This window comes from Pelagicoccus albus, assembly GCF_014230145.1.
GTDB classification, from domain to species: domain Bacteria; phylum Verrucomicrobiota; class Verrucomicrobiia; order Opitutales; family Opitutaceae; genus Pelagicoccus; species Pelagicoccus albus.
The window spans coordinates 749,731-807,401 of sequence record NZ_JACHVC010000013.1 but is presented as its reverse complement, the minus strand read 5'-3'; the positions used below and the strand labels follow the sequence as shown (position 1 = coordinate 807,401).

General features: G+C 52.2%; 41 protein-coding genes (2 of these 41 only partly in view). 22 read left to right on the top strand and 19 right to left on the bottom strand.

Annotated elements, in window-relative coordinates; genetic code table 11:
• From H5P27_RS18630 to H5P27_RS18565, 14 genes are all read left to right on the top strand, one after another.
• Positions 1-899, top strand: the 3' portion of a protein-coding gene (locus H5P27_RS18630; RefSeq protein WP_185661932.1) for a bile acid:sodium symporter family protein. 415 nt of this gene lie to the left of the window's left edge; 899 of the gene's 1,314 nt are visible here — the last part of the coding sequence; its start codon lies beyond the left edge, outside the window; the stop codon is at positions 897-899.
• The gene (locus H5P27_RS18625) at positions 896-2,266 is read left to right on the top strand and encodes an FAD-binding oxidoreductase (RefSeq protein ID WP_185661931.1); all 1,371 of its coding nucleotides are present in this window, start codon (positions 896-898) and stop codon (positions 2,264-2,266) included. Before H5P27_RS18630 ends, H5P27_RS18625 begins: the two co-directional genes overlap by 4 nt.
• Positions 2,267-2,349: 83 nt before the next feature.
• The gene (locus H5P27_RS18620) at positions 2,350-3,672 is read left to right on the top strand and encodes a (Fe-S)-binding protein (protein WP_185661930.1); all 1,323 of its coding nucleotides are present in this window, start codon (positions 2,350-2,352) and stop codon (positions 3,670-3,672) included.
• A gap of 5 nt (positions 3,673-3,677) precedes the next feature.
• Complete coding sequence (locus H5P27_RS18615; protein WP_185661929.1) at positions 3,678-4,778, top strand: Gfo/Idh/MocA family protein; 1,101 nt, start codon at positions 3,678-3,680, stop codon at positions 4,776-4,778.
• Between the two features lie 9 nt (positions 4,779-4,787).
• Complete coding sequence (locus H5P27_RS18610; protein ID WP_185661928.1) at positions 4,788-5,816, top strand: sugar ABC transporter substrate-binding protein; 1,029 nt, start codon at positions 4,788-4,790, stop codon at positions 5,814-5,816.
• 20 nt (positions 5,817-5,836) lie between these two features.
• Positions 5,837-7,342 (top strand): ATP-binding cassette domain-containing protein, encoded by a 1,506-nt coding sequence (locus H5P27_RS20155; RefSeq protein ID WP_185661927.1) that lies wholly within the window; start codon positions 5,837-5,839, stop codon positions 7,340-7,342.
• A 53-nt stretch (positions 7,343-7,395) separates the two neighbouring features.
• Positions 7,396-8,388: an ABC transporter permease gene (locus H5P27_RS18600; protein ID WP_185661926.1), complete on the top strand. Its 993-nt coding sequence runs from the start codon at positions 7,396-7,398 to the stop codon at positions 8,386-8,388.
• 145 nt (positions 8,389-8,533) lie between these two features.
• The gene (locus H5P27_RS18595) at positions 8,534-10,480 is read left to right on the top strand and encodes a hypothetical protein (RefSeq protein ID WP_185661925.1); all 1,947 of its coding nucleotides are present in this window, start codon (positions 8,534-8,536) and stop codon (positions 10,478-10,480) included.
• Positions 10,473-11,144: a DUF3826 domain-containing protein gene (locus H5P27_RS18590; RefSeq protein WP_185661924.1), complete on the top strand. Its 672-nt coding sequence runs from the start codon at positions 10,473-10,475 to the stop codon at positions 11,142-11,144. The genes H5P27_RS18595 and H5P27_RS18590 overlap by 8 nt, the downstream gene beginning before the upstream one ends.
• Entirely contained in the window at positions 11,141-12,433 is a 1,293-nt protein-coding gene (locus H5P27_RS18585) for a glycoside hydrolase family 28 protein (protein ID WP_185661923.1), read from the top strand. The genes H5P27_RS18590 and H5P27_RS18585 overlap by 4 nt, the downstream gene beginning before the upstream one ends.
• Before the next feature lie 38 nt (positions 12,434-12,471).
• A complete protein-coding gene (locus H5P27_RS18580; RefSeq protein WP_185661922.1) occupies positions 12,472-12,981 on the top strand; it encodes a CC0125/CC1285 family lipoprotein in 510 nt (169 codons plus the stop codon).
• The gene (locus H5P27_RS18575) at positions 12,978-13,511 is read left to right on the top strand and encodes a CC0125/CC1285 family lipoprotein (RefSeq protein ID WP_185661921.1); all 534 of its coding nucleotides are present in this window, start codon (positions 12,978-12,980) and stop codon (positions 13,509-13,511) included. Before H5P27_RS18580 ends, H5P27_RS18575 begins: the two co-directional genes overlap by 4 nt.
• Positions 13,512-13,639: 128 nt before the next feature.
• Positions 13,640-15,562 (top strand): sialate O-acetylesterase, encoded by a 1,923-nt coding sequence (locus H5P27_RS18570; protein WP_185661920.1) that lies wholly within the window; start codon positions 13,640-13,642, stop codon positions 15,560-15,562.
• A 94-nt stretch (positions 15,563-15,656) separates the two neighbouring features.
• Entirely contained in the window at positions 15,657-18,062 is a 2,406-nt protein-coding gene (locus H5P27_RS18565) for a glycosyl hydrolase family 95 catalytic domain-containing protein (protein WP_185661919.1), read from the top strand.
• Here H5P27_RS18565 and H5P27_RS18560 read toward each other — a convergent pair.
• From H5P27_RS18560 to H5P27_RS18540, 5 genes are all read right to left on the bottom strand, one after another.
• Complete coding sequence (locus H5P27_RS18560) at positions 18,052-20,151, bottom strand: ATP-binding protein (RefSeq protein ID WP_185661918.1); 2,100 nt, start codon at positions 20,149-20,151, stop codon at positions 18,052-18,054. The genes H5P27_RS18565 and H5P27_RS18560 overlap by 11 nt on opposite strands.
• A gap of 397 nt (positions 20,152-20,548) precedes the next feature.
• On the bottom strand, positions 20,549-21,811 hold the full coding sequence (locus H5P27_RS18555) for a glycosyltransferase (RefSeq protein ID WP_185661917.1): 1,263 nt from the start codon (positions 21,809-21,811) through the stop codon (positions 20,549-20,551).
• Complete coding sequence (locus tag H5P27_RS18550) at positions 21,808-24,069, bottom strand: glucosidase family protein (protein WP_185661916.1); 2,262 nt, start codon at positions 24,067-24,069, stop codon at positions 21,808-21,810. Before H5P27_RS18550 ends, H5P27_RS18555 begins: the two co-directional genes overlap by 4 nt.
• 23 nt (positions 24,070-24,092) lie before the next feature.
• The gene (locus H5P27_RS18545) at positions 24,093-24,767 is read right to left on the bottom strand and encodes a TVP38/TMEM64 family protein (RefSeq protein ID WP_185661915.1); all 675 of its coding nucleotides are present in this window, start codon (positions 24,765-24,767) and stop codon (positions 24,093-24,095) included.
• A 1-nt stretch (position 24,768) separates the two neighbouring features.
• Entirely contained in the window at positions 24,769-27,069 is a 2,301-nt protein-coding gene (locus tag H5P27_RS18540) for an endonuclease/exonuclease/phosphatase family protein (RefSeq protein WP_185661914.1), read from the bottom strand.
• Between the two features lie 398 nt (positions 27,070-27,467).
• On the opposite strand from H5P27_RS18540, the gene H5P27_RS20150 reads away from it, so the two are divergent.
• Positions 27,468-28,112 (top strand): phosphatase PAP2 family protein, encoded by a 645-nt coding sequence (locus tag H5P27_RS20150; RefSeq protein ID WP_185661913.1) that lies wholly within the window; start codon positions 27,468-27,470, stop codon positions 28,110-28,112.
• The gene (locus H5P27_RS18530; protein ID WP_185661912.1) at positions 28,105-29,208 is read left to right on the top strand and encodes a diacylglycerol/lipid kinase family protein; all 1,104 of its coding nucleotides are present in this window, start codon (positions 28,105-28,107) and stop codon (positions 29,206-29,208) included. Before H5P27_RS20150 ends, H5P27_RS18530 begins: the two co-directional genes overlap by 8 nt.
• 42 nt (positions 29,209-29,250) lie before the next feature.
• On the opposite strand, the gene H5P27_RS18525 is transcribed toward H5P27_RS18530, so the two are convergent.
• Positions 29,251-30,039, bottom strand: coding sequence for a metallophosphoesterase family protein (locus H5P27_RS18525; protein ID WP_185661911.1), 789 nt, complete (start codon positions 30,037-30,039; stop codon positions 29,251-29,253).
• Between the two features lie 77 nt (positions 30,040-30,116).
• Positions 30,117-30,278: a hypothetical protein gene (locus H5P27_RS18520; RefSeq protein ID WP_185661910.1), complete on the bottom strand. Its 162-nt coding sequence runs from the start codon at positions 30,276-30,278 to the stop codon at positions 30,117-30,119.
• Positions 30,279-30,546: 268 nt separating this feature from the next.
• Between H5P27_RS18520 and H5P27_RS18515 the strand changes: the two genes are divergently transcribed.
• On the top strand, positions 30,547-31,263 hold the full coding sequence (locus H5P27_RS18515) for a ZIP family metal transporter (protein WP_185661909.1): 717 nt from the start codon (positions 30,547-30,549) through the stop codon (positions 31,261-31,263).
• Between the two features lie 33 nt (positions 31,264-31,296).
• Here the strand turns inward: H5P27_RS18515 and H5P27_RS18510 are convergent, their stop codons facing one another.
• The 3 genes from H5P27_RS18510 to H5P27_RS18500 all read right to left on the bottom strand — a co-directional run bounded on the left by H5P27_RS18510 (position 31,297) and on the right by H5P27_RS18500 (position 35,459).
• On the bottom strand, positions 31,297-31,938 hold the full coding sequence (locus H5P27_RS18510; RefSeq protein WP_185661908.1) for a hypothetical protein: 642 nt from the start codon (positions 31,936-31,938) through the stop codon (positions 31,297-31,299).
• Between the two features lie 291 nt (positions 31,939-32,229).
• Positions 32,230-35,037: a glycosyl hydrolase gene (locus tag H5P27_RS18505; protein ID WP_185661907.1), complete on the bottom strand. Its 2,808-nt coding sequence runs from the start codon at positions 35,035-35,037 to the stop codon at positions 32,230-32,232.
• Positions 35,038-35,276: 239 nt separating this feature from the next.
• Positions 35,277-35,459, bottom strand: a complete 183-nt coding sequence (locus H5P27_RS18500; RefSeq protein WP_185661906.1) for a hypothetical protein — start codon at positions 35,457-35,459, stop codon at positions 35,277-35,279.
• Between the two features lie 188 nt (positions 35,460-35,647).
• On the opposite strand from H5P27_RS18500, the gene H5P27_RS18495 reads away from it, so the two are divergent.
• Complete coding sequence (locus H5P27_RS18495; RefSeq protein ID WP_185661905.1) at positions 35,648-36,205, top strand: hypothetical protein; 558 nt, start codon at positions 35,648-35,650, stop codon at positions 36,203-36,205.
• A gap of 53 nt (positions 36,206-36,258) precedes the next feature.
• Positions 36,259-36,495: a DUF1059 domain-containing protein gene (locus H5P27_RS18490; RefSeq protein ID WP_185661904.1), complete on the top strand. Its 237-nt coding sequence runs from the start codon at positions 36,259-36,261 to the stop codon at positions 36,493-36,495.
• 23 nt (positions 36,496-36,518) lie between these two features.
• Here H5P27_RS18490 and H5P27_RS18485 read toward each other — a convergent pair whose 3' ends face one another.
• The 9 genes from H5P27_RS18485 to H5P27_RS18445 form a co-directional block, all read right to left on the bottom strand.
• A complete protein-coding gene (locus H5P27_RS18485) occupies positions 36,519-38,348 on the bottom strand; it encodes a tetratricopeptide repeat protein (RefSeq protein WP_185661903.1) in 1,830 nt (609 codons plus the stop codon).
• A 20-nt stretch (positions 38,349-38,368) separates the two neighbouring features.
• The gene (locus tag H5P27_RS18480) at positions 38,369-42,262 is read right to left on the bottom strand and encodes a malectin domain-containing carbohydrate-binding protein (protein WP_185661902.1); all 3,894 of its coding nucleotides are present in this window, start codon (positions 42,260-42,262) and stop codon (positions 38,369-38,371) included.
• 25 nt (positions 42,263-42,287) lie between these two features.
• A complete protein-coding gene (locus H5P27_RS18475) occupies positions 42,288-44,156 on the bottom strand; it encodes a hypothetical protein (RefSeq protein WP_185661901.1) in 1,869 nt (622 codons plus the stop codon).
• Positions 44,157-44,187: 31 nt separating this feature from the next.
• Positions 44,188-45,195 carry a 4-hydroxythreonine-4-phosphate dehydrogenase PdxA gene (pdxA, locus tag H5P27_RS18470; RefSeq protein ID WP_185661900.1) on the bottom strand — a complete coding sequence of 336 codons (1,008 nt, stop codon included), beginning with the start codon at positions 45,193-45,195 and terminating at the stop codon, positions 44,188-44,190.
• Positions 45,196-45,199: 4 nt separating this feature from the next.
• Positions 45,200-46,387 carry a four-carbon acid sugar kinase family protein gene (locus tag H5P27_RS18465; RefSeq protein ID WP_185661899.1) on the bottom strand — a complete coding sequence of 396 codons (1,188 nt, stop codon included), beginning with the start codon at positions 46,385-46,387 and terminating at the stop codon, positions 45,200-45,202.
• Complete coding sequence (locus tag H5P27_RS18460) at positions 46,388-47,302, bottom strand: dihydrodipicolinate synthase family protein (protein WP_185661898.1); 915 nt, start codon at positions 47,300-47,302, stop codon at positions 46,388-46,390.
• 2 nt (positions 47,303-47,304) lie between these two features.
• Positions 47,305-48,489, bottom strand: coding sequence for an iron-containing alcohol dehydrogenase (locus H5P27_RS18455; protein ID WP_185661897.1), 1,185 nt, complete (start codon positions 48,487-48,489; stop codon positions 47,305-47,307).
• Positions 48,482-50,020, bottom strand: a complete 1,539-nt coding sequence (locus tag H5P27_RS18450; protein ID WP_185661896.1) for a sodium:solute symporter family transporter — start codon at positions 50,018-50,020, stop codon at positions 48,482-48,484. Before H5P27_RS18450 ends, H5P27_RS18455 begins: the two co-directional genes overlap by 8 nt.
• 348 nt (positions 50,021-50,368) lie before the next feature.
• Positions 50,369-51,457 (bottom strand): LacI family DNA-binding transcriptional regulator, encoded by a 1,089-nt coding sequence (locus H5P27_RS18445; protein WP_185661895.1) that lies wholly within the window; start codon positions 51,455-51,457, stop codon positions 50,369-50,371.
• 288 nt (positions 51,458-51,745) lie between these two features.
• On the opposite strand from H5P27_RS18445, the gene H5P27_RS18440 reads away from it, so the two are divergent.
• The 3 genes in view from H5P27_RS18440 to H5P27_RS18430 are tightly spaced (at most 40 nt apart) and all read left to right on the top strand, a layout consistent with a single transcriptional unit that may run on beyond the window.
• On the top strand, positions 51,746-53,377 hold the full coding sequence (locus H5P27_RS18440) for an MGH1-like glycoside hydrolase domain-containing protein (RefSeq protein WP_221774789.1): 1,632 nt from the start codon (positions 51,746-51,748) through the stop codon (positions 53,375-53,377).
• A gap of 2 nt (positions 53,378-53,379) precedes the next feature.
• On the top strand, positions 53,380-56,364 hold the full coding sequence (locus H5P27_RS18435) for a DUF6298 domain-containing protein (protein WP_185661894.1): 2,985 nt from the start codon (positions 53,380-53,382) through the stop codon (positions 56,362-56,364).
• A 40-nt stretch (positions 56,365-56,404) separates the two neighbouring features.
• Positions 56,405-57,671 carry the 5' portion of a DUF5060 domain-containing protein gene (locus H5P27_RS18430; protein ID WP_185661893.1) on the top strand. It continues 338 nt past the right edge of the window, so the window shows 1,267 of its 1,605 coding nt (coding positions 1-1,267); its start codon is at positions 56,405-56,407; its stop codon lies off the right edge, out of view.

The window sequence follows — 57,671 nt, the reverse complement described above, 5'->3', positions numbered from 1 at the left end:
CGCGTGTATTTGATTTTCCACTCGAGATTGCGGCGGGAATTATCCTGATCGGTTCTTGCTCGAGTGGTCTGGCATCAAACGTCATGGCCTACATCGCCAGAGCGAATTTGACCCTGTCTGTTACGGTGACTGCCGTGGCAACGATTGCCGCTCCGCTGATGACGCCTATACTGATGCAGTTTTATGCTTCGACCATGGTGGAGGTTAAATTTCTCAGCATGATGACTTCGATTGTGAAGATCGTGCTGGCCCCCATAGGATCCGCATTTTTGGCGGATTACCTTATGAAAGCATCCTCTTCGCAGGTTTTGCGTGTGAGAGGATTCGCCCTGCTTTGTGCTCTTTGGTTGGCTTTTATCGCTTTTGGGGGCTGGGACTGGCTTGCGGACACCCTGGGAGCTCCCGCCTTAGCCTCGGTCGGAATAATCGGCTTTTTTGCGGCAGCGGTGGTGTTCGGGGTCGTTTATCATGTTATTCGGCTAATTTGCCCGAAAGTCCAAGACTGGATGCCATACGCCTCTATGTTTGGTATTGTGTATTTCACTACGGTCACAACAGCGGCGGGGCGGGATCATCTTATGAATGTTGGGCTGCTGCTCCTCCTCGCTGCGGTGATTCATAATACCTCTGGGTATGTTCTCGGGTATTGGTTTAGCAGAGCTCTCGGCCTGAACAAAAACTCAGCCCGTGCCATGGCGTTAGAGGTCGGGCTGCAGAATGGCGGAATGGCTTCCGGACTGGCAGGAGCTATGGGTAAGCTTGGGACTGTGGGCCTCGCTTCCGCCGTATTCAGTCCATGGATGAATATTTCAGGATCCATTTTGGCCAATATTTGGAGTCGTAATCCTGTCGATGACGGGAGTGGTCTTTCGAGAGAAGGTGAGGGTGATAAAAAATGAGCGAGTTAGAAAAGAGGTTGAAGGAAATCGTAGGTACAGAAAATGTGCTGACCAAGATAGCTGATGTTTATCCCTATGGCTTCGATGGGACAGCCACTCTAAAGCAGCGTCCTGCGGCAGTCGTGTTTCCTGCGAATAGCGAAGAGGTTTCGGCATTGGTCAAATTAGCCCAAGGACTTAAGACGCCAATCGTGACCCGCGGAAGCGGCACCGGTTTAAGCGGTGGCAGCGTACCGGTGGTGGGATGTATTGTTCTCTGCCTCCTAAGAATGGACAGTATCTTGGAGCTGGATACGGCGAATCTGACTCTGTTCGCGGAATCGGGTGTAGTGACTCAAAAGATCTTCGAAACCGCTGAGTCGGCGGGGCTCTTTTATCCGCCAGATCCCGGCTCGATGAAGGTAAGCACTATTGGCGGAAACGTGGCGGAGAACTCCGGAGGTTTACGCGGCCTCAAGTATGGTGTTACCCGTGATTACGTGATGGGAATGGAGGTCGTGCTGGCGGATGGCTCCATCTGTTGGCTTGGCAACAAGTGCGTTAAGGACGTGGCCGGCTACAATTTGAAAGATCTGTTTATCGGTAGCGAAGGCACGCTTGGCATCATCACAAAGACGCTGCTGAAACTGTTGCCAAAACCAGGTGCTCGAGAGACTTTGCTGGTAACTTATGACCGAATGGAGAAGGCCGCGGACACCGTGTCTGCGATTATTGCTAACCAGATCATTCCTTGCACCTTGGAGTTTTTGGACCGCAAGACGATTCAGTGTGTGGAAGATTTCGCCAAAGTCGGCTTGCCACTCGATGCCGATGCAGTGCTGCTGATCGAGTCGGACGGACATTCAGCGGCGGTTGCGGACGAAGCGGCACGAATAGAGGAAATAGCTAAGCAGAACGAAGCTCTAAAAGTTGTTCGAACCTCGGATCCAGTCGAGGCAGCAAAACTCGCTACCGCGCGTCGCAGTGCGTTTTCCGCTCTGGCACGCATCCGGCCCACAACGATATTGGAAGACGCCACGGTACCGCGAAGCGAATTGGGAAAGATGATACGGTTCATTCAAGACCTAGCGGCTCGCACGGGTTTGGAGATTGCGACCTTTGGACATTTTGGAGACGGGAACTTGCATCCAACGTTTTTGACCGATGAGCGAGATGAAGAGGAGATGCATCGAGTAGAGGAGGCTATGAAGGAAATCTTCGACTACGCTCTATCTCTCGGGGGCACTATCACGGGAGAGCATGGCGTGGGCTTGGCCAAGAAGGGGTTTCTAGAGCAGCAACTAGGGGGCGATAGCTACGCCCTTTTGGGGATGATAAAAAAGAGCCTAGACCCTATGGGCATCCTAAATCCTGGAAAGATCTTTTAGCATGGTGGGACTTCACAAATCAGATCGGCACCACGGGGTATCTGTATTGGCGATGATAATACTGCTAACGGGAGGACCCGCCGATGAGTGAGACGAAATTGGCCAATCTCGATTACTCCGTTCTGCAGCAGTGTATGCATTGCGGAATGTGTCTACCGACATGTCCGACTTACTCCATCACCAAACGGGAGCGAAACTCGCCCAGAGGACGTATTGCCTGGATGCGAGCGATCGCAGATGGAGAACTCGATCTGGACGAAGAGTTTGCAGACGAGATGAGCTATTGCGTCGGATGTCTTGCTTGCACAACTGCCTGCCCAGCGGGTGTCGATTATGTGCACATGTTGGAAACGGCTCGAACTGAGGTTGAGGCTAGCGGGGTGAAGTCAACCCCACTTCGATCGGCCATTCGGTATTTTTCGATGCGGGTTTTGTTCAAGCAGCCTCGACTTTTGGATTTCGTGGGGAGGATCCTGCGTTTGTATCAGAATTCTGGTGCTCAGGAATCATTTCGCAAATGGGGGCTGACGACTTTGCTCAGTCCGCAAATGCAGGCTCTGGAGCCTAATACTCCTCGCATGCAGGATAAGTTCTCGGATGAACTGATCGAAGAGTGGGAAAAGCCGTCGGGAGAAACACGATATAGGGTCGCTGTTTTGACGGGCTGTGTGCAGTCTTTAACCTTTAGCGATGTCAATCGAGCCACGGTGGACGTTCTGCTCGAAAACGGGTGTGCGGTCTATACCCCGCGATTGCAGCACTGCTGCGGTTCTCTACATGCTCACAATGGAGATCACGATTCCGCTGTCGATCTGGCGAAAAAGCAGATCGATGCTATCGATCCTTTCGCGTTCGACGCCATCATAAGCAACGCTGGGGGATGCGGGTCACATTTGAAGCATTATGATCGTTTGCTGTCCGAAGATACCCGATACGCGGAAGCAGCAAAAGAATGGAGTCGGAAGTTAAAGGATGTTTCGGAATGGCTGGTAGAGATCGGATTCCGGAAGCCTAGCGGAATCTCTGACCCGGCAGAGAAAGGAACGCTTACCTATCACGAAGCCTGCCACTTGTGCCATGGACAAAAGATAACTGCCCAACCAAGAGAGATTCTGAAGAGCCTTCCAGGATTCGAGTTTACCGAATGCAAAAATTCAGATCGGTGCTGTGGCAGTGCGGGGATCTACAGTATCACCCAGCCCGATACAGCGAACGAGCTCCTTCGACAGAAGTTGGAGGCCGTGGAGGATACCGGCGCCAGCGTACTAGCGCTCGGAAATCCAGGTTGCCACCTGCACATCGAAAACGGGCTGAAAGCCGGCGATGCGAAAACAGAAGTCGTCCACCCGGTGGTTCTTTTAGCCCGAGCCTACGCAGACGAAAAAGCGATTTTACCAAAGAGTTAGAAACCATGAGTTTACAAAAGAAAGAAGGCCAACTTGGTCTTGGCGTCCTCGGTCTTGGTGAGGGACGGAGCATTATTTCCGCTGGAGTAAGGAGTGATATGTGGCAGGTCGTCAGTCTGTGCGACCGAAACGAAGAGCTTTGTCGAGAGCGTTGTAGAGAGTTTAGCTTGTCGAATTATACACTGAATTATGGCGAAATGTTGGAGAATTCCGCTATCGACGTGATTGGCATCTATACTCCGGATCATTTGCATGCTGATCACGTTATTCAGGCACTCGAGGCCGGGAAGCATGTTGTCTGCACCAAACCTTTTATCGATAATCTTGAGCGTGCTCAGGATGTATTGAACGCAGTCGAACGCAGCGGGTGTAAGGTGCTAGTGGGGCAAAGTTCCCGGTTTTTCGCGCCATTTAAAAGGCAGAGAGAACACTATGTTGCTGAAGATTTCGGGGAACTTGTATCCATCGAGTCTTACTATCATGCGGATCATCGTTGGTTCCTCGAAAAAGAATGGGCTCGCAACGACGCGTTCAAATGGCTCTACGGGGCAATAAGTCACCCGGGAGATTTGGTACGTTGGTATTTGCCAGAAATTGAGGAGGTATACGGCTATGCTCATCTGAGCAAGAATGGTCGAGATCTCGGTCTAAAGCATCCGGATACATTCCATTATGTTTTAAAGGGGGCAAATGGAGTTCCGGCTCGAGTGAGCGGGACCTACTCTTGCCCAGTGGTTCCAACCTGTAGAGACAGCAACATGAGCTGTATCCTGCGGTGTGACAACGGGACCAGTCAGGCTGACTACTACGATTTACGCTATGCGTATAAATTGAACGGTATTTCCTCGATGGAGACCTTTGAGGATATGGATGACTACTATTTTCGATTTGGCGGGCATTCACATCACGCAGGCGAGTATCAAAGCTACATCGAGTACATCGCCCAATGTATTCAAAATAATGAACATCCCACGCCTGACGCACGAGAGGGGATTGTGACGGTAGCGGTAATGCAGGCTATGGAAGAAGCCTCGAAGACAGGCAATCCAGTTAGAATCGCTACACTCTTGGAGCGGTACGGACTCGAAGGGTTGATCTCTGGATAACAAGTAGTGATGTCTCGGAACAACGTCTTTCTCGTCGTCATTCTCACCTGCTTGGCGGCGACTTTAGGGGGTATAAAATGGTATCAATCTGAGTATTCCTCAGGCGCTGTTGAACCTATCGTACTCTATCTCCCGCTCCCGCACCCTTATTGCAACGCAGTGGGCGAAGGAGGCTATGCCTATGCAGAAGACACCGGCACGGGAGTTCGAGTGGTGGTGGGACAAGAGAGCACTCAGGCAAATGTGAATACGAACGTAGAATCTATGTATACGCTCGGGCATCAGGGCTTCGCAATTTATCCAGTGGACCCTGCAGGTTCCAAAGGGCTTTTCGCCCGGTTAAATGACGGCGGTCGACAGGTTGTTTGTTACGGAGCGGAGCCCATGGAAGGGTCCGCTGCATCCTTCGCTGTGGCGACCGATACGCGACAAGCAGCGTCCCAGGCAGCAGAAGAGCTGATTCGCCTGATGGGGGGACACGGAAAAATCCTCAACGTGCTGGAGTCTTTAACGGATGCCAATACCCCGGTACGCAAGGCGGCGATCGAGGCGGTGGTAGCGAAGTATCCTGGAGTGGAGATCGTGCAAACGGTGGGTGACGTTACCACGGAAGCGAAGGCCCGCGAAAAAATCGAGAGCGCGTTGGTGGCTCGAGGCGACGAAGTAGACGGAGTCGTATGTACGGGATATACGACGACTGTTGCTGCCTCGGTCCTGCTTTCGGAGCGAAATGCCAAGAGTGGCACGAAGCGTATTCACTTTGTGGGCCTAGATACGGATGAAAGAGTATTGGAGGCGATTCGACTTGGCTATGTCGACGCGACCTTAGCCCAAAACCCATTTGGTCACGGTTACATCTCCTGCGCTTTAATCGATCTCATGCAGCAAGGCTGGAAACCTGTGGAGCCATACCAGTTTATCGACTCGGGGTCGGTCGTTGTGACCAAAGACAACGTCGATGACTTTCAATCCGGAATCCAGCAGGTTACGGAACAGATCGTCGCGGAGCTGAAGGGACGATATCTTGTCCAACCATAGGAAAGAAATGGAGGATTCTCGTGCTCGAGCTACGAAACATAACTAAGACTTTCCCGGGCGTAAAAGCTCTCGATGATGTGTCGCTCCATTTTCGGGCAGGGGAAATCCATGGCTTGATAGGGGAGAACGGAGCTGGAAAGAGTACCGCTATCAAAATAGTGACCGGTATTCACAAACCTGATTCGGGCGAAATCCGTTACGATGGGCAAACGATTCGACTCGAGAATTACCGTGACAGCCTCGCAAAGGGGATCGGGATCGTGCACCAAGAGCTGCATGTGATTCCGGACGCTTCCGTGGCCGAGAACATTATGATCGATAAGCTGAATGCCAATCGTTGGGGCGTGATCGATTGGGAAACGGTTTATAGCGAGGCTCGCAAATACATGAAAATGGTGGGCTTGGAAGTCGAAGCCGAATCCATGGCGGCCGGGCTCAGTGCCGCTCAGAAGCAGCAGATCCAAATTGCCAAAGCCCTGTCGGCTGATGTGCGGGTGCTGTTGCTCGACGAACCGACCAGTTCGCTTACGGAGCATGAAGCAAAGCGTTTGTTTCGTGTATTGGAAGACCTAAGACGAGAGGAAGTCGCCTTGATTTTTGTCTCTCATAAACTGGAAGAAGTGTTTGAGATGTGCGATCGGGTTAGCGTTCTGCGGGATGGTCAATTCATCGGAGAACGGATGATCGAAGGCCTGACGCAAGAGGAGTTGATCAGTATGATGATCGGTCGGAGTTGCAGCGTTGATCATCTCGGGCTTCTGCATCCCGATTTTTCCGAAGTTGTGCTCGAAGCGCGAGACGTTTGCCGCGAAGGCAAAGCGAAGCGTTCTTCCTTCAAATTGCACAAAGGTGAAGTTCTCGGTTTTTACGGTTTGGTCGGGAGCGGACGCACCGAGCTAGCCCGCATTTTGATAGGAGAAGACCACAGGGACACGGGAGAAGTATTTGTACGAGGTGAACCTGTCTCGATCGGGAGCGTGGAGGAATGCCTCTACACTTACAGGATTGGATATGTGACGGAGAACCGAAAGGAAGAGGGCTTGCTGCTGGATGATCCCATCCTTTCCAATATCACACTTCCCGTTTGGCCACGTATCCGAAATGCAGTGACTCGAAAGATCGATGAGCTGATCGAGGGCGGGATCGCTCAGACCCAGGCGGCCGCTATGAGCGTGAAGACTCCGAGTCTTGACCAATACGTGGGAGCTCTTAGCGGGGGGAATCAGCAAAAAGTTAGCATCGGCAAGTGGTTGGCAGCGGATTGCGATATTCTGATAATCGATGAGCCGACGGTAGGAGTCGATGTCGGTGCTAAGGAGCAGATCCATAAGCTTATCTGGGACCTGGCTGAGAAGGAAGGGAAGTCGATTATCGTGATCTCTTCCGACCTGCCTGAGGTCGTCCGAATGACGAATCGGATCCTAGTCTTCCGAGAATTGGAAATAGTAGGAGAGGTCGTCGATGTCGATCGGGAGGCTAAGAGCTATGATACGGTGAGCGAGGAAATTGGAAAGTACTTGGTGTAGTGAGTGAGCAAGAAACGGGATTCTCGAACTCAAGCCAAAATAAATTTATTCAAATGGAAACAAGTAGTGCAAAAACGGTGACAGGGTTTGGTCAGAAAGATTGGGTCAATAGCCGGACTTTAGGCTTAATACTTTTTGCCGGTATTTTGATGGTAGCGATGGCGGTGGCGACTCCCAGTTTCCTGACGCAGGATACGTTTTTCAGTCAAAGCCGGTATGTTGCCTTTTATGTTTTGGTGGCAATGTCGCAGGCGGTTTGCCTCGCGGTGGGAGACTTGAACTTAACGGTCGGAGCGATTGGCAGCATCATCACGGTCGGCCTTGGTCTCGCGATATCTCCAGAGTTCGCAGACCTGTCTCCGTGGATCGCGGTGCCCTTAGTCTTTGCCATCGGACCTTTAACCGGTCTGCTAAACGGCATCATCATAACGCGCTTCAAGATCGACGCCTTTATTGTGACGCTCTCGATGATGTTTGTCTACATGGGGCTAAGAAGCGGGATTTCAGGCGGGAATTCCTATACGATCCCAGAAGGGTTCTGGTGGCTCGGCCAAGGTGGGCTGGGAGGTTGGTTGCCGTTTATGACCATCATCGTCCTCGCCATTCTTTGGTGGATATCGTATTTGTATCGCAATACCGTTTTAGGTCGGAGACTGCTTGCCACCGGAAGCAATAGCGATGCGGCTCGGCTATCGGGGATCAATACCAAGAGAATGGTGGTGGTGGCTCACGTGCTGTCAGGGTGCTTTTCCGCTTTGGCCGCAATAATGTGGGCATCTTGGTCTGGTAACGCGGCTCCTCAGACGGGAGACGATTGGCTGATCATTTCCTTCGCGGTCGCGATCATTGGAGGGACTGGTTTGAGCGGCAGTCTGATCTCACCTTTGGGTATCTTGGTCGGAGCTGTCATCTTCAAGCTGATACAGCATGCCTTGGTCATTCTTAAGATAAACGACAACTATTCGAATACCTTGCTTGGTGGGCTGATCTTGCTGGCGATTGTGGTGGATCGAGCCAGAGAGCACTTTGGAAAGGACGGAAAGTAAGGTGGACGTATTGCTTCGAAGCCGCCGAGGCCTTTGGGCCTATCTCCTGCTTTTTCTTGTCATTGCCCATTGGGCACTGGGCTCTGATTCTGCAGTTCGAAATTATGCCGATGAACTACTGGCCGAAAGCTCACTTAGCTCGAAGGTGAGTATTTCGTACTCCGGTGAGTTCGAATCAGAGGAAGGCTTTAAGTTAGAGCGAGATGGAGACGGATGGAAACTCTTTGCAGGTGGTGATGCAGGAATCTTGTACGGAGCAAATGAACTGGCTTCACTGCACAGTGTCGTCGAAGCGGAAGGCGACCCGGATTTCGAAATTCGCGGTGCGGTCTTAATGATGTTGAGTCAGAGTTGGGATTATCAGAGTGAGCTGCATCCGGATATTTTTCCTTGGTTCTACGATCAGGAGTTGTGGGTCGATTACCTGGACTATCTTTTGTCAGCACGATTGAATACGCTAGTGCTCTGGTCGGGGCATTTGTTTCCCCATATCTTGGATTTGCCCGAGTATCCGAATGCCTCTCGGTTTACCAAAGAGCAGATTCACGAAAACCAGGAGCAGTTTCGCTGGCTCAGTATGGAATGCGAGAAGCGAAACATCACCATCCTGACTCATTTCTACAATATCCATGTGAGCGATGATCTCGCGAAGGCAATGGGGCGGGAAGGAGAGCATCCTACTCGCTACGAAGTGCCCGACCAGTTTGTGACGGACTATTATCGGACGCTGCTCAGAAGGTATTTTGAGACATTCCCGAATGTCGGACTCTACATCTGTCCGGGCGAGTCGCTGGCTTTGGAGAAACAACAGGAGTGGTTCGAGTCGGTTATTTTCAAGACGGCCCTTGAAAGTGGGAAGAATCCGAAGCTCATCATTCGCGATTGGTCGCTAGATCCCGATTTTCAAGCAGCGTTGCCGAAGCTCTACGATAACTTGTATTCGGAGCTTAAGCACAACGACGAAACCATTACCAGTCCTTGGCCAGATCAGCGTCACGAGAAATGGCGAGGAGTTCTTAAGGGGCACATTGTCAATTTACACGATCCCGCGGATGCGGTTCCGTATCGGGTTGGAAGCCCCAAGCTTTTTAGCGAAATGGTAGGGCATTGGAAGGATGCCGGCATGTTCATGGGCTCTTGGTTCTATCCCCCGCAAGCTTGGGTTTGGCCCGAGACCGTGGATATCGTGAATGACGGAGACGCTTCTCTGCTCGCCTACGAACGTGATGAGCTGTGGCATTTATTAGAGGGACGCTATCTTTGGAAAGCCCATCGAGACGAGGGAGAAGAAGAACGTTGGGCGGCTGATTGGCTGGGCAGAAAGTTTGATAATCCCGAAATAGGAGGGCTTTTGCGGGAATGGTATGATTTGACAGGCCCGATTTTGCCAGGGTTGCAGAATATGACCGCGGTGCGTTTCGGTAATTTTTTCCCTGCCTCTATCGCTCGTGTGCAGACCGATGTAGATGAGATTCTCGGTTCGCGTCTGAGTTTGGATGAAGGACCTATCGAAGGAGCCACAGGCCATACTGGGCAGCGCTACTACAGCCGTCCGATCGATCAGCTTACACTAGACCTATACGCCGAGCAGTACGGACTCGACGAATTGAAAGACCCCCGTTCTATGCCGGTCTCACAGTTTGCGAACTACTTGCACACCGGTCGTGATACCAGCGAGTTTGTTACTCCCATCGAACTCGCGGATCTGTATTTAGCGATGGCGGAGCAATCCCAGCGGCTGGCGGAGGAAGCGGTGGCATTGCCCGGTCTCGATTTGGAGGAACGCCGCCGTTTCGTGCAGGACAGCCAGTGCCTGGTCCTGACGGCCAAGTATTATCGCATCAAAATATTGGCTGCCTTTCAAAAACGTATGCTGGAGCTAACGGGGGATCCTGAATTTGCCGAGGACTTTAGGGAAAGCATGACAGAGAGCGTTCGCCTCTACGATCGCTTGGTACGATACGCCCGGCTTTATTACGAAGCTGGCTCTTCCATGTGGGACGCCAAGCCCTGGGAGCGAACCTTAGAGGACAAGGTTAAGTGGGACTACGATCAGCAAATGAATTGGTTGAGAGATTATGAAAATGAATGAGATGAAACGTATTTGGATTGGAGTTGCCTTGCTATTGGCAATCGCTGGTAGGGCGCAGGCTGAAGAAGTATCGGCAGCAGATCAGGAACGTTACGAAAAGGCGGCCTCTTGGGTCGCGAGCCTGGAGCTCGATGATGAGGTGAAAGCAGATCGCCTGACTGAGGTCGTGGCCACCCACCTTATTGCGGTTCGTAATTGGCATAACAGTCATCCTGCCGATTCGGTACCTGCCGGGATCAATCCCAAAACTGGCGAACGTCTGAGTAAACTGGATCGTTCGATCATCGCGGATTCCGCCATGCCAGGGTCCACGCACGAGGCATTGATGACTGGTCTAAGGGCTGATTTGGAGGAGGCTCAGGTACAGGCCATTCTCGACAAGTATACGGTAGGGAAGGTGCCCTTCACTATGAAAGCTTACCGTATGATTGTGCCTGACTTGACCGAGAAGGTAATCGCCGTTTTGCAATCAAACCTCGAACAAGCTCGGGAAATGGCAGTTGATTATAAAAACATGAAACAGATCTCTGCCATATTTGAGATCTATAAAACCAAGAATGAAGATTATCTAAACTCGAATGGGCGTAGTTGGAGGCAATTGTACAAAGCTTATTCCAAACTATCTAAAGCTGAAAAAGAGGAGAGAGAACGTAATTTGAAATGAACCCCAAAAAACAATTTATATTATCCCTATTTATAGCCGTCACCAGTTCGCTTACTTGGGGGCAGAGTTCTATCGAACATGAGAATTTATCCAGCAAGTCCCGCTTTCTCGTAACCGAGTTCGGAGCGGTAGGTGATGGCGAAACCATGAACACCGAGGCCATCCAATCCGCGATCGACGCCGCGGTGGAAGCCGGCGGCGGGACCGTTGTGCTACCTGAAGGCGTTTTTGCCAGCGGATCGATTTTCTTGAAAGATGGAGTCGGCCTGCACCTCGAAAAGGGAGCGGTGCTGCAAGGGTCTCAGGATATCGAGGATTACCCGAAATTGAATACGCGCATCGAAGGTCATTTCGAACCCTGGCGCATGGCTTTGGTCAACGCTCAGCACGTGACGCAGCTTCGCATCACGGGCGAGGGCGTGCTGGATGGAAATGGGGAACCGTTTTGGGCCGCTTTTTGGCAACGCCGCGAGGAGGATCCGAACTGCACGAACCTCGAGGTCGAGCGCCCGCGTCTCATGTTTATCGATCAGTGCCAGGATGTGTTGATCAAAGGGCTTTCGCTCAAGGATTCCGGGTTTTGGAACGTGCATGTTTATCGTTCGCAGGATGTTACTATCGAAGGGCTTTCGATCGTTTCGCCAAACGGAACCCCTCCGGATAGGGCTCCCAGCTCCGATGGTATCGATATCGATAGCTGTCAGCGAGTGACGATCCGAGATTGTTTCATAACGGTGGGCGACGATTGTATTGCCATTAAGGGTACAAAAGGACCCAAGGCATTGGAGGACAAATCAAGCCCACCGGTGGAAGATGTCTTGATTGAAAATTGTACCTTTGGCAGCGGGCATGGAGTGGTGACGCTCGGTAGTGAAGCCACCATCGTACGCAATGTGGTGGTGCGCGACTGCGAGGTGACCGGCTGGAACAAGCTGGTGCGGCTCAAGCTGCGTCCCGATACGCCCCAGACTTACGAGAACCTACTTTTCGAAAATATTAAGTTCGAGGGAGGTGGAGGCATTTTCGACGTGAAGCCCTGGACTCAGTTCTTTGATCTCAAGGGCGAGGAGCCACCGCACTCCATGGTGCGAAACGTGACGGTTCGAAACGTCACGGGATGGACTGGCAAGTGGGGCGAGCTAATGGGGAATCCACTGGATACGGTTAAAAATATAACCGTCGAAAACCTTGATATGAAAATCGAAAATGAGGCGATCACCCTTGGCCCTGTGGATGGATTAAAATTCCGCAACGTTGTTGTAAATGGGAAGAAAATGGATACGTATTAAATCGTTACCCTTGCTTTATAAATAACCCCGTTTATTTCATGAAAAGAACCGCCTGCTACTTCGTTTCTTTTGGACTATTATTGTCAGCTTCTGGTTGCGCTTCCAAATCGATATATCATCCCTATAGGGGAGGTGTAGGTTTTGCTGAAAAGCCTGCCGAAGAGGATTCGATGCTGGTGAGTTTCCAGGCGAACGAGAAAAGAGGGCGGGAGGAAATTCGGGATTGGTGTTTGCTGCGGGCTGCTGAGCTCGCAGTCGACCGGGGCAAAGCTTATTTCGAGATCGCTGAAGAGTATTTTCGGGCAGATAATCGGACTCATCCGCCTGAAATGCCGCAACTGGCGTCACTCGATGCCGACGGAAAACCTGTCAATACTTCGACCTCACGAGCTTCTTTAAGATCAGATCACCACCATGAGTACATATCGGCAAATATGATTATCCGCTTTATGGATACGAAAGAAGAGGCCTCCTCCGGCGATACGGTTTTTTCGGCCGATCAAACGCAGAAAGAAATGAGCGCTAAATTGGGGGTGGCAAAAGGATGAGCACGCACTTCAGAAGTAGGTTTACCTTCGCGGCAGTCCTCAGCTTTATGGCTTTGTCCGGCTTATTCCTCGCTGGTTGCGAGTCCTACTACTGGCCGAAGGACCAGACCGGCGGCTTCGCGGAGGAGCTTTTGCCGAATGGTCAGTGGAAGGTTACCATGTCGGCTCCGCTTGCGAAGTCGGAGTCCTACGTGAAAGACCTTTGCCTCTACCGTTGCGCGGATCTAGCCCTGGAGAAAGGAGCGGTCGAGTTTGTAATCAAAGACGAGAAGATGGTGACTGTACTCGAATCTCAGGAACGAACCGATTGGAATGTGGAGGATCGACCGGATAAGTCTCGGGGAGGTTTCTCGATCCACGGACCTCACATGCGAAGCATGACCCTGTACATCGAGTTTATATTGATGGGCGAGAAGTCTCCAAATTCGCCCGACGCCTACGAGGTCGAGCAGGTCCTGCGTGAGATAGGCGCAAAGCGGAATCTCGAGGATGTAGCGGACTTGAAAAGTCGGCCGTTTTTGCACGGCTAAGTCGTCTCTATTTGTGATCTGTAAGGGCTGCCGGCGCGAACTCGGGCGGCCCTTTTTTCCCTCTGCACTCTACTGGATTTATAAATCCTTTCTGGTAATTGTGGTGGAGCTGGCTTGTGTTGGCTGCGATGAAGACCTCACTCGCTCTCTTATCCATAGCGTTATCAGTGGTATCGGCTCAGGCCGAAATCGAAGTCGCGAGCCCCTTCGGCAGTCACATGGTGCTGCAGAGGGAAGCGTCCGTTCCCGTTTGGGGCACGGCCGATGCGGGGGAAACGGTGGAGGTCACTTTCGCTGGTCAGACTGTCTCCGCTACTGCGGATTCTGCAGGAGCATGGAATGTTTCGTTGGAAGATCTGAAGACATCCGCTGAGGGGCGGGAGCTCACCGTATCTGGCAGCTCTAGCGGGGAATCCATCGTGTTTGAGGACGTGTTGGTGGGTGAAGTTTGGCTTTGCGGAGGGCAATCGAACATGGAGCGTCAGCTCGGCCCAAGACCCGGACAGAAGGAAATCGTAGGTTGGGAGAGCGAAGCGGCCGCGGCCAATTATCCGCTCGTTCGCGAGCTCTATGTGAAGCAGGCCCGCAGTCTGACTCCTCTGACCGAAGCGGACGCCGAGTGGCGCGTTTGCACGCCGGAGACGGTGGTCGATTTCACGGCGGTAGGCTATTTCTTCGCCCGGGATCTTTATCAGAGTTTGGGCGTACCGGTGGGCATCATCCACAGCTCTTGGGGCGGAACGCCTGCGGAAGCTTGGACCAGCCGAGAAGGATTGGCCGAATTTCCGTATTTCATCGAGCAAGTGAATGACCAGCTTGAGTTCGCGGGGGATCCGGAAGTAGGCCAGAGCAAGTATTTGGCGAAGCTGGAAAAGTGGTTTGAAGCCAACGACTCTCTGAAGGTGAAAGACGCCTTGGAAGGTTCAGGCATTGAGTGGGAGCCCATGACCTTGCCTACCATGTGGGAAGATGCCGGATACAACGGGGTCGACGGGATTTGCTGGTTTCAAAAGAGTTTCGATCTGCCAAAGGACTTCCGCGGTAAGGATTTGCTTCTCGAGCTCGGAGCGATCGACGATTCCGATACGACTTGGGTCAATGGACATCTGGTGGGAGCCATGAGCGGCTGGAATACTCCCCGCGAATACGTGGTGTCCGCGAAGATCCTCAAGAAGGGCGAAAACGTCATCACGGTACGCGCTCTCGACACCGGAGGAGGAGGAGGTATCTGGAATGCCGATGAGCCGTTGCAGATTTCTATCAATGGCAAGTCCGGTTCAGCCCTCGATCTGAAAGGCGAATGGAAGTCTCACTTCAGCACTGTTTTCGATCAAGGCCCGCGTCCTCCGCAGGACCTCAGCCAAAGCCCCGGAGCTCCTACGGTGCTCTTCAACGCCATGATCGCTCCCATCGCTCCCTACGCGGTGAAGGGCTTCACCTTCTACCAGGGTGAAGCCAATGCGGGGGCGGCCAAAGTGTACGAGTCACTCTTGCCCGCCTTGATTTCAGATTGGCGTAAGCAGTGGAGTGACGAGGAGCTGCCTTTCCTTTTTGTGCAGATCGCTCCTTACGAGGGCATGCCGCCGGAGATCCGCGAAGCCCAGCGTCAGGCATTGCTGGCGACTGAAAATACGGCCATGGCGGTGACTATCGATATCGGCGACGCCACGGATATTCACCCCGCTCAAAAGGAACCGGTCGGTGAACGCTTGGCTCTCGCGGCCCGAGCTTTGGCTTACGGGGAAGATCTCGTCTATTCTGGTCCGGAGTTTCAAAGTTGGAAAGCTGACGGAAGCGAGGCGCGTCTTACTTTCGACGCTCATGGCGATTTGGTTGCCCCGGGCGGCAAATTGATCGGGTTCGAAATGGCGGGGGAAGACGGCGAGTTTTACCCAGCCTCCGCCCAAATCGATGGCAGCTCTGTGGTGCTGAAGTCCGACTCGGTGGAGAAGCCTACCGAGGTTCGTTACGGCTGGGCTAACGTGGCAAAAGGAAACCTTTTCAACGACGCCGGTCTACCAGCATCTCCCTTCACCTCGGGAGATTACTAGGTCCCGCCGAAGTCGAATGGCGAGAGGCGTTTGAATCCGCTCGCCGTTCGATTTTGCTTACAAAATTCCAAAATCACCCCAAATCTAATTTAACGTGAAATCATACCTCTCCCAAATTTCCGCCACGGCCTTGATTGCACTCTCTGTGGCCACAACCTCAGCTAGGGCTGAAGCTCCCAGCCGAAGCATTTGGTTTGATCAGCCAGGAGGCTCGCTGACGGAATCCGCTCCTTTGGGCAATGGACGACTCGGAGCGGCTCTTTGGGGTCAGGTTGCGGAAGAAACCATCGTTCTCAACGAGAGCGGCATGTGGTCGGGCTCGCCGCAAGAGGCGGATCGCCTAGACGCCTACAAAGCCTTGCCTGAGATCCAGCGATTGCTTCTGGAAGGCAAGAACGCGGAGGCGGAGGCCTTGGTTAACGAGACCTTCACCTGTCTTGGACGAGGATCCGGTTGGGGAGGGGGAGCCAACGATCCCTACGGGAGCTATCAAGTTTTGGCCAAGCTCTTGGTTTCCGATCACAGTGTAGAAGTGGATTCGGAAATCACCTCCTACCGCCGCGAGCTTGATCTTTCCACCGCGATCTATCGCCAAAGTTTCGAGCGAGGTGGTATCGAGTTTACCCGTGAAGCCTTCGTCAGCCGTCCGGACGAGGCCTTGGTGATGCGCTTCGCGGCCAGCGAGGCGGGCTCCTTGGATTTGGACTTTTCTATTACTCGCGAAGAGCGGATGGAATTGGAAGGATTCGGAAACAACGGCCTGTTGATCAGCGGGCAATTGAATGACGGATACGAAGGGGACAATGGCGTTCGTTACGCCGGAGTTCTCAAAGTGGAGGCCGAAGGAGGCAAGGTTCGCAATCGCAAGGGAACGGTCAAAGTTCGTGGAGCGGATGAGGTTGTCGTGTACTTCACTTCCGCCAATGACATTGCCCGCAACAGTTTCGCCGGTCGGGACGTGGAAAACCCCGTCGCGACCGCTAAAGCGGATTTAGCGGGTGTCAGTTCCTTCACCTACGCCGAGGCCTTGGAGCGTCATGTTGCGGCTTACGGGGAGCTGTTTGATCGCGTTTCCTTGTCACTCGGATCCGAAAAGAGCGCGGAGGAGCGTCGCTCGGTGCCGACTCCGCAGCGTCTGGTGGATCATTGGGAAGGGGCGGAGGATCCGGATCTCGCCGCCTTGTACTTCGATTTCGGCCGCTATCTGCTTATCTCCTCATCGCGTCCCGGCGGTCAGCCTGCGAATCTGCAGGGAATCTGGTCGGATACGATCCAGACCCCTTGGAACGGAGACTGGCATTCCAACATCAATATTCAGATGAACTACTGGCCCGCCGAGGTCTGCAATCTCAGCGAGCTGCACGAACCGCTTTTCAAACTCATCGAGTCGCTGGTCGAGCCCGGTCAAAAGACGGCCAAAGCTTACTACGATGCCGAGGGTTGGGTTGCCTTCTTGTTGCAAAACCCATGGGGCTTCACCTCGCCGGGCGAATCCGCTAGCTGGGGATCGACCGTTTCCTGTTCCGCTTGGCTGTGCCAGCACCTTTGGGATCACTATCTTTTCACCAAGGACGAATCCTTTTTGGAGTGGGCGTATCCGATCCTGAAAGGCTCCGCTATCTTCTACTCAGAAATTCTGCTCGAAGATCCCAAGACTGGCTGGCTAGTGACAGGGCCTTCCAATTCTCCCGAGAGCTCTTTCAAGCTGCCGAGCGGTGAGGAAGTCCACGTCACCTTGGGGCCAACCATCGATCAGCAGCTCCTCCGTTATCTCTTTGGAGCCTGTATCGAAGCATCGGAAGTTTTGGGGCTCGATGCGGATTTCCGCGGTGAAATCGAAGCCAAGATGGAACGACTGGCACCGACGCAGATCGGCTCCGACGGGCGTATCATGGAGTGGCTTGAGGAATACGAGGAAACAGATCCTCACCATCGCCATGTTTCTCATCTCTGGGGCCTGTATCCAGGCAATGAGATACATCCTGAGACGACGCCCGAGCTCGCGGCAGCCGCTCGCAAATCGCTCGATACGCGAGGCGACGGCGGTACCGGTTGGAGTTTGGCTCACCGCCTCGTGCTTTGGGCTCGATTGGGCAACGCGGAGCGATTCCACAATCTCTTAACTGCACTTCTCAAGCCGGCCGATATTCAAACCCCAGGCTTCAACCACAGCGGAGGCACGTATCCGAATCTCTTCGACGCCCATCCGCCATTTCAGATCGATGGCAATTTTGGTGGTACGGCAGCGATCGCGGAAGCCTTGCTGCAAAGCTCGGAGGAACAACTTGTTATCCTGCCGTCCTGCCCTGGGAATTGGAGTGAAGGCAGCGTATCCGGACTACGGGCACGCGGCGGATTTGAAGTCGATCTTACTTGGTCGGCTTCGGGCGTCGAGTTGACCATTGCTAGCGACTTCGATTCCGAAATAGAGTTGGTCTACCAAGGCGAAAGCCAAGTGCTCTCATTCGTAGCAGGGGAGAGCAAAACGCTTAAGCTGTAGCTTCCGAGTTCGTCAGTCGCTTAATTTCCACTTGGAGTTCCTTCATCTCAAAGGGCTTGAAGATCAGGCCGTCCATTTCTTGGAAGACTTGCTCTTTCGCCTCGTTAGAGAAGATACTCGCCGTAATGGCAATGATGGGTGGCTGACTTACCGTATCGGAGCTACGAATCTCTCGTGCCGTTTCCCATCCATTCATACCGGGCATTTGCAGGTCCATGAAGATGAGATCGAACGCTCTGTTTTTGCATAGCTTCACCGCGTCGGCTCCGTTGCTAACAAGCGTCGGCTTGTGCTTGAGGAGCTTTAGTGCCGCTTTCATCGTGTACAGATTCGCGGAGTTGTCATCGACCACTAGGACTTCCAGCTGCTTGGTGAGAGGTTCGGGCTGAAGTTCTTTTATAGGTGGCGCAGATTGAGATTTTTCGCTTACACGGACCAAGGGTACTAAAACGCTGAATACGGAACCTTTTTGTGGCACGCTTTCCACGTGGACATTGCCGCCTAGCTGAAGGGCGAGCTCTTTGGAAATCGTGAGACCTAGTCCTGTGCCTCCGTAGCCTCGAGTTATGGAGGAATCCGCCTGGTTAAAAGCTTCAAAGATTTCTTTGAATAGGCTCTCCGGTATGCCAACGCCTGTATCCTTGATATCGAACAATAGGTATTCGGTACCTTCGGTACGGATCGTATCGATGGATACGGTGACCTTTCCTTCCCGAGTGAACTTAACTGCGTTTCCGATCAAGTTAAACAGGATCTGTCGCAGTCGTACTATGTCGCTTACAAATACATTCGGGCAAAAGGGGCTTATGCGCGTTTCGAATTTCAAGCCTTTCTGCCCGGCGACCAATTCGAAAAAAGGTACGGTGGTTTTGACCAGATTCGATAGCTCGATTGGCTCATTCTCTACCACAAGGCGGCCCGACTCGATTTTGGACAGGTCCAAGATGTCGTTAACAATAGTGAGTAGGGCATCGGCTGATTGCATGACGATCTGCAGCATTTCCTTTTGCTCTTCGTCTTCGGTCGATTGGATGGCGAGCTGCGTCATGCCCATGATGCCGTTTAGGGGAGTGCGGAACTCGTGGCTCATGTTGGCCAAGAATTCACTTTTTGCCTTACTCGCTTCGAAGGCCTTCCTGCTGGATCGACGGAGGAAGATGGCCATGACGACCAGCAGGGCGAATAGCGTTACCAGAACTACGACAGCAATGGTCAGGCGTCGGTTTTTCAGCTCCAGCTCATCATGGTAAAAGTAGGAGCTCACCTCGCTTTCAGGATCCAGGAAATACTTAAAATAGACGTTCTGCACCGAACCGTCTTTTACCAGCTCGCGGAGTTCCTCCCGCATCTGATCCACTACTTGGACTGCCCTCGGATTAAGGGGATCAGCTCCGATTCCGCAATTAAGTTTGGTATCCGGAAAAACGAAGAAGCTGATGCTAGATTGACCGAACTCGTCGATGGCCCGTTTGAACTCGATCGAGTTGGATTTTGTGCTCCACAAAAAGGCGGCATCGCTCTCACCGGTTAGCACAGAGCGGATGGCATCTGCGTGACTTGGCAAAGGCACCGGTGTGGCTTGAGGCATCAGTTTAGGAACCAAGGTGAGACTCGGCTCCCGGGCATAGTACGCTAGTTTTTTTCCTGCAGTCTCGGCCGGGCTTTTAATCGGGTTTTCGCTTCGAGAGAGGATTCCTAAAGAATTTTGGTAGATCGGTTTCGTTATGTGGATATAATTCCGCCTGTGCGGTAAATCCGTCACCACTGGCCAGATGTCTACGTCTCTAGCGGGTATGTGAACATCGGGTGGCTCTGGGCAGTAGACCCATTCCAATTCTATATCCAGCCGCTCGGCGATTTCTTCTATCAAATCGAGGGCGAGACCGCCTATCTCTCCGTTCTCTCCAATGATCTGGTAAGGAGGAGAGCTTTGGTAGCCGATCCGAAGGGGCTTTTGGTCGGATTCCTCTGCAAAGGACGTTCCAGAAAGCGCTGTGCATCCGATTGCGGTTAGTAGAAGATATGGCTTCGCATTTCCGGAGAATAGTGCCGTCAGGTGGTTTTTTGCGAAACGGATGAGTCCAAGCATTTTGTCACTAACAAGAGCCGGTAGAGAGTCGGCTTTGGCGTTCCAGCCGGTCGCATCTATTTTTGTAAATGCAGGCTAACCGGAAAAACTAGCTCAGATAGAGAGTCGCCAATTTCGTTTATGTTCAGGGAGCGAATTACGGTAGAGAATGGCGTAATTTCCTTAAGCTATGGGAGTTTGTCTTTCCGTTGTCAATGCGTGCTAAAAGGTGATTTCCCTAATTTATATACATTATATTTACCTGATATTAGGCGTATCTACTAAACAGTGGATGAAAAACGCCATGACGGAGGTAAGTCGCCAGCTAATTGATATTATTAGTTTTTAAATGTAAGTCCTTTGTTGAGTTGGGATTGGCTAATATAGCTGAGGATCGACCTTAGAATAACGGCTAAAATCAATCTAAAGCGGCACTTATGGTGGAGGCTTTTACCTTCAGTAGCTGAAGCTCGCCTTCGATATTGGCGATGATCTTGTCGAAGTTCTCGATACCGGTTTCCTCTATCCAGCCGGTGTGGCTATTGATGGCTTTTTCGTAGGCCTCTATCGCGCTTCGGGCCATGTTCATTTCCGAAAACGCTTCTGCTGTCTCGGACGCTCCTTTGCGGAGTTTTTCCAGTTTTTCTGATTCTGTGAGGACAGACACTGTAGCGGCTGCGAACTCGTCTGGGGTGGCTTCCGCCTTTAGCATTATTCCGTTTTCTCCATCGGTCATCACATCGCGAACTCCGGGGGCGTCGAGCGCCACTACCGGTGCGCCGCCCGCCATTGCCTCTGCAAGTACTAGTCCTTGCGTTTCGCTTTGCGAGGCAAAGGCGAATATATCGAAACTAGCGTAGGCGTCGTAGAGGTCGTCTCCACTGAGAGAACCGGTTGCCAAGAAGCGTTCGCTTAGGCCGTTTTTCTCGATGATAGAATGGATTTCGTCCTCCTCTTCGCCGCTGCCAACGAGGACAAAATACGCATTTTCTAGGTCCGTCACTGCCGTGCAGCATGCCTCCGCTAGGTAGGCTAGATTTTTTTCTTTAGCAATACGCCCTACGTGCCCAATCACCATCGCATCAGCAGGTATTTCGTGCTTTGAACGGAATCTGTCCCCTTGCCCTGAAGCGAAAGATTGCACGGCGATTCCAGTGGGCTGAACTACGACAGGTGACTCGACTCCGCGTTCTTTGATTAGATCAGCCACGCTCCCGCTGGGCGCGAAAACCATGGAAGTCCCGTTGGCGAAGCCTGTTGCGATCTCGGCGGCCGCTTTCTTGGTGAAGTCGCTGTCGAAGGGAAGGTAGTTCGTGTATTCCTCGTAGAGTGTATGGTGAGTGAATACGATGGGTAGATCTCGTGAGTAGGCAGAGCGTAGGGCAGTGTCCCCGAGCAGGAATGGGTGGTGAGCGTGGATGATGTCCGGTTCGAATTCATCCAATGCTTTGCCAACATCACCCGCGAATGGGATTCTGAAAGAGAACCCGCTATCGTTGAAGTTGGTAACGGCAGGAACGCGATAGACGTGCTTTTCGTCTGGAATCTCCTCCTCGAATTCTGGAGCTATGACGAGGCACTCGTGCCCGAGTTTACGATACGCTTCCGCAAAGCAGCTAACGGATCGTGCAACCCCGCCTACATGAGGCAGGTATGTATTGGTAAACATAGCTATTTTCATGATATTGTAGCGGTTCTGTTTTCAGGCACCAATTCGACTTGTTTAATGTTTCGACCGGATTTGATATCGTATCCAGGTATTCGGTACTCGATCAAAGGGTTTTCATTTGTTCGGGACGACAGATCGATCTCGATACGGATAGAACCTTCGTCGCACGGTATGACCTCGAGGGAAAGTGGACCGTAAGAGGTCGGCGCGTTTTCGAGCGTCAAAGTCTCTCCCGACTCTATCCACCTCTCGCATATGCCAGAACCGATGATGAGTCTGTCATTCTCCTCGCGAACAAATCGGTTCAGTGTGAAAAGAAGCCACTCTGCCGCGGCCCACGCGTGCTGACCGTCCCCCATGCATCCGCCTAGTGTTCGAGGATTGATCGCCTCTGGCCATTGCCCCGTGGGACTGGATAATTCTAGGCAACGATTGGCGAGTTCTTCCCAACGCGGATCACCGGCCCGTAGGAACGTTTGAGCTAAATCTAGAGTGAGGTAGATATTCAGCCCGGAGTGGATCATGTCCTGGAAGAATGCCCCGTCTACTAGACAATTTTTATAGAGATAATCAGCCGTCTTTCGAATCCGGCTGTCCTCTTGATCCCAGATCTGTAGCGGATAGTCCGATACGAGTGAACCGATAGCTCCGGAATCAAGGCGTCGGTAGGGCGAAGCAGGCATATGGCCCTTAGCTCGCTGTGATGAAAGTGAATCCAGTGAATCTTCGATGTGTGTTAATATCTTATCAGCGCTCTTTTCGGCAGTGGATGCGAAGGAATTCATCCCTCTACGGAGCAATATGTCACGGGCTGCCCGGAGTCCTCCCACAGCCCAGAAATCGTCCCAGTAGTAGAAGTCGTTTGGACCGAAATGTTCGGCGCTGAAGCCGGGAGGAAGCAAACCGTGATGAGCGGAGCCCGGCTCTTGGCAGAGCTTGTTGCTTATCCATTTCATGGCCGGTTTGATGGTGTCGAAGCAGGCCTCTGGCAGTTCCTTTCCGGTCATTCTCTCGTAGAGGTCGTAGATCCAGAGCACTTGACCATTGGAATCCCACTCACCCTCTTGGGAGCGAAAATAACCATCCTTTGTTTGTCTGGCTGGAAATTCCTCCAAGGCTCGTCGACAAGCCTCTTCCTGACCGGTTCTCAGCAGAGCGTGTGCGATCAAACACGCATCGCGGAACCAAAAGCGACGATATGTGTAAGGGCCCGGATAAATGTCTTTAGGACTTAGCAGAGCGAGGGTCTGTAGGGACCTCTCATACTGCTTTTGCTCGGCTTCGTTGGGTAGTTTTATGCGAGTTGTGCCTTTGAGCTTTTCTGACCAAGAACTGACGCTCCCAGAGGTTTCACCGATCTTGATCGGTATCGAGATTTCGGAATGGTAAGGCGTTGATGCCTTCAGGTTGACCGAAGCGGCCGCGCTTGCCATGCCGGCTTCGCAGTGGATGCTGTTCTCTTCTGTAACCTCGTTCAGGAAGTGTGCGACATCACCTTTCTTGTAGTTGCTCAGGGAAAGCTGCACCTTTGAATCAGAAAACCGGATACGGTCCTTTCCGTTGATAACGAGCTCATTGGATTCGGTGTCGAACGAGATCGCATCTATGAATTGAATGCCCTCAGGGTTGTAAGGACGGACTGCGTACACCAGTTGTCCTGAGAATCGAGATTCGGCATTGATTTTGACCGATAGCCTTGCCTCACCTTTACTATCAGGTTCCATGCGGACCTCGCTCGTGATGGACATGCCGTCTCTGCGAGACTTGGTTATGACCGCCAGATCTTCTCCTGTTCGCATCGTTTGGGTTACATAGCGCTCCTTGCACGGGAGGAACCAAGTGCCCTTATCTGTAACCATCCAGAAGTCGATGGACCATGAGTCATGGAAAGGTGTAACAAGTCCGCGTGGATCGACTATCGAATATTCCTCGCAGTCGGGCAGACCCACCGCAGTCCAGTTTCGTTGGGTCAAGTTGATATGGCTGAAAGAGAAAGCTCGAGGAATGAAGGACTCATCCTTTGGATTATACTGTTTTTGTATCCAGAACGGCCATATCCAATCTAAATTGTTTTGTATGGCCTTGGTGTTGGCCAAGCCGCGAGCGTGAAAGGCGAAGCCGGCTCGCAGGAGCTCAATCGGTTCATTCGTTTCGGAGGGTCGGCTGAATTTTCTGATTCGATTTAGTGTCTCGACCGGATCATTGAAACCGTAAGCTTTAGCCGCTTTTCTGGCTATCAACTGCCAAGGTATCCATTTTGTTATGCCCATAGTTATATTTCGTTTGGTGTTGCTTAGGTAGCGTCAGGGGAGGGGAGTCCCTGTCCTTGCTCGGACTTTTTCAGTCGGTGTTTGTAGAGCTTGATTGCTACGCTGAGGATGATGCCGAGCCCTATGATTATTATTGCTCCCACACCCACACCGTCGAATACGGCGTTGCCAAAACCTACGAACAGGATGGCCCCTAGGGCGTGGCCGGAGCTATTCCACTTCAAGTAAGGGGAGGCCTTTACCCCCATCGCGAGCGGCAAATACATCTTAACCACGTACGGTAACCCCGGAAGTAGTCCCCAGAGAAATAAAAGCTTACTAGAATTTCCCCCTGCCTTTTCTTCAAGCTTCTGCCAAAGCCCCTCTTGTTGTTGGCTTGTGGATACGAATCGGCTGACTGTGTTGCTTAATCCAAGAGCTATGACGTGGTGAGCTACAATGGCCAAGCATGCGACCGACGCAGCCACGCCTAATCCGAATCGAGCTCCGACGGCGAACAGAAATATAGAAAGCGGCAGCCCGAGTGGGGGGAGGAATACCAATGTTAGTAGAAAAATCCAAGCGGGTGCGTTTTGTACCGCATCCTTGAACTCATCCCAAGTGATGTCGTAAGTTACCACGAGTCGCCACGCCACAATAGCTAGGGCGACGAAAATTGCCGCTGAAAAAGCGATTCTTGTTTTTGTTGGTTTTGGCATACTAAACAAGTTTCATGTCTGCAAAGACGGGGAGGTGATCAGAGGCACGTTTTAGGAGAGAAGATCTCAGTACGCCCGCTGCAGGTACCTGTATCTGCGGTGAGGTAAAAATATGGTCGATGCGTCGAAAGGGAGCCCAAGAGACGAACGAAGGCTTTGCCCTGCCTCTGTTGGCCAGTAGTTGGGAATCGGCGAGTTTGTTTGCGAAAGCGAGATAGGCTAAACCCTTTGGCCCTGCGTTAAAGTCACCGCACACTGCCAGCTGATCATAGTCTTCGAGCGTGCCGAGCCATTGATCACTGGTCAGGGATCGCGACTGGAGCTCACGTTCCAAGGAACTCAAACCTAAATGAGTATTTACGATATTGATACAGTTTCCACTTTCCGGGGTGATCTCGATCCAGATCGCTCCCCTAGGCTCGCGGTTTGCAACCCTCGGGTCTTCCAGATCGAAAGCAGCGCTCTTTTTAATTCTGAATGGGTACCGACTTGCGATGGCCAGTCCATACTGGGTACCGCGTTTGGTGTGCAACGGCTGGAAAGCGTAATGGGCTGGGGTGTCCCAGACCCCCTCTAAGGAGCGTTTTAGCGAATGCGTTGGGTTGTCTGGATTCTCAAACGCTTCCTGAAAACAGATGACGTCCGCCTCGGATTCCCTCATCACTTTAGCGAGGCGACTTACACTTCGCCGTCGGTCTGAACCGACTCCGCCGTGAACGTTGTAGCTCATGACGCGTAGCGAATCCAATGAGGGTACCGGGGCTGATTCGATTTGGTCGCGTTTGGTATCTATTCGGCCCAACTGCTGCATGGCAATTTCGCGTAGATCCCTCGGGCGCATGGCTTGGGGCTGCCAATTAACGGTGTTTGGCAACATCACGAATCCGCGACACTCCTCGGCTCCGGGGCCCGCATGAGCTCCTCGTTCATCGGCAAAAGTCAGCGGTTTCCCCGCTGGCCTCCACCCAAGGAAAATGAGATCCCCAGCGTATTTCGACTGAGCCAGGATCCGAAGGTCATCGATGGTCTCTTCTGCAAACTCGTGCCCGCGCGAATCTAGACGTTTCTTCAAGACATCAAGACCTCCTGACTCTCCTTCCATGTGGCAGGCTATGCTGCCGTCGTCTCGTTCAAACAGCACGGTGGGAATATTTGCCTCTTGGATAAAAGTCTCCGCCCAGCCTGCTTTTTCCTCTGCTCTTAGCCCTTCATCAACATAGCAATGGGCAACTGGCCCCATCGCTTGGAGATGTATCCAACGGGTCGATTCTCGTGTTGAATCTTCGTTTGTATCGAAGTTTGTCTCTACGATGGATTTCGAGCGTTCCATGAAGGCGTCCAAGCTGCTACTTGGACTTAACTTGAAGCCTTCCTTCTTGGAAAAGATATCCTTGGTCGCTTCGGCTAACGTTTTCCCGGCTTCCTCATGGTAGGGTACGGTATGCTCTTGTCCGTGGTCGGAGAAGACGATGATGCGATAGTTTCTAGCGTCGGAATTTTCTGCCGCTCTGTAGAGCTTCTTGATCGTCTTATCAATGCCTTTGAGAGTCCAGTGAGCGAATCTTGAATGTGGCCCTCTCCGGTGCGCTGCTTCGTCGTATCCAAAAAAGTTAGCATGGATAATGGGCAATCCGTTGTTTAGATCTTCGATTACTTCTCCACGGATTGCCTCCCTTAGTGTGATTGCGACAGCGAGTCTCGCGGGAATGAAGGTGAGCTCTGCGGCTAGATCTCCACGTGTCAGTATTCCTCGGACGGCGTCATAAATTCCCACGCCTAGCTCCGCAACAAGGAGTTTCGCGAGCCGCATCGTGTCTGTTGGGTTCTTGACCGCGAGCCGCAACAATCTGAGAATCGATAGTTCGCTTACCCAATACGAAAATGTATTCAGTTCTCCACAGTATTTCGCCTTTTCAGCTCCTCCTGTGTAGATATTAGCGTAGCTTGAACCTCCTTCTAACAAGCCGTCGCCTTGCTCTTCAGATTCTTGGGCGATGCGGCTAGCCCATTCAGCATCGTACATGCGGACTTCTTGTTTCGCCTCCGAGTCGTAAAAACTGAACGCGGGAGTAGCGCACTGCGCGCCGTAGTGGATCTCCGCTTGCACGGCAGGGGTGCAACTTGGCTGTCCGGGGTAAAACGTTTTCAAGGCATGATCCCTCTTTTCCATCAGGCTCTTCAGAAAGGGCATACGTCCAGATTTGACGGCACGTTCGAACTGAAATTGCGAGAGCCCGTCGATCTGCAGCAGCAGAACGCCTGTTTCGCGAGGTGGAATAGAATGTGGAGGATTGGTACTCATATAACGCGGTACCCACCTTATTTGCCAAATCTGCGCCAATCCTGATTTTAGGCGAGAGCCCGCGTCTCGACACATCTTGTAAGTAACAGAATATCAGGTAGAAGCTAGGTATGTATCGGTAATTCAATACAGCTTGATGACGATGGGCTCTAAACGCTATCGCCGCGATCGATCAATTTGCAATGCGGTGAAATCCTGTGTCTTGCATTAAGCAAAATGAAGTTTCCTGATTCGCGTTTGATAGCAGAGAAATAGGTTGGAAGCGTGTATGGCACGAGCTTTGCGGTAGCGAATTCGTGTCGATCCAAGCCTCTCCGAATTATAGATCCATTCCTCCCTCGAGAATCAAAGCTCGTCGGTGGTTAGCCGTATTCTCGCTGCTTTTGCTGGGAGGATGGGTGATTTTTTTCCTTGGTAAACTCGCAGGCGGAAATGCGTTCGAGCGATTCGACCAAGCGATACTCCTTTCGCTCCGGGTTGAGGGTGACTTATCTGATCCGGTCGGCCCGCTTTGGCTAGAAGAAGCGGCGAGAGATGTGACGGCGCTTGGAAGCTTCGCTTTACTTATTCTATTCACCGGAGCAATCGCCATTTTTCTTTGGATATCGGGCAAACATCGAGCCTGTGGCTTCATCATTGCCAGTTCTTTGAGCGGCGTCGTTTTGAGCACCTATCTCAAGCAGTTCTTCAATCGGCCTAGGCCTGATATCGTGCCGCACGAGATGCACACGCTCTCTATGAGCTTCCCCAGCGGGCACGCTCTGCTCTCTGCCGTTATCTTTTTAAGCGCTGGTACACTTGTATCCAGCACACAACCACGGGCCTTCGTTAAGGCGTACGTTCTTATACTAGCTCTTGCTTTGACCTTTTCGGTGGGACTCACCCGGCTCTACCTCGGGGTACACTGGCCCACTGATGTGATAGGCGGTTGGTTGGCGGGTGGTACATGGGCTACCGGATGGTGGCTGATCGCGCAAAATTTCCTGCCCCGGAGAGAGACTGAAACCTTCGCTATAACGGATGAGGAGACCAACTATGAGTAGCGAAAATTTGGATGTAAGTTCCGAGCTTAAGTCTGATAGCTCGTTTGCTGACCGCACAAAGAGCGTATCGATTGCTGAGAAAACTTCGGTTATAGCTGTGGAGGCTACATCAACTGGGGTTGAGGGGAGGAGCCATGCGGCTGAGACTTCTACGGATCCATTAGCCCAACCAAACGATGAACTAAATAAGTGCGTCGTTGTGGTGAACAAAGAGTCGGGTACTGTTTGCGATCTTTGGGATGACCATTTTGAGGCTGAGCTTCTGGAGAGACTTAAAGCCAATGGGTGGGAACCCGGTTTGAAGCTCGTGAAAGGCGAGGAGATCGAGGAAACTGTTGTTGCAGCCAAGAGCAGGAAGATTGGCGGATTGATCGCTGGAGGAGGTGACGGTACGACCAACTCGATCGCGCGACTGATGCTAGGTTCGGATATACCGATGGGGATACTTCCTTTTGGAACATTGAATCTGGCCGCCAGAGACTTGGGCTCGCCGTTGGAACCTTTGGATGCTGTAGCCTCCCTGTATCCGGGACGCACTCGAGAGATCGATGCATTAGAGTTGGGTGATCGACTCTGTTTATGTATGGCAATTTTAGGCGTCTACCCCGAGTTGCTTAATAAGAGCGAAGAGTTCCACGGGCGTAATTGGTGGCGAAAGTTTACCAAGTTGGGCAGTGATTTTTTCAAAGCCTTTCTTTCCTCCCCTAAAATGGAGCTATCCCTTGGAATGGATGGTACAAAAGCTGAACGGGTTAAATCACGTATGTTGATCGTTGTTCCCGGTCACTTCCAAGATGATTTTGGAATCATCCCAAAGCGAGAGAGTCTGGAAGGAGGCAAGTGTACCTTGTTGGTTTCCAAGCACAGTTCCGCATGGTCGCTATTCCGAATGATAGGCAATTTCCTACTTGGTCGGTCTGCTCAGGATCCGGATCTGGAGGTGAAGTCTGCCGCGACTTTATCCATCAATGCTTTGCGACGAAAAAAGGTGTTGCTCGCCATAGATGGAGAGCTTGCGAAGTTTAAAGTACCGCTGAAACTGGATTTGAAGAAACGAGCTCTGCTAGTCCTTGATCCTAAGGCTAGCGAAGAATAGAGATTTTGTTCGTTCTTATGTTTTCGTCTCGCTGCTGCGTTATTAGCTTCGAGTAGTCACGATCTCGTGTTGAAGCTGTCGAGTGGTTACAAAACGAGAGCCGTCCCAGGATCGTAAGTGGATATCGAATTCGTTTTCGAAGACGCGGATGGTGTGGTAGGAATTGGATTCGCCTTTCAGCCGCGTCGAGGTGGAGGTGGAAGCTTGAAGGGCGAGTGTTTTCACTTTTGAGTTTTCGGCAGTGGGAAGTTTGGCCCAATGTGCCTGGTGTAAGTGTCCAGCCAATACGAGTGAAACTCCGCATTTACTAAATACAGATAGAGACGCCTCAAGTCGGCCGACTGTCCCGCGTTTAGTGCTTTGAGGAGGTAGTATGAAAGGGTGGTGGGCAACGACTATTTTTGGTTTATCTGAAGCGACAGTGTCGAACCAGTTGGCCATAGCGTTGAGCTGCTTTTTGTTTATCCGCCCTCTAGACCAATCTAAGCTGCTCCAGTTGCTTCGTCGAGCGCTGTTCAAACCCACTACTGCAAAGTGAGGTGCCTCAAATGTGGGCATCATCTCAGAAGTTATGTAGCGTTTGTATCGATGAAATGGGTGCAGGAAACGAGCTGGTATGCTCCAAGCGGGCAGATCGTGATTCCCTGGGACAGCTAGCCAAGGGCAGCGTAATTGGTTTAGAAACGACCTAGCCTCTTCGAATTCGCGACTTCGGGCTCGCATCGTCAGATCACCGCTGATGATGACAAGCTCGGGACTCAGCTGACGCAAGTCCTTGAGCAAGCCCTCGACGATGCGGAACTGGGTTCGCCCGAAGTGCAAGTCGGACAAATGGACTATTAGGGAAGGGCTCGTCCCGCTAAGCTGTGAGCGAGACGAGTCTAACTTTCTGTTGGAAGACTCCAATGCTATTCAGACTGATTGATGTAGGATTGACCTTCCTTGAGGTTTGTTTGTTCGCTTTTGCTGGGTTTCTTGCTGCTTTGCATTGATTGTATTGCCAGTCCGACTACAAAGAGGATTACAGAAGCGATAGCGAAGTACATGAGTATAGTTAGTATGGTATTCATGCCTGCTTCATTTCATATTTCGTGCCAATTGGGTCGGAGGGTTCTTCTGAGTGCCGCTAAGGGGGCGAGTAAGCTCCTATGGCCGGAATATTCATAAACGGCCTTACCGATCTGTCTTTGTCTTTTTCGTATAAATGCAAAAAGCCCTGTTTCAAAGGAACTTTATTTGCAGAATGCATCACTCTGATTTGCCGCACGTTTGGAATTCAGGGGTGACTTTCTGTCGGGCCAAGGCTGGCGCGATTTATTCAACGCGTCTTAGCATACCATGTCACTTCTTAGCGTATTAACTATTTGTTTTATGGCCGGATTTGCCATGCCGGTCGGAGCGTTTTTGGCCAGAATCGAGAAGATTCAGCCTGATTGGTTGGAAAATGAATTCAGGCACAGCGTGATTTCCTTTGGTGGCGGGGCGTTGTTGTCAGCAGTTGCTTTGGTGTTGGTTCCAGATGGGATTGAGAAACTTGATGTCTCTGCATCCTTGGTTTGTTTCTTTCTCGGAGCCATAGGCGTCCTCGTCTTAGACATTTTTCTCAGTAAACGAGAATCGGACGCGGGACAGTTGGTGGCGATGCTCACAGACTTCGTCCCCGAGTCGATTGCCCTAGGAGCCGCGTTTTCCGTGGGGAGTTCATCCGGAGGAGTTCTCGCTCTGATGATCGCACTGCAGAATTTACCAGAAGGCTTCAACGCGTATAGGGAGCTGAGATCAGGTACGCAAATACAACCGCGTGTAGCTCTGGCCAGTTTTGTAGGAATGGCGTTTCTAGGCCCGCTCGCTGGGTTGGTTGGCTACTTTATACTGAGTGAACAGCCTCAAGCGTTGGCTGCTATCGAGATGGGGGCGGCGGGCGCTATTTTGTATCTAGTCTTCAAGGACATCGCACCAAAGGCGAATCTCGAAAAAAGCTGGGCTCCTCCGTTTGGCGCGGTGGTAGGGTTCGCGCTTGGCTTGACGGGCCACATTCTAGCTCATGGCGGCTGAGAATCGAACTGGTAAGGAGTTCTCTCGGAACGCTTAAGCGCTCTTTCGGCGACGGGATAGAGCCAGGGTGACAATTGCAGAGCCTGCAAGCACAAGTAGGGTGCTTGTTTCGGGCACGGCGGTTACAACGGCCAGAGTAACATTTGCCCGTCCTGGGTCAGGAGCGGCCTCGAAGCCTGAAGTCCAAGTGTAGCCTAGCATATTTGTTTCGCTATAGGAGGCTAACCCTAAGTGAAGGCCAAGCCATTCGCTTTCGCTTTCCACGCTAGCGGCCACGAGGGAGGTAACATCCAAGCTATGACTCTCACTCGCAGGTAGTTCGAAAGTGAGTGTTCCCAAATTGTCTATGGGTGAGGCTGACCATGACAGAAAACCGTCGGAGGTGAAAGAGGTGACAAAGATGTCTGCTGCGTTGCTCTCGTCCAAGAGGTCGAAGTTTAAGAAAGCAGATTCGATCTCTTGTCCGAATAAACTGGAGATGTCTACGGTGAGCTCGGTGGAGTGGTTTACGTCGATTTCGAATACTCCCTCGTGGTAGCCTTCGTCGTTTAGACGGCTTTGCAGGTAGCCGTCACCTTTGAAAACAGAGCCGGGTTGGTCCAGTGACACCGTGCCGCTGGGGATAAGGCTAGATAGCTCAAAAACAGTCTGCTGAGACCACAGAGGCTGGGTCATTATTAGTGGCAAGCTCGCTAGGAGAAAAGACGTCAGTTTTGGTCGGTGGAATCTCATGCTTGGTTTTTCGGCGTTAGATCGATTTTCAACTCGGGCCCCGTTTTAGGGATGTCCAATCTACGTACATTTATAAAAAAAATGTAAGCAGGTATCGCGCAAGACCAACGCATATCCGCGAAAGTGACACTTTTGCCTCAATTGAATGACGCCGTTAGCCCAGAAGTGAACGGCGGCTCGCCGCCAGGTCTTAAAGAATCTTGAGGGGCAGTTTTGAAACTGCGACTTGGCGATTTACCAGGTCACTTTAACCGTTCCGCTTATCCCGTAGAGCTGGAGCTTATTGTCTCCGTAAACGGAAGGATTAAATACCCGTAGACGATTGTTCAATGTCGTGCTCGTCTGCAGGGAAAGTCGGTTTTTCCCAGTTTTCAGATATCCTTCGAGTTCTACCTCCCGCTTTAATGGATTGTGAGGAGGGAGTTTTCTGCCGTTGAGCGTGATTTGAACTGTGTCGAATAGCTGCTCCCAAACAAGAGTAGCAGTCTGGCTCCGGGCGAGATCCAGATTCGCTTCAAATTCGCAGCTATAGGTCAATAATCCGGAATCTTCGGTGAATTCCTGCAGCTCTGACCATAAGGGGAGGGTGTCTAAGGAAGTGGATCTTTTTACCTTGATTGTCTTGGAAGGCGAATCGCCTGGAATCCAGCTTTCCACGTCCAGTATCCAGCTTTTTAGGACTAAAGAATTTGGATCCTGATTTGAATGGCTTGTTTCTAAAACAGATATTCCGGGTAATGGTTTTTTGGTGAGAACGTACGCTTTTGAATCGCGAGGGCTAAGCTTCATTTCGAAGGTAGTCGCATCAGACTCTGCATCATTGCTGGCCAGTTCCTGAATTTCGCCTGTCCAGAGGTCCATCTGATAAAGGTAAGCGAGCTGGGATTGCTTTGGTATCTGGACCATTGTCTCTTGCTCATCTTTTTCGGAATTATTGCAAAAATAGAAATAACGCGCGGAATCCGTCAGTCGCTCAGCGTGCACTATTTCGGCTTGAGAATGAGTGAGACGAGGTGAGATCCCTAGTTCCTTAACGCCCGATTCGATATTTTCGCGAGACAGCACGTTGGCCACGTTTTTTAGGGATAGAAGTTGCGAGAAGATAGCTTTTAGCTCCTTCTCTGCTTCCGAATTCCTTTTTCCAGAGAGCATTGGATCGGACCAGTCGCCGACTGCGAGAATCGGCAAGCCGGCTTGGGCTAGAGCAAGAAGCCTTTTGGCTGCGGGCAATTCGAAGGTTGATTTGCGTCCGTGGAAGGCGTCGCCCTCGAAGACTAAAAGTTGGAAAGCGGCTCCGTCAGGGTTGAGCATGCCGTTCCGAACTTTGGCTGTGGGCAGCTCTAAGGTAGACGGGGATATGAATTCATGTGTCCAACCTTTTGATACGCCAATTTTACTGAACCAAGGCGCTCCGAAGCCCGACCCTGCGTATCCTTTCTGTCTGAGAAATGCCACATCCACCTGAGGTTGGCCTTGCTGTAGGATGAGATGAACTCGAGAAAAATAGCCGGATATGTCATTGATATGCTGCCAGCTCGGTTGTCTCGGGCCCCAGGCCTCGGAGTAGCCGGTGCGTCCGTGGTAGGGTGAGAACGCGGCGAAGCCTGGCCATTTTGCGGTGGGGGCTTCCGCATAAGCGAAGCCGTGCAAAACGCTCTGATTAACTCCGGCTGCGAATTGAGGGTTTAGCGTTCTCAGAACCCGCTTCCAAGTTGTGCCGTAAGCGCTGCCAGCAAAGGCTCCCGCTTCGTTGGAGAGGATTTTGTTTCCTCCCATATCTCTGCCTCCAGCCAGCGAGCGGTAGTCATCCAAATTTTTGAAGCCGAGGGATTCTCCTTCTGCAATGTCGAGTGTTGCCGCTGCTCGGATCGCGTCGGTACGCAGTCCGTAAGGTTGCCCGCGGAATCCTAGGCCAAGGCTGCGTGCCCAAGTCTTTAAAGCCTCGAAATGATTTTCCAAAAACAGCTCTGAAAGCGTTTGCCACCAATCATGGCGAATATGTCCGGAGTCGAAACCTTCGAAGTCGATTATGTGGTCCTCTTTCTTTTGGACTACCAGAGGAAGGTAGGGAAGGAGGGAGTAGCCACGGCGTTTTTCGAATTCTTCTAGGAGCAATGGAGTCCAAAGAGTCTCATGGGTTTCCATTTCGATGGAATCTTCAAAGAGATTTCCACCCACGGACGCTATGAGTTTTTCGATCTTTGGAGTCAGCACCTTTTGCTTCCAAAGGTCTTTAACGGCTTGGGTGCCAGCTTGGCTAAAGTGATCTACTACGAAGGATTCTGGTTTGGTGTGAGGTCCACCTTCCGGCTGCTGAGCGGAGCCGCGAAGCCAGTAGGAAAGAATGATCCACGAGCCCGATTGGGTCGGTTTCCAGTGTAGGACACCATTGGATACAGCGTCGGTGAGGTCGATAAGGCTATCTCCATCAACCGACATTTCTTTGTCAGTCGCGCTACTGCCCGCTGACAAAAGGGCGGCTTGCAAAGCGTAACGTTCTGCTTTCGCCCCGCTTTTAGGCGTATCCGGAGCGGGAATTTCCCCGTCGAAGGTTTTGCTAGAATCCCAAGGAGTAATTACGGTGACTAGTTCCTTCGTCGCTCCCGGATGGTCTGGAGTTATCAGGCAACTCGCTGCGGGCCAGCTAGGGCCGATGGAGTGGTCGATGCTCAACCCCCGTTTCTGTGCCTGATCTAATGCAGCCTCGACTGCATCTTGCCACGGTTTCGTTCCCCAGCCATGAGTTTCGGAAGACATATCGACGCGAACGCTATGATGCACATCCGCGATTTCAGCTCCGCCGAAGCCTGCATCGGCCATTATATCAATCTCCTTTCGGATTTCCTCTGGATCGACCAAGCCATGCGGCCACCACCAGCGGAATTTGGGCTGGAAGGGGCGAGGCGGGTTGGCAAACAGTTTGGCCAGTTCGCTACTTGGTTGTGCGTGGCCCGCCTTGGAGCAAGCGAGCGGGGCAAGCAGAAGTCCGAGGCCGGTTATGGAACTAAGCTCTAGGAAGCGTCGACGGGAGAGGGGAGACATAGGAAATTTATTGTTGGGGCTGGGGGGAGTGATTTGTAGGCAGTTCTCTACAATGCCCATCTCACGTTTGGTTTTGACCTTTATCGATCGAAAACGCGAGCGAGCGAAGGCTCATTTGTCGGACCCAAAATGATGTGGGTCTTGGTCATTTTCTCTCATTTTTTGCCGAGACAAGGCGAGCCTTTTCAGCCTGATCCAATCAGAATTTTAGGGGCTTGAGAGAACGTATCCAAAAATTACTATTCGAAAAGGAGCGTGATATCGAAATTCCCTAGGATCCCGTTATTGGCGGGTATTATTCCGTTAGTTTTTCTGCCTTCGAAAATCGGGGTATCGCTCATTTTTATCTTAGCCCAAAGTTGGTAACGAGTAGGCGGATACGCATGGTGAACTCTCGTTTTTTGCAGCTCGATGAGTTTCATTTCTCAATTTGTCAGAGCGAGTTCAGCGTGGATGAGGGATCTGATTAGGGAGACTTACACGTGCTTTATTTCGGCATCATCGCTCGACTAATTCTGAGGATCTCCTAAGATTGCATGCGTCGAGACTGTCGGAACGTTTCCTAAATGGTGCGGCCTGACTTCTCTAAATTTTACCCTCCCTTAATCCCATGCTTTCACGAATCTCTCTCAAAACGTTTTTCCGTTTATCTCTGCTGTTCTCGTTTATAGCTTCAGGCGGTACACTGCATGTGCAAGGAGAGGATACTTCTCTCGATGATGCCCCTTTAGCAGAGGTGAATGGGCACCCATTTGTAATTGTAACGATCATCGACAAGAGCAGCGATATGGACGCAAGGGTTGCCCCCTTTCGGGAACGGTTGTTACGAGATGCTTTTGAGGATGCTATCAAATCATCGCCGCTAAATTATGCCTATACCTTACGGTTTCAGGAAGGGAAAAGCGTGGAATACGTTCCGGAGCTGATCATTGAAATTGCTGATTGGAAGTATGTTGGTTCGAACGCTTTTGAGTGTTCGGCTCAAGCGAAGTTTATCGATGCTCTTAAGAACAATCACAATCTGAAAGGATCGATTGGGGTTGAGTCCACTTTGACTTGGGCAGGCTCGAGTGCGGAAATGGAAGAATACCTTGAAGCCTCGGCCCGTAGGGTCTTCGAAAAGCTGCTCCGACGGATACTGAAAAAAGGCTTGTACCGAGCTGGGTAGAGGAATGGCATGCGAGGCTCAATCGAGGGCCACAAATTATACCCAATAACACCATGAAAAGAGTAACTTGCGAACAAGTAGGCGGTGCCTGCGATCACGTTTTTGAAGCTGAGACTTTCGAAGAGTTAGTGGAAAAGAGTAAAGCTCATGGGATGGAGATGCTACAGCAGGGTGACGCTGCTCACATGCAAGCGATGCAAAAGATGATGGTGCTTATGCAGTCTCCTGAAGAGATGAACAAGTGGATGGACGAACGCCGTAAAGAGTTTGAGGCTCTTCCAGAGGTCTGATTAGTCGACGCCTCTCAGACGAATTAGCGAACGACTTTTGTTTCAGACAATATTCGCTCGAATTGCTCGCGTAGCTTTGGATCGCGAACGTTTTTGAGTCCAATTCGCGCTGCTTGCCGGGCATGGTCAATATCGGCAAGCATCTCATAGAAATGGGCAGTGGAGAGGGCTAGTTCGCTTGCTTCCGTAAATGCCAAAACACCCTCGCTGAGGAGTTCTACTTGGATTGCGTTTGGACGAATGGAACTGTGGTCCCAAGCCTTCGCCATGAGTTTATAGGTCTGAGGCAAGGCAGGCGGCAGGGATCGGGCTTTCAAGAGTGGCAGCAGAATTGCCTGCATTTGCTCTGCGGAAAGTTGTCCGTTTTCGTTCGGAGATTTGAGGGCTTTGGTCAATGTTATGTCGGCGAGAGCTACCCAAACTTCGGCTCTGTTGACTCCATTGGATGTCGCTTTAAGGAGGAGGTCGTAAGCCTTTTCTTGGTTGCCAGCTTGGTATTCGCCTAGTCCGTAAGCGGCGAGCAATTGCGGGTTGTTTGTGTCGCGTTTGAGAGCAACCTTGTAGCTGAGTACTGCTCTATCGGTGAGTCCGGCGAGGAGTTGGACATCTCCCTTGATGCGTCCGATCTCGGACTGTGAAGCGGAACGAAGCTCTACCTCCGGGTAGGCTAAGGGCTGATCTTTATTTAATTTGACGTATTGGTAGTTGTGGTACGGATAGCGAATGTGAGCTTCGAATTTTTTTGTCATCTGACGGTAGCTCATGTCGAAGCACTCTTCAAATAGCTCTTCGCTTGGCTCTTCTGTTTTCAATCGCTCCACGAATAGATCGAAGGACTGCTTGTACTTTCCTCTCGAGGCGTAGTTGCAAAAGTGGACAAACACGTGACACTGCTTAGCCCATAGCAAGTCGGTCAGGCGATTAAGCTCTTCGTATTCTTCGATCGGGTACGAGAACATTTCTTGGAGCGGAATAAGAATTTGCTTTGCGAGAGCTATATGGAAAGGTGGGTCTTGGGTCCAGAACTCAAGCACAGCGTCTAAGGGCACTGCATCCATCTCCTCCGCTTGCACGGGGGCAGCGGTTAGCATTTCATCCTCGCCCTCTTCAGCCGCTGTTTCAGAAATTACACCAGCGAAGACTAGGGCTTCGTATACTGAATCAAAATTCCCACCTCTAGGAATTGCATTCGGATCTGGTATGCCTCGATCCATGTCGAGCTGGCCAAATTTGATGATTCGATCGTAGAGCTCTATATCCATGACGATTTGCAACCATCCTTCCAGAAGCCAAGGGGGGAGCTTTTTGTCTTTTGCTAGGAGGAATTTTGCATATTCGCGAAATAGCTGCCTTCGATAGTCGATTTCGAGACTTACGGGCTCGGTGTCTATCCGGGTATTGTAATACCGAGATTGCATATTTAGCACAATAGCGAGTTGGGAGTCGTTTTGTAACAGAAGGCTGAATACTCCGTTCCTGCTCTCTCCCACGCGTTCTGTGAATCTCCAAAATTCTCCTTTCGAACCACAGAGTATCAATCTTGCATTTGCTTTAGGGGTAGGGCGTATCGGAAGTACAAAGTTTAAGGCGTCTCTGAACCGGCCGAAATCGCTCAAAAGCTTTTTTGTGTTTATCTCGCTCGCGTTGGATAGAACTTCGAATTCGTCCAGTTGCCCGTAGCTCCATTCCTCCTCGTCGGGCAATTCGAAGCTTCCCATTGATTTTACCGGGTCGAGTTCGAAAACATCCAAAGGTTCACCCTTAGCGAAACAAGATGGAGCTGCGAACACGCATAGGAATACGACAAGCATAAACCTGAACGGCTCGAATGTCATCTTAAGCTGTTTATTCATGGTGCTCTTATTTTTAGCGACTACTCCACTACCACATGGCGAAAGCTTAGCTCGCCGTTAGGTTTGAAAGTGAACCTGATAATGTAGTCTCCTGCATTGATGCTATCGCAAGTGCGAAGCCGAATGACGTCGCGGACCGGGTTTCCAGTGGTCGGAGCTATTTCGAAAAAATCGTCACAAATAAGGCCTCCATCGCTAGCGATTATTTCCAATTTAGCTTCGAGCGGAGTGTCACCGTCGTACTGATACGGAATATTAAGTCCATAGCGGTCACCAACACCGACGTAGATTTCCCACTCGGCCAGACCTTTATCAGGAGAGTGAGTGAGGATGGGTCTGGTGAAAGATTCGCGCACGGAACGAACCACTATTGAGTAGAGCTTAGCCGTGGAGTCGTCAGGCAATATGCCGTTTGCTCCTAGGTGGACGGTATCTCCCGGCGCGTAACGCCGTTTCAACATGCTGATACGGTCTGACCCCAAAAGTTGGAGATAATAGTTGGTTGGTATCCAGTCCCGAAGCCATTGAGGTCTGTCCTGGATTCTAGGATCCAGGGCGATGTAGATCTCGGTGTGGTCTGCTACCTCGAAACTTACCTCTAGCTTTTCATTTTTCGCGTCTGCTGTTGGTCCGCGTAGCCAGTCACAATCGCTTAGGCGGGAGTAGAAGCGTTCGATGCTGGGGCCGGCGTCGCTATAAAGAGCTCGTCCAGTACGAAGATTGGCGATCGCTTGCCAAGCTTCGGGGGCATTGCTTCCGGTAACTCGAAAATTGGATACGGAAGTTGCTGGAGCAGGAGGGGAACGTCTTTTTGCCATGGCTAGGTATCTTCCATTTCCAAGTTTAACTTTGTCGCCCGCATGGAAACGTTTCCGGTAGATGGGGACTTCGCGTTGATCGGGGTTCGCGGTTGCCAAGTCGAATTCGGTGAGTTCCCAACCGCTTAACCAAGGAGACGGAGCGTCGAGTGCAGCTACAAAGAGGTCAGCGTCCTGTGAAAGAGAAGCGGAAATTGAAAAGGTGCTGTCAACCACTGCTTCCCTGTTGGTTTGGATCCACTCGGTTTCGCGCAACGGGAAGGAGAGATGGGCTAGGGTTGTCGATTGATCTTTGAATAGCTTGTCGCCCGTATCTAGCCAGGTTTTGGCTTCCGTGTCGGGGTGGCTCGATTTAACTCTCGTCAAAAGTCGATTCGTCTGGGCCAGTCCTTGGGTTTTCTTAGGGGATGAAATCGCAATGGCCGAGATAACGGCCTGAGTGGACTTCACCTCTGGAAAGGATAGAACCAGCTTTCCGTCGTCGATTTGTACGGGCAGAGTTTTCTTGAAGAGAGAGGAAAAACCAGCTTCCTGCCAAATATCTAGGTTCTGGATACGCGTTTCTCCGTTCAAGGCGATGTCGAATTTTCGCCATCCAGAAACGTCTTTTGATCCATCCGCTCCATACCAAGGTTCAATGAAAAAGAGTTCTACTTCGTAGTCACCATTGGGCAGGTCAAAATGATAGCTGAGTTCCTTTCGCCCGTAGCGAAAGCTCTGTAGCAACGAATCGTCTTTGGTTCCGGACACGGGCTGGTAGACACGTCTTTTGCTTCCAAACTCCGATGGCAGGTTGGCAAAACGGTCCCCCCACGATCTCGCTCCCCAACTCGCTTCGTTGCGATAAGATTGATCCGCTAGCCAAAGGTTGCCTTGTGAGTCGGTATAGTCGGGGCCACCGCAATTGATTCTGTAGAGGTAATGCTTTTCTTCCTGCTTGGATTGGATTGCTGGTTCCTCGAGGTTGGCCGCAGTGGCTAAGGGAGCGGGGGGCAAATGGTGTAGCTTGATTATGTCAGTGGCGACTGTTTCTCCATTCATTCGAGCCTCAGCATATAGGGTATCATATTTGATATCCGCTGCGTCCCATTTGAAATGAGTTCCTTTAGGACCACGGGTCCGAACGCCTAAGGAGGATTCTCCCAAATCGTTGAAGAGTTCTACTTCATCGCAATTTGAATACACGATGATACCGTCTTTCAAACCGGGTTCAGTCCAGCGATCTGGCCAGGTGTGGGACACGATATAGACCATGGGATCCTCCTCTGCAGCGGTGTAATTGCTCCGATACATATAGAACACGTCGAGCGGTTCGCCCCAAATCGTTTGCAGTCCCTTGTTGTTGGCGGGGCCGATTTGATCCAATTCGCGGATACCGTCTGTTGTTTGCTGGCCTTGTGCCCCAACGTTTCTCCCCGGGTTCTGGTGAGTGGTCATAGGCCAAGCGAAATGGCCGATCGCTTTGTCCCGTACCGTTTCGGCGAGCCGGACTTTGGTTTCCATCAAGGCAGTCATACGATCTTCTGATAGCACGCCATCTTCGATGAAACCGCCCTCTGTGTGTAGATCGATGCTACGCCAAGCTCCGTATTCTCCCACTAGACGCTGCTTGCGGATCTCGTTCGCGTAATTGTAGAGATCGCCTCCGTAGGTGCCGGACCAGTTTTGGGCGACGTCCCAATCTGTACCTTCCCCACTATTACAAGTGGTTATGAGGCGCTGCTTGCTGGCAGTCGGGTCGAGTTCGCGGATAATTTCGACACATTCTTCTGCGAACCATGCAGGGAGTTTACTCTCGTTTTGCAGCCCATAGAGGATTAGCGATGGGCTGTTCCGGCGCTCTTTGATCCAATCGCGGAGAAGTTTTTTGTAGTTGGAATAGAACGCATCGTTCTCGAACCAGATGTGAGCACCGAATTGGGTCCACCAAAGCATGCCAGATTGGTCCCACCTTTGATTGAAGCGAAGATTGTGCGGGTGGTGGGCGTCACGGAAAATATTGAAGCCTGCTGCCTCGATCTTGGATGCTCGGGTTGCGACCTGCTCTGCGGAGAAGGCGTGGCTCTGCCCGAGCAAATGCTCATAGTCGGCCACACCGTTGAGGAAGAAGGGTTCTCCGTTTATGAGGAGAGGCACGTCCGTGGGGCCCGCTAAGTCTGGCCAAGTGATAACTCGAATTCCGTAGGGGGTGCGAATTTCATCCACGATTCGGCCCTGGTGTAGGACTTGAGTCAGGACGGTGTAACGATGCGGATGATCCGGGTGCCAGAGCTTCACTTCATTGGTCGATAGTTGAATCGGCTGTTCTAATTCCTTGGTCAAAGTTTCTGCGACCAAATGACCATCCGGGTTCAGCAAACTGTGCTTGAGAGCGATGGATTCGCTTGCCTCTGCGCCTTGCAGTTCCGTCTTTATGAAAAGGGTTGCTCCAGTCTCAGTCGCCGAATCGTCATTCCAAATATGAATACCAAACGGAGCAATCCGTATGGAATTCGTCGTTACAAGGTGCACAGGGCGAAAAATTCCAAAAGGCTGCGTGCCCTCCGAGAATCCGTAAGCGAGCTCGCACCCTCCGCAAACCCAAGGCAGGTCGCGGATGCCATCGGGATGATCTGCTCGTACGCTGAGAATATTGGTCTTTCCGTAGGATACAGCGTCGCTGATATCGATCTGAAAAGTAGTCAGGCCTCCGGCATGAGTGCCGACTTGCTTGCCGTTAACCCAAACGGTTGCATAGGAGCCCACTCCCTCGAAGAATAGGCTGATTTGTTTATCCTGTTCTTCAGGGGTGACGTTAAAGGTTTTTCGATACCAGGCGCTTCCGTGTTTCACTCCGTGCTTAACCTGGCGGTATCCCTCGTAAGAATCCCAGTTATGAGGAACGGAGACGCTTTCCCAAGATTGGTCGTCGAAATTTTCCGAAAGCCAATCCTCTTCATCGGAGGGTTCCACATCAGTCGTTCTCCAGTCTGTATCCAGAAGCTGGTGGCCACGATAGGGCGTTTCAATTGGAATTTGAGAATAGCCAAGGCAGGTTGTAGCTAAAACGCAAACGATGCTTAGGCAGCGTCCTACAAGATTTTGGGTAAATGGCATCTTAAACTGTCTGCAGGATCGTAGCCTAAGGCTGCGGTTCGCGGTTGGCTTCGATCGATACGTCGTCTATGAGGTAGATGGCCTTCTTAACCTTGTAGTCAGACTCGGGAAGCTCTTGGCCGCCCACTCCACGGTAGCGGAATTCGCCGGTACGGATTGTGAGTCGCTCGACAGTTCGAGCTAGGTCCGTGAAATAGGCGATCCGGTAGAGGACTTCCTGGCCATTGATGCGGAATTGAAAGCGGTCTACGTTTTTGTTGGGGTTTACGTCAATTTCGATATCCATCCATTTGCCCGCTTCGTATTCACCAGCTGGTTTCCAGATACCTTCGTGGCGGGCTTCGACTTTTCCGTCTTCGGTGAACGCTATTTGTACCGGACGAAGTCCCTCGGCATTCGCTACATCGATCTCGAGGCGTCCGTCTGTTTGCTCCAGCAATAGCTTAAAACGAATGAGAGCCGAACGACCTTTTGGGAAAACTCGAGTGACGCTAGCATAGTCGCTCGGATCCTCGTCGCTGAGAGAGAGTGCCATGCCCTGTTTCGAATCAGTGTCGATCACTTCGGTCGGGGCCCAGATGGGACGGTATATGTTCCAGTTTTCTGGCAGGCCGTTGTGGGAACTTGTCTCGAAGTCATCGAAAAATATCTTCTTTTCGACCGCAAATTCGACGGGTGCGGGAACTCGGCTGACCCAGATGTCTTCTTTATTAACGCTGTAGGTAAGCCAGAGATCTTCATCCGGAGGCGTACCATTTCCTTCCGAAATTCCGCGAACGTACTGAGGTCCCATATTTTTGTACAAACCAGGGAAGCGTTGGTCTGGGAGTTCACCGTGTACTGAAAGGAGGTTGTCAAAGTTCGTCCCGTCTTGACTGGTAGCGATCGCTAGTGGATGGCGTAGGCGAGTGGTTGGATTGAATACGAGGGCGTAGTCGCCGTCCTTCGTCTTTTCGGCCCAATACTTGGAGGAGTTGATCGGGATGTTTTTCGCGAATCCGGTACGTATCCAAGATTCCCCTTCGTCGTCGGTAGTCATGGTGACTGCGTTTTTCCAAATTCCGACAACCTTGCCATCCGGCATGTGGTAGTAGGAGAGCGCTTTGCCTTTTTCGCGATAAAATCCGTCTTCCGAGCGGTCCTCTTCCCACCACTGGGCCGTCATCAGCTTATTGCTTAGCAGGGACTCGCAAGCGTCCTTGAAGGCTTGATCTTTGCTTTCGGTGTAGAAGGGATACTCGGCAGCATCCGCTGGATCCCAATCTTCCTGCGAATTGTAGCGGATAAAATAAATGGGGCCAAAGCTTCCATCTTCTTTGATTTCGCGAACCACTCGTCCAATGCCGCTTCCGTCATTGGGTCTTGGATACTTTCCGTGAAAAGCGGTAGCCAAGAGCTTGTCGTTGGGAGCGATGTAAAAGCTCGAACGTTGGTGGGTGAGGGTGTATTCTCCGTTGGGCCGCTGGTAGGATGGAAATAGTGTTTTTGGTGTTTCCCAATTAACCCCGTCCTCCGAGCTTGTGTAGGAAGTCGGAGTTGGCATGTCGTGCTCGTTTACTGGCGCGCTTAAGTAATCGAGGTGGAACTTGCCTTTCCAATAAGCCAGCATCGGAGCATGCAGGTAGGTGTGGTCAAGTCCGTCCAGGTGGGTTGGCTCGGCGCGATTGGCTCGGTAGACCTGGATGTTTTGAGTGCCGATAGCGGGGCGGAGCCCGCCATCTGCAGCGGTGCTGACCGAAATCTCGGTCGCGTAAGCGATAGGCGGTTCGATCTCTTTCGTATCAGTGTTTGCAGCGCAGGCGGTCAGGCTGCCAAGGGCGACTCCAGCTAGGAGAGAGACCGAGGGGTTCACCTTTCTAGGAGCGAAATTGGTAAGGGGGGATTTCTGTTTCATGTCAGGCTGTTGCTGTTTTTCAGTCAGGGGTTTATTTGACTGCTCCAGCAGACATTTGAGCTGCGAGCTTGATCGCTTCGATTAGGCTGCGCGGGTCTGATTTTCCTGTTCCTGCGAGGTCGAAATTGGTTCCGTGTTCAACGGAGGTTCGGATAATTGGGAGGCCAAGCGTCACGTTAACGCCCTTCCAAATTCCCAGCATCTTCGCCGCCACGTGTCCTTGGTCGTGATACATGGCGATCGTGGCGTCAAACTCGCCTTGATTCGCTCGGAAGAAAACGGTGTCGCCCGGATAGGGACCGGAAACGTGGAAGCCACGCTTGTTCGCCTCCCTAATTGCGGGAGTGATGAATTTGATCTCTTCGTCCCCGAATAAACCGTTTTCACCCGCGTGCGGATTTAGTCCCGCTACAGCGATGTGAGGTTTTTCCACGCCGATCCTGCGGATGGCTTCGTCGGTCAACTCAACAACTTTCAGGATCCGCTCCGGCCGAACTCGATGAATAGCTTCGATGAGGGGCACGTGAGTGGATACATGGCTAACGCGAAGCTTTTCGGCAGCCAACATCATGGTTGCTCCAGGCCGTTCGCAAAGTTCGGCCAAAAGTCCGGTATGCCCGTCGTAGTGGTGCCCGGCCTTGTTCATCGCTTCTTTGTTTAGAGCGCAGGTAACGATGCCCTGTACCTCCCCCGCGAGATTGAGTTCGGTTGCGACTTTGACGTACTCGTAGGCGGCTTGCCCGCACATGGGATCTACGGCTCCCAGCCTGAGTTTGTTCAAGTCGATATTTTTCTGGTCAAGCACATCGAGAGTCCCTTCCTCGAATTTGGCTTCCGATATCGAGCTGATGGAACGCAGGGAGATCGGAGCCTTCGTGTAGCCAAGCGCTTGCTGCAGGACTGCAAAGTCGCCGATAATCACAGGATTACATAGCTCGCTGAGCTTTTCCTCGACGAATGCTTTGCCGATAATCTCGGGACCAGTCCCGGCGGCGTCTCCCATCGTAATTGCGAGAATGGGCTTAGAAAGTGTATTCATAAAACTAGACTTCTTGTTCGATTACTTTTGGGCAGAATGCCTCGACCAGGGCTGGGGGCCAGGCGTAGCTGCCGGGTTTCGTAGTAATTGTGAGGTTCGGGCTTTTCTCCGATTGTAGGGAGACGACTCCGTCTCCCCATATTTGGATAACCTCTAGTGTATCCAAATTTAGGATTTTTAAAATAAGGGCGGCTGTAGCTCCTCCTTCGATGGCTAGATGGATAGCGACGTTTTTAGAGGAGTTGAGGGCCGTTGCGATAACGGCTCGTAGGGCTCGCTCTATTTCTGCTGCGGCCGATTCGCTTGATGTGTTCTCACGCCTGAAACCTAGGATGGCTAAACCGTTAGAGCTGATCATGTCGCTTGCGGACGAGGCGCAAAGATCGATGGATTTTTGGGGATTCGCAGCAGGGGACAGTTGCAGATCTAGGTAGGTATTCCCTTTGAGCGCTTGATGCAGCCTTTCCCGCTCAGGAGATAGGGTGCCTTGGATTAGAAGAGTGCTTGTTGGCAAATCAAATGGCCTTGGCTCGCGTTGTGTGGTCCCGACCAGGTGGCGATAGAAGTCCCGACCACCCGCCGCGAGATCGTCTGGTTTCACTTGTTTACTCCAGCGCTGGACTTCAGAGTCTCTTTCCGCTTCTAGTATGACGATCCCTGCGGTTGGTAGCGCGTCGCCTATCGAGCAGTAACTCACCGACCAACCGTGTGTTTGGCCCAGCAGGTCGAGTGGACTATCGCTTTGGGCGGGGTGGGTAGGATCCGAGGCGAACTCAGTTTGGCTCAGTGGAATGCCGTTGATGCGGTAGGTGCGGTCTTTTATCGTTCTGCCGCCGCTTGGGTTTTGCGGAAGCAAAAGGATACGCTTCTTGCCTAGGATTTGGGCAAGCAAGCAGAGCTCTAGGCTGACGTTTCCCCTCAGGATGGAATCTACTTTTTTGTAGACGGGAATTGCCGGAAACGATGAAAGGGCTTTCGAAATCGGAGCTAGTACGGCCTTCGTTTGCTCGCTTGATTTGAGTCTGCTGTCCGTATCCAGCACAAGATGACAATCCGGTTGCAAGTCAATCGGAGCTTTGACGCGATGGACCCTCGCCGAGTAGCCGCCTTCGAAGGAAACGGCGGCGATCTCCGCCGCTCCCGTGAAATCGTCAGCTACCACGATCATCCGGTTTCCTCCCCATTGTCTCACCTAAAGCGCGGAAGGAAGCTCGATGTGCAGAGCCAGCTCGGTCTTCAAAGGCGAGAGTTCTGATTCCGGACGCGTTTGCAAAGGTGGAGCCACGTACGGTTGGCCGAGGCCAAGGGCAGTGGTGCAAGCCTTCAAGGTTGCGATTGATTGGCCCAGAGTGCGGTCTCGTTGGAATATTAAAGCGATATCGTTGAGCTTGTTCTGGAGAAGTTCTGCTTGTTCCCAATCTTTTCCAGCACAGGTCTCCCCGAACACTGCCCACAGTTGGGGAGCGATGTTACCGGAACTTGGTACCAGCCCATCGTAGCTGGCTTGCATGGCCAGCAAGGATAGGCGGGCGACCCCCATGAAGATGGAAAAGTCGGAGCGACCTCCGAGTTTAGCTACCTCGTCAAGCCGTCCAGCAGCGTTTTCGGAGTCTTTAAATCCTACGATGTTTTCCCAATCCGCGAAGCGTTTTACCACCTCGATAGGAATGGACATGTGAGTCGCTTGCGGAATGTTGTAGGGAACGATGTCGCCGTTGATCGATTTCGAAAGGAGTGCGAAGAAGTCCAGCATCTCCTGGGCGGTGAGCGCATAATAAGCCGGTAGTGGGGCGACTACGGCGTCGATGCCGAACGATAGGAATTGCTTGGCTGTTTCAATAGAGTCCAGGACGCAGTTGTCTCCGATTCCTGCATACACCGGGACTCGACCGTCTGCCGTTTTTGCGGCGATCTCGACGAGACGCCTCCGGTCGTCGAATTGCACTGATGCAGCTTCGCCGGTAGTGCCTAGGACGAAGGCTCCGAGTCCATGGGAAGCAAGGCGGTCGACCATTTGCTCAGCAGCTTCCACGTCGAGTGTGAAATCCTCTGTGAGCGGCGTGACCATTGGGACGATGGTGCCTCTGTGTTTGTTAGGCTGTTTCATTCTTAAAACGCATTTTGGTAGATGCCTTCCGCATCCGCTTGGGATAGCTCTCGCAAGTTGTTCACCAAGAGTCTTTGGATTGTGATAGCGGAGGCGGCCATGCGGGGTACGTCGCTTTGGGAAACTCCGAAATCGGACAGGGTTGAGGTTATGGAACAATCGACGCAAAGCTGTTCGATCGCTTTGATGAAGCGTTCCGCTAGGTTTTCTGTCGTGGCGTTTGGATCGCCAAGTCCTAGAGATTGGGCGAGTTGGGCATATCGCTCCGGCGAGGTTGCGGCGTTGAATCGCAACACATGGGGCATGAGCACGGCGTTGGAGAGTCCGTGCGGCACATGGTATTCACTGCCCAAGGGATAGGACAAGGCATGAATCGCGGCTGTATTCACAGGGCCAAGACAAAGTCCGCCGTACAGGCTGCCTAGAGCGAGGGCTGAGCGAGCTTGCGTGTCCCGACTGTTTTCAAGGGCAGCGGCAAGGTTGTTGAAAATGAGTTCTGTTCCCTTCAGCGCGTAAACGTCTACGAGGGGATGGGCATTCCGGTTGGCGTAGGCCTCCACGCAGTGAGAGAGGGCGTCGAGAGCGGTTGCGGCCGTAATGGAAGCGGGAAGGGAGTAGGTTAGCTCTGGATCGACGTAGGCCGCGTCTGGCATGAGCCACGGGCTGATCACTCCCTTTTTGAGCTGGGCTTCCGTATCCAAAAAGATGGCATTGGGGGAGGCTTCGCTCCCGGCTCCTGCTGTCGTTGGGATAGCGAAAAGGGGGAGTGTACGCTTGGGCAAAAGTCCGTTACCGACGTAATTGTCGAGTGGAGCGTCCTGGTGGGCAGTAGCGGAGGCTATCTTGGCGACGTCTATGACGCTCCCACCTCCGAAACCAATTACTGCTTGGGCTCCGGTCTGCTCCAGCCAGGCTGCTGCTTCCACTGCGTCTTGAAACGTTGGCTCTGCCGCTTTTCCAGCGTGGACGTGGATAGTGAATTGCTCTTCTTCCAGCTTTGCGATGAGAGAGTCCGTGAGGAATCGAGTCGGCTCTGAGGCAAAAATGGCTACCGACTTCAGGCCGCGGTTCTTCAAGTCGTCTGCCGCTTGCAGGCTGCAGCCTGCTCCAAATGCGATTTTCGCGGGTTGAAGGAGTGTGATGGGCCTCAAGTCTTGGGCCTGTTTCGTTTTAGTGGAATCAAGCATGAGCCTTGCTGCGTCTGAAAGTTAGCTGATCGACGTTTTCGGGTCGATATCCGCCGAATAGTTTGCTGGTAAGGTATCCGGTGAAAAAGAGGATCAAGTGTCCGAAGATGCCGATCAGGATCGGGTTCCAATTGAAGTTAAATCCTAGGTCCAAGATCCGCTGGTCCGCTCCGGTGGTTAGGATTCCCCAAGCGGTGAAAGCTAGGCAGGCGAGGATCCCGATGTAAGCTCCGGTCCGGGTCGCGGTACGGGTTAGAAACCCAAGCAGGAAGAAACCGAGTGTACCGCCCGAAAGTATGGCCGCGATGGTTACAGCCCGCTCCATGATGGAGGCCAGTCCTTTTTCGGGGATTAAGAGAAGGGCGGTGCCCACGGCGAATGCTCCGGCGAGGGCTACGAAAAACCTGCCGCTGAGAAGCTTCGCCTTGTCCGGCAGGTTTGGCAGGAAGTGTAAGAGGTAATCGCCCGTAGCCACCGTAGCTATGCTGTTCAGGTCAGCGCTGATGGAGGACATCGATGCAGCCAAGATGGCTGCCAATATGAGTCCGATAATCCCGGCCGGCATGTGATTCAGAATGAAATAAGGGACGGCGTTATCGGCGAGGTCCGGTCCGGATTCGCCTGACAGTTGGTAGTATCCCCAAAGGCAGGCCCCAATAAACATGAAGGTCGTCCAAACCGGCACGCACATTAAAGCGTTCCAGAGGGCTCCTCGGCTGGCTTCGCGGTCCGTTTTTGCGATCAGATAGCGTTGGACCATATGCTGGTCTGATATGTATCTGCGGCCCCAGTTGATCATGTACGCCACGATTAGGAGCCACTGGGTCTTTTGAGCCGGGTCGGTTAGACTCTCTGCGCTCAAGGTGAAGTCTCCTAGGCTGAAGCGACCTCCTTCCCATGCGGCGCCGATAACGGCTCCGGGATCTCCTAATTCAGTTGCGAAGATTAGTCGTGCGGTGATGAGTATGGCGGCGCCCACGAAGATGGCGCCCTGCACCACGCTGGTCCAGACCACCGCCTGCATGCCGCCTGCCATCGTGTAGACAACGGTAAACAATCCGATGCCAAGGATGACGTTGGACAACTCCCAGCCAGTCATGACGTGTACTGCCAGCGCAGTGGTGACCAAGGTGACGCCGAGGTCGAAAATGCGATCCGCCAGAAAGCCAAAGGAGGCGTAGAATTTTCCGCCTAGCCCGAAACGTTGGCCGATGTACTCGTAGGCGCTCATGCCGACGACGTTGCGATAGAAAGGGACTATGAATTTCGCTACGATTATCAGGACGAGAGGAAGCGTCATGTTTCCGAGCAACAAGATCATCCCCTTCTGGAAGGTCGAACCGGGCAGTCCAACGATCGTGCCGCTGCCTATAATGGTGGCCATGAGAGTCATTGCCACCGCCCACGCAGGCATCGAGCGCCCAGCGATGAAATAGTCAGCTGATGTTTTCTGACGACGAGAGGCAGCGTAACTGATCAATGCAATAGCAAGCATGTAGATGCCGATGACGACGTAATCTAAGGAACTCAAGGTAGAGAGGGGTGGGATATTTTAGGGGATTCCGAGTTGCCTCGGAGTGGTTTAACAAAGTTTGGGCCATGAAAAGAGCAAGTATATTTTCATGAAAAAAGATGATATAGGGGATTTTGTTTCATTTACGCTTTGGCATAAATTCATCAAATCCGGTTTCCCCGCTCCCTCTGTTTTGCTCGGTCGTTGGGGAAGTGGGGGCTGATCGCTCTTTTAGCCTGAAAGTCCTTGCTCTCGGGATGGGGCGAAGCCTGCCTCGCGGGCACGTCATGGCAAGGCTCCCTGTGGGGGAGGAAACGACGCGTTTTGGTTGTCAGTAAGCCCGCAGCGTGGCGGTAGCCGCCCCTGCTAGAGCTTCTTGACCGAGTCCCTAACGACTAGGGTCGGCTCGACCAGGCACTGGAAATAGTGCTTCTGACTCGGGTTGGCTATCCTCCACAGGAGTTGGTCGACTGCTTTTTGGCCAATTGCTTCGGCGTGCACGTCGATGGTGGTCAGGGCGGGCGAAAGGTTGGCGAGCAGCGGTTTCTCGTTGTTGCAGGAAATGATGCTGACGTCCGAGCCTACTTTGAGGCCTCTTTGGGAAAGTGCCGAATAGGTCTGGGTCGCGGTCCGGTCGGAGGGTACGAAGAGGGCGGTGGGCCGGTCATTCTTCGGGGTTTCGATCCAGCGGTCCACCAAGAGGTCGACCTTGTCCTGTTGGGTGGTGGCGGGTAGGGGCCATTCGATGGCTGTGGGGCGGTCGACTTCCAAGGTGGTCGACTGGTGGCCGAGAAGCGCGGAGTACGCGTGGAAGGCTGTCTTCATTTTCTCGAACTGAATGTGGCCCGGCTTTGGGTTGAGGAAGGCGGTCTTGCGGTGGCCGTATTCGTGTAGATGTTCCGCTACGAGGCGACCCGCCACTTCGGTGTCGAAGTTACAATGGTCCCCGACTGCGTTGGGCAAGCGACCCATGAGCCAGATATGTGGTGTCGAGTAGACGCGGCTGAGGAGGCTGCGTTTGGTTTCGGAGGGGAGCGAGCCTTGGTTTGGCCCTTTCAGTATCAGCCCTTCGATGTGCTGGTCCGAGATGAAATGCGGGGTGCGGTCGCCGTTGGGGATGTTGGCGAGCATGAGGTTGTACCCTTGGTTGGATAGGGCGCTTTCGATGCCGTGCACCGCGGTGCTCACGACGGGAAGCTGCACTAAGGTGTCGTCCATACCGAAGAAGACTAGCCCGATGTTCCCCACTCGGCGGTCGCTCGATTCGCGGGGGCGCTTGCGGTTGCGTAGACGTACGTAATTCAGCTCGTTCACCGCGTCGTTCACCCTTTGGCGTATCTCCTCGTTTACGTCTGGGTGGTTGTTGAAAACGCGAGATACGGTGCCGATGGCAACTTCGGCTTTTCTCGCAACGTCGGCGATGGTGGAACGGCTGTTTTTCTTAGGTGTGGTCATGCTTGAGGAGGAAATCGGAAATCTTGGTAGCCTTGTCCGGTAAGTAGAGGATTGGTGAGGTAAAAAATATTGACAGCGTATTTCAAGTCTGAAGATTATTTCATTTGAAATAATTAATGAAATAAAAAACCCGAACGGCGTTTCTGTCAAATGGTGATCTCGATATATCCCGATTTTCATGCCCCGGCGAATTGGAGGTGTTCGTTCGAAATAAGCCTCCGATAGTCGTTTGTCTTCTGCCCCTCGTTTAGTTAAAACTCGTTTATCCTGCATTCCCTTTTTGTTTCTATGTCGATATCGCCCCCCATCGCTGTCCTGCGCAAAGCATTAGCTTCGAGCCGGCCGTTTCGAAACCCTTCTAGCAAAACCTGCCTTTCGATGTTCGGCTTGGCTTGCGTGTCGCTTTTCGGAGCGTGTTCAGTGGAAGACCCCGCTGGCCGCATGGCGGTCTTAGACGGAGTCGACGCGGAGGCTTACGTCGAGAGCTTCAATGCCTTCGACGATGAGGCTGTCGTCAACCTGATCCCCAACGCTCAGTCTTGGGAATGGATGAAAGCCAATATTCCTTTCTTCGATAGCCCGGACGAAGATATGGAGGAGATCTACTACTTCCGCTGGTGGGCGCTCCGTAAGCACTTGAAGGAGGTGGGTGACTATTTCGCCTACACCGAGTTCATAGAGCTGGACACCACCGCGAGTTTCATTCCACCAGAACGGACTATCGCGAGTGCGCTGGGTCACCATTTTATGGAGACGCGTTGGCTAGTGGACCAGAGTAAGGACGACTCCTACCTCGACTACTGGATGGTGGGAAAAGATGGTGAGCCTCAAGGGCATTTTCACCGTTACAGCTCTTGGCTCTATGACGCTCTATGGCAGCGTTATTTGGCCACTGGTGATTCCAGTTTCTTAGAGGAACGGTTTGACCGGTTTGTAGCCGATTACGAACTCTGGAAGGAAGAGAAGCAGCTAGAAAACGGCCTCTTCTGGCAAGCCGATGTATGGGATGCCATGGAGGAATCCATCTCGGGCGGACGTCACGAGAAAAACATTCGTCCAACCATCAACAGCTACATGTTCGGAAACGCGGTCGCTCTGGAGAAAATGGTAGAGATGCTGGGAAAAGACGAGAGGGCCGACTATTTCGCCGCAGAGGCGGCCGAGTTCCGTCAAAAAACGATGGATACGCTTTGGAATCCGGACTCAGCTTTTTTCGAAGTGGTTAAAGAGGACGGCTCCTTCGCGGAAGTCAGGGAGGCGATCGGCTTCATTCCTTGGTACTTCAATTTGCCGGAAAAGAGCCAAGGCTACGAAGCCGCTTGGCTGCAGGTGCTCGACGAGGAGGGCTTCAAAGCTCCTTTCGGACTGACTACGGCAGAGAGAAGGCATCCTGAATTCCGATCGCACGGGGTGGGAAGCTGCGAGTGGGATGGAGCGATCTGGCCCTATGCGACTTCGCAGACGCTAAATGCCATGGCCAATGTGCTTCGTAACTACCCGCAGGACTCCATCGCGAAGAAAGACTTCCTCGAGGCCTTCGTGACCTACACTCGCGCTCAACGTTGGGGCGATATCCCGTACATTGGCGAATACCAGGACGAGGTGACCGGAGCTTGGCTCAAGGGCGAGAATCCGCGTAGCAAATTTTATCATCACTCCACTTATGCGGACCTGTTGATCGCGAACCTGATAGGCTTGCGTCCCCAAGAGACTGATACGCTTGTGGTTGATCCGCTTTTGCCGGAGGGGACTTGGGACTGGTTCTGCTTGGATGGCGTCCCTTATCACGGCCGATCTGTGACAATTATTTGGGACAAGACGGGTGAACGGTACGGGCGTGGCGCAGGCATGAGTCTGCTAGTTGACGGTAAATTGGTTGCCCAACGCGAAACCCTTGGCCGACTGGAAGGAACTCTATAAGGATGAAGCCTGTGCGCCTCATAGCTTCAATCGCTCTCTTTTTCGCGTTTTCGACGCTCTGTTTTGCCGAGCAAGTTCGGCAGGTTATCCATCAGGAAGAGGATGGCTCATTGCGCTACGATGCCGATGAATCGGGCAATGTGATCCCGGACTTTTCAAGTGCTGGATACATGGGAGGCGGAGTGGCTCTTCCTCGAGTAGATGCCAAAGTCCGGCTCAGCCCCTCGGGTGAAGATGATACCAGGCGTCTGCAGGCTGCTATTGATTGGGTTTCCGCTTTGCCGCTCGACAAGCGCGGGATCCGCGGAGCAGTCGAACTAGCCCCGGGCGAGTTTCAGGTTTCGGGTCAACTGAAGATCCGGGCGAGTGGAGTGGTTTTGCGAGGCTTCACCGGAAATGACCGCAGCACAATCCTGCGGGCTACTGGAGAGGGACGCCGAGACTTGATTGCGGTAGGAAAGAGTGCAGCTCCCGTACTAGAGGAGAAGAGCCGCGAAGTTCAGGGCGACTACCTTCCGGTAGGAAGCAAGGAGCTTAAGGTGTCGGACGCTTCAGGCATTTCGGTAGGAGATTCGATTCGCATTACCCGCCCCGGAAGTAAGGAATGGGCTCGCGATCTCGGTATGGACAAGGCTCCCGCTCGCACGCCGTTCAATTGGCGAGGTGAGACTGTAATTTTGCACTGGGACCGCGTCGTGGTCGGCAAGAGAGGAAACACGCTCGAGTTGGACGCTCCCTTCACGACAGCCCTAGATGCCAAATACGGTCGGTCCTACGTCCAAAAGTTTATTTCCTCCGACGCGATCACAATGGTCGGGATTGAATCCCTCCAGTGTGTCAGCGATTTCAATACAGAGAACCCGAAGGATGAGAACCATAGCTGGGTTGCCGTTTCGCTTAATGGAGCGGTCGACTCCTGGGTTAGTGATGTTTCTGCCAAACACTTTGCAATGTCGTCTGTGAGGGTGGGGGAAGACTGCCGCCGCGTCACGGTGCAGGATTGTTCTTATCTCGATCCAGTATCCGAAATCGGCGGATATCGTCGCCAAAGTTTTAATACTTACGGGCAACAAACCCTGTTTCTACGCTGCTTCTCGGAAGAGGCTATCGACGATTTCACCGTTGGGTACCTAGCAGGTGGTCCGAATGTATTTCTGCATTGTTCCGCTTCGGTTAGTCGCGGAACGAGCGGCTCGATTGGACATTGGGCGTCGGGAATTTTGTTCGACAACGTTCACATCGATGGCGGCGCGATTGCTTTGGATAACCGAGAGATCTGGAACCAAGGCGTCGGTTGGGCTGCGGCCAACAGCGTGATCTACCAAAGTTCTGCTGCCGATATCATTACCCGGAGACCTCCGACTGCCAACAATTGGGCGATGGGTGTTTGGGCCCTTTTCCACGGAGATGGAACCTGGATCCAGACGAGCGAATTCGCCAATCCAGAAAGTCTCTACATCGCACAGTTGGGCGATCGACTTGGAGGGAATGCTGAGGAGTCTCTCAAGAAACGCCTTTATATTTCTAATCGAATGGCTGTTCCGGAACTGGAGCAAGTTTTGCCTGAGATTCCCGAAGTTCAACCTACTCCCAAGAAGTCGATGAAGTTGGTTGGTGGCCAACTGCAGGCAGAGGGATTGCCGCTCATTGGCCAGGATCGCAACATCACGTGGTGGCGTGGGCGTCTTCTACCCACACGATCAGACCAATTTGGATACAGCATTACTCGTTTTACTCCAGGCCGTTCCGGATCCGGCCTCACTGATGATTTGGACGAAATGACGGACCAAATGAGTGAGCGGGGCGACGTCGCCCTGCGGCATCATTACGGGCTTTGGTACGATCGTCGGCGAGACGATCACCAGATGACTCGCCGGAGTTCGGGAGACGTTTGGCCACCTTTTTACGAGCAGGCCTTTTCTCGTAGCGGGGTCGGTTCCGCGTGGGATGGACTAAGCAAGTACGACCTTTTCAAATACAACTCTTGGTATTTTGAGCGTTTGGATTCCTTTGCTGAACTAGCTGAAGAGAAGGGACTGGTACTGGTCAATGAGATGTTCTTTCAGCATAACATCATCGAATCCGGTGCCCACTGGGTGGATAATCCATGGCGTCCGACCAATGCGATTCAAAAAACTGGCTTCCCAGAGCCACCGCCTTTCCATGGCGACACCATCCGTATGGCGGATGAGTGGTATGATATTTCGAAGCCGATCCTAAGGGACGTCGCTCGAGCCTACATTCGCAAGTGTTTGGATAACTTGGCGGAGGATCCTAACGTTATCCACACCGTTGGGGCCGAGTATACCGGGCCGCTGCACTTCATGCGGTTTTGGTTGGATACCGTTTCCGAGTGGCAGCAAGAAACGGGAAGGGATCCGATTATCGGGCTAAGCTGTACCAAAGACGTGCAGGACGCGATCTTGTCCGATCCTGTCCGCTCCAAGATTGTAGACGTAATTGATTTCCAATACTGGTGGTATACTGATGACGCTTTGTACGCTCCGGAAGGCGGTGTGAGTTTAGCTCCACGTCAGCACGAACGTAAGTGGAAAGGCGGACGTCCCTCCGGTCAATCTTTGGCGCGAATGGTTTTAGAGTATCGTCTCAAGTACCCTGAAAAGGCGATCATTACCCCCTTAGCCATCAAGGATGTATGGGCTTACATAATCGCTGGTGGATCGCTCGCACCGCTTCCTAAGCGGACGGATGCCCGGCTGTTGCAGTTGTTGGCCGAATCCCGTCCCGTCGAATCTGGGAATGACTCGGTTTGGGTCATGCGTAGCGATGCTGGCGATCTTCTTGTACGTTCGCTCGATGGTGCCGCTCTCGATAATGTCCTGCTGGATCCAAAGAACGAATACGAATTTTTTCAGATCGATAGCGGCACAGGAAAAGCTGATTCAATCGGTATCTACAAATCTCAAAATAAAAAGCTGAAAACAGCAATGGCGTCAAATGGCCTCTACTGGCTCCACCGCCGCTGATCCCCCCTAAACGTAATACTCCATTTCTCACTCAAACCCAATGAAACCCAAATTGAATTTGCCCCGTCTGTTAGCCCTCGCTAGCACGTGTTTTGCCTTTTTCGTTGTCACTGCGTCAGCCGAGGATGCTGTCGTCGAAAAGTGGGGACGCTTTGAAATCTTACTAAACGGTCCAGCCGAGGGAAACCCCTTTATGGAAGTTGAGCTAGAGGCAACTTTCACGAATGGATTCGAAACCAAGACAGTATCCGGTTTTTATGACGGTGACGGGGTTTATAGAATTCGATTCATGCCCGAAGCCACGGGAGAATGGAGGTATCGTACCCAAAGCAGCGCTTGGGAACTCTCGAACCAAGTCGGCGAATTCGAAGTCGTAGCTCCGAGCTCTGACAACCATGGCCCTGTAAGTGTCTACAACACATACCATTTCGCGTATGCAGATGAGACCCCGTATTGGGTCATGGGTACAACGTCCTACACCTGGACGCATCGCCCTGCGGAGTTCGAAGAGTTGACGCTGAAGACTCTAGAAGAATCTCCCTTCAACAAGCTACGAATGTGCGTCTTTCCGCAAACCCATGGCACCAAGATGGATCAAAGCCAACCAATGCCCCCCGAGCGCTTCCCGTTTGAAGGCGAGGGGACGGACCCTAACTACGAGCGCTTCAATCCAGAATTCTTCCAGCACCTCGAAATGCGTGTCCAAAACCTGCAGGACCTAGGTATCGAAGCGGACTTGATTCTCTTTCACCCTTACGACGATGACCATATCTGGGGACTCGATCACATGGATGATGCTACCGAAGAGCGCTACATTCGATACATCGTGGCCCGTTTGTCTTCTTACCGAAATGTTTGGTGGTCGATCGCCAACGAATTCGATTTTGTCCGCAACAAGACCGATGCCGATTGGGATCGCAACTTTCAAGTGGTCGTCGATGCGGATCCTTACGGACACTTGCGTTCCATTCACAATGGTAAGGAGATCTATGACAACAATAAGCCTTGGGTAACGCACGCTTCCATTCAGAACGGCGCGGCAGCCGATACCGTAACCGCGGCTCAGCTCTATCGCGATGTTTATCGCAAGCCGGTCGTGTACGATGAGCTTGAATACGAGGGCAATCACGATCTGCGTTGGGCTCAACTCACTGGAGAGGACCTCGTACACCGCTTCTGGGCAGCAACGGCGGCCGGTACCTACGGAGGTCATAGCGAATTCATCTTTGACGACGAAGACACGAGTCAGGTCGTTTGGCTTGGCCAAGGAGGAGAGCTCAAAGGAGACAGCCCTGAACGCTTGGCCT

Excerpts from the sequence above, each read along its gene's own strand:
- H5P27_RS18625 (WP_185661931.1), top strand. The coding sequence starts at position 896 with ATGAGCGAGTTAGAAAAGAGGTTGAAGGAAATCGTAGGTACAGAAAAT.
- H5P27_RS18620 (WP_185661930.1), top strand. The coding sequence starts at position 2,350 with ATGAGTGAGACGAAATTGGCCAATCTCGATTACTCCGTTCTGCAGCAG.
- H5P27_RS18615 (WP_185661929.1), top strand. The coding sequence starts at position 3,678 with ATGAGTTTACAAAAGAAAGAAGGCCAACTTGGTCTTGGCGTCCTCGGT.
- H5P27_RS18610 (WP_185661928.1), top strand. The coding sequence starts at position 4,788 with ATGTCTCGGAACAACGTCTTTCTCGTCGTCATTCTCACCTGCTTGGCG.
- H5P27_RS18600 (WP_185661926.1), top strand. The coding sequence starts at position 7,396 with ATGGAAACAAGTAGTGCAAAAACGGTGACAGGGTTTGGTCAGAAAGAT.
- H5P27_RS18590 (WP_185661924.1), top strand. The coding sequence starts at position 10,473 with ATGAATGAGATGAAACGTATTTGGATTGGAGTTGCCTTGCTATTGGCA.
- H5P27_RS18585 (WP_185661923.1), top strand. The coding sequence starts at position 11,141 with ATGAACCCCAAAAAACAATTTATATTATCCCTATTTATAGCCGTCACC.
- H5P27_RS18580 (WP_185661922.1), top strand. The coding sequence starts at position 12,472 with ATGAAAAGAACCGCCTGCTACTTCGTTTCTTTTGGACTATTATTGTCA.
- H5P27_RS18575 (WP_185661921.1), top strand. The coding sequence starts at position 12,978 with ATGAGCACGCACTTCAGAAGTAGGTTTACCTTCGCGGCAGTCCTCAGC.
- H5P27_RS18570 (WP_185661920.1), top strand. The coding sequence starts at position 13,640 with ATGAAGACCTCACTCGCTCTCTTATCCATAGCGTTATCAGTGGTATCG.
- H5P27_RS18560 (WP_185661918.1), bottom strand. The coding sequence starts at position 20,151 with ATGCTTGGACTCATCCGTTTCGCAAAAAACCACCTGACGGCACTATTC.
- H5P27_RS18555 (WP_185661917.1), bottom strand. The coding sequence starts at position 21,811 with ATGAAAATAGCTATGTTTACCAATACATACCTGCCTCATGTAGGCGGG.
- H5P27_RS18550 (WP_185661916.1), bottom strand. The coding sequence starts at position 24,069 with ATGGGCATAACAAAATGGATACCTTGGCAGTTGATAGCCAGAAAAGCG.
- H5P27_RS18545 (WP_185661915.1), bottom strand. The coding sequence starts at position 24,767 with ATGCCAAAACCAACAAAAACAAGAATCGCTTTTTCAGCGGCAATTTTC.
- H5P27_RS18540 (WP_185661914.1), bottom strand. The coding sequence starts at position 27,069 with ATGAGTACCAATCCTCCACATTCTATTCCACCTCGCGAAACAGGCGTT.
- H5P27_RS18530 (WP_185661912.1), top strand. The coding sequence starts at position 28,105 with ATGAGTAGCGAAAATTTGGATGTAAGTTCCGAGCTTAAGTCTGATAGC.
- H5P27_RS18520 (WP_185661910.1), bottom strand. The coding sequence starts at position 30,278 with ATGAATACCATACTAACTATACTCATGTACTTCGCTATCGCTTCTGTA.
- H5P27_RS18515 (WP_185661909.1), top strand. The coding sequence starts at position 30,547 with ATGTCACTTCTTAGCGTATTAACTATTTGTTTTATGGCCGGATTTGCC.
- H5P27_RS18510 (WP_185661908.1), bottom strand. The coding sequence starts at position 31,938 with ATGACCCAGCCTCTGTGGTCTCAGCAGACTGTTTTTGAGCTATCTAGC.
- H5P27_RS18505 (WP_185661907.1), bottom strand. The coding sequence starts at position 35,037 with ATGTCTCCCCTCTCCCGTCGACGCTTCCTAGAGCTTAGTTCCATAACC.
- H5P27_RS18500 (WP_185661906.1), bottom strand. The coding sequence starts at position 35,459 with ATGAAACTCATCGAGCTGCAAAAAACGAGAGTTCACCATGCGTATCCG.
- H5P27_RS18495 (WP_185661905.1), top strand. The coding sequence starts at position 35,648 with ATGCTTTCACGAATCTCTCTCAAAACGTTTTTCCGTTTATCTCTGCTG.
- H5P27_RS18490 (WP_185661904.1), top strand. The coding sequence starts at position 36,259 with ATGAAAAGAGTAACTTGCGAACAAGTAGGCGGTGCCTGCGATCACGTT.
- H5P27_RS18485 (WP_185661903.1), bottom strand. The coding sequence starts at position 38,348 with ATGAATAAACAGCTTAAGATGACATTCGAGCCGTTCAGGTTTATGCTT.
- H5P27_RS18480 (WP_185661902.1), bottom strand. The coding sequence starts at position 42,262 with ATGCCATTTACCCAAAATCTTGTAGGACGCTGCCTAAGCATCGTTTGC.
- H5P27_RS18475 (WP_185661901.1), bottom strand. The coding sequence starts at position 44,156 with ATGAAACAGAAATCCCCCCTTACCAATTTCGCTCCTAGAAAGGTGAAC.
- pdxA (WP_185661900.1), bottom strand. The coding sequence starts at position 45,195 with ATGAATACACTTTCTAAGCCCATTCTCGCAATTACGATGGGAGACGCC.
- H5P27_RS18460 (WP_185661898.1), bottom strand. The coding sequence starts at position 47,302 with ATGAAACAGCCTAACAAACACAGAGGCACCATCGTCCCAATGGTCACG.
- H5P27_RS18455 (WP_185661897.1), bottom strand. The coding sequence starts at position 48,489 with ATGCTTGATTCCACTAAAACGAAACAGGCCCAAGACTTGAGGCCCATC.
- H5P27_RS18445 (WP_185661895.1), bottom strand. The coding sequence starts at position 51,457 with ATGACCACACCTAAGAAAAACAGCCGTTCCACCATCGCCGACGTTGCG.
- H5P27_RS18440 (WP_221774789.1), top strand. The coding sequence starts at position 51,746 with ATGTCGATATCGCCCCCCATCGCTGTCCTGCGCAAAGCATTAGCTTCG.
- H5P27_RS18435 (WP_185661894.1), top strand. The coding sequence starts at position 53,380 with ATGAAGCCTGTGCGCCTCATAGCTTCAATCGCTCTCTTTTTCGCGTTT.